The organism is Stenotrophomonas sp. YJH_SMC_16 (assembly GCF_059367875.1).
This window is the reverse complement of sequence record NZ_JCAFRH010000005.1, coordinates 223,722-279,718: the sequence shown is the minus strand read 5'-3', so window position 1 is coordinate 279,718 and position 55,997 is coordinate 223,722. Positions and strand designations below refer to the sequence as shown.

At 66.7% G+C, this 55,997-nt stretch carries 52 protein-coding genes (1 of these 52 only partly in view); 25 read left to right on the top strand and 27 right to left on the bottom strand.

Annotated elements, in window-relative coordinates; all coding sequences use genetic code 11:
* Positions 1-1,387, top strand: partial view of a thiol reductant ABC exporter subunit CydC gene (cydC, locus tag AC5P6E_RS13330; RefSeq protein WP_495231048.1) — the 3' portion only. The gene continues 287 nt to the left of window position 1, outside the view; 1,387 of the gene's 1,674 nt are visible here — the last part of the coding sequence; its start codon lies beyond the left edge, outside the window; the stop codon is at positions 1,385-1,387.
* Between the two features lie 100 nt (positions 1,388-1,487).
* Here cydC and AC5P6E_RS13325 read toward each other — a convergent pair whose 3' ends face one another.
* From AC5P6E_RS13325 to ccmA, 11 genes are all read right to left on the bottom strand, one after another.
* Positions 1,488-1,832, bottom strand: coding sequence for a DUF1294 domain-containing protein (locus AC5P6E_RS13325; RefSeq protein WP_019336390.1), 345 nt, complete (start codon positions 1,830-1,832; stop codon positions 1,488-1,490).
* A complete protein-coding gene (gene metX / locus AC5P6E_RS13320) occupies positions 1,833-2,945 on the bottom strand; it encodes a homoserine O-acetyltransferase MetX (RefSeq protein WP_019336391.1) in 1,113 nt (370 codons plus the stop codon).
* 180 nt (positions 2,946-3,125) lie between these two features.
* Positions 3,126-4,115, bottom strand: coding sequence for a c-type cytochrome biogenesis protein CcmI/CycH (locus AC5P6E_RS13315; RefSeq protein ID WP_019336392.1), 990 nt, complete (start codon positions 4,113-4,115; stop codon positions 3,126-3,128).
* Complete coding sequence (locus tag AC5P6E_RS13310; protein ID WP_019336393.1) at positions 4,109-4,558, bottom strand: cytochrome c-type biogenesis protein; 450 nt, start codon at positions 4,556-4,558, stop codon at positions 4,109-4,111. Before AC5P6E_RS13310 ends, AC5P6E_RS13315 begins: the two co-directional genes overlap by 7 nt.
* A 4-nt stretch (positions 4,559-4,562) precedes the next feature.
* Entirely contained in the window at positions 4,563-5,180 is a 618-nt protein-coding gene (locus AC5P6E_RS13305) for a DsbE family thiol:disulfide interchange protein (RefSeq protein WP_005410345.1), read from the bottom strand.
* A gap of 8 nt (positions 5,181-5,188) precedes the next feature.
* Positions 5,189-7,108 (bottom strand): heme lyase CcmF/NrfE family subunit, encoded by a 1,920-nt coding sequence (locus AC5P6E_RS13300; RefSeq protein ID WP_019336395.1) that lies wholly within the window; start codon positions 7,106-7,108, stop codon positions 5,189-5,191.
* On the bottom strand, positions 7,109-7,570 hold the full coding sequence (gene ccmE / locus AC5P6E_RS13295) for a cytochrome c maturation protein CcmE (RefSeq protein WP_019336396.1): 462 nt from the start codon (positions 7,568-7,570) through the stop codon (positions 7,109-7,111).
* On the bottom strand, positions 7,567-7,755 hold the full coding sequence (locus AC5P6E_RS13290) for a heme exporter protein CcmD (RefSeq protein WP_019336397.1): 189 nt from the start codon (positions 7,753-7,755) through the stop codon (positions 7,567-7,569). Before AC5P6E_RS13290 ends, ccmE begins: the two co-directional genes overlap by 4 nt.
* The gene (gene ccmC, locus AC5P6E_RS13285; protein WP_010486688.1) at positions 7,752-8,522 is read right to left on the bottom strand and encodes a heme ABC transporter permease CcmC; all 771 of its coding nucleotides are present in this window, start codon (positions 8,520-8,522) and stop codon (positions 7,752-7,754) included. Before ccmC ends, AC5P6E_RS13290 begins: the two co-directional genes overlap by 4 nt.
* Before the next feature lie 43 nt (positions 8,523-8,565).
* The gene (gene ccmB / locus AC5P6E_RS13280) at positions 8,566-9,261 is read right to left on the bottom strand and encodes a heme exporter protein CcmB (RefSeq protein WP_006456616.1); all 696 of its coding nucleotides are present in this window, start codon (positions 9,259-9,261) and stop codon (positions 8,566-8,568) included.
* Positions 9,258-9,887: a heme ABC exporter ATP-binding protein CcmA gene (ccmA, locus tag AC5P6E_RS13275; RefSeq protein ID WP_019336398.1), complete on the bottom strand. Its 630-nt coding sequence runs from the start codon at positions 9,885-9,887 to the stop codon at positions 9,258-9,260. Before ccmA ends, ccmB begins: the two co-directional genes overlap by 4 nt.
* A gap of 196 nt (positions 9,888-10,083) precedes the next feature.
* Here ccmA and AC5P6E_RS13270 point away from each other — a divergent pair, with 196 nt between their 5' ends.
* The 3 genes from AC5P6E_RS13270 (at position 10,084) to AC5P6E_RS13260 (ending at position 12,591) form a co-directional block, all read left to right on the top strand.
* A complete protein-coding gene (locus AC5P6E_RS13270; RefSeq protein ID WP_495231047.1) occupies positions 10,084-11,232 on the top strand; it encodes a pyridoxal phosphate-dependent aminotransferase in 1,149 nt (382 codons plus the stop codon).
* Positions 11,233-11,246: 14 nt separating this feature from the next.
* A complete protein-coding gene (locus tag AC5P6E_RS13265; protein WP_010486696.1) occupies positions 11,247-12,053 on the top strand; it encodes an amidohydrolase in 807 nt (268 codons plus the stop codon).
* Positions 12,054-12,156: 103 nt separating this feature from the next.
* On the top strand, positions 12,157-12,591 hold the full coding sequence (locus AC5P6E_RS13260) for a hypothetical protein (RefSeq protein ID WP_010486698.1): 435 nt from the start codon (positions 12,157-12,159) through the stop codon (positions 12,589-12,591).
* Here the strand turns inward: AC5P6E_RS13260 and AC5P6E_RS13255 are convergent.
* Together AC5P6E_RS13255 and AC5P6E_RS13250 are read right to left on the bottom strand one after the other, a co-directional pair.
* Positions 12,578-12,871, bottom strand: a complete 294-nt coding sequence (locus AC5P6E_RS13255; RefSeq protein WP_043401502.1) for a hypothetical protein — start codon at positions 12,869-12,871, stop codon at positions 12,578-12,580. The two genes, AC5P6E_RS13260 and AC5P6E_RS13255, sit on opposite strands and share 14 nt — an antisense overlap.
* Before the next feature lie 95 nt (positions 12,872-12,966).
* Positions 12,967-14,094: an MFS transporter gene (locus AC5P6E_RS13250; RefSeq protein ID WP_071306024.1), complete on the bottom strand. Its 1,128-nt coding sequence runs from the start codon at positions 14,092-14,094 to the stop codon at positions 12,967-12,969.
* Positions 14,095-14,184: 90 nt separating this feature from the next.
* Here AC5P6E_RS13250 and AC5P6E_RS13245 point away from each other — a divergent pair, with 90 nt between their 5' ends.
* On the top strand, positions 14,185-14,973 hold the full coding sequence (locus AC5P6E_RS13245) for an AraC family transcriptional regulator (protein ID WP_032129778.1): 789 nt from the start codon (positions 14,185-14,187) through the stop codon (positions 14,971-14,973).
* A 116-nt stretch (positions 14,974-15,089) separates the two neighbouring features.
* On the opposite strand, the gene AC5P6E_RS13240 is transcribed toward AC5P6E_RS13245, so the two are convergent.
* From AC5P6E_RS13240 to AC5P6E_RS13230, 3 genes are read right to left on the bottom strand one after another with little or no spacing between them, the layout of a single operon-like run.
* Complete coding sequence (locus tag AC5P6E_RS13240) at positions 15,090-16,724, bottom strand: pseudouridine synthase (RefSeq protein WP_049408982.1); 1,635 nt, start codon at positions 16,722-16,724, stop codon at positions 15,090-15,092.
* Positions 16,717-17,592, bottom strand: a complete 876-nt coding sequence (gene scpB / locus AC5P6E_RS13235) for an SMC-Scp complex subunit ScpB (RefSeq protein ID WP_019336635.1) — start codon at positions 17,590-17,592, stop codon at positions 16,717-16,719. Before scpB ends, AC5P6E_RS13240 begins: the two co-directional genes overlap by 8 nt.
* A 13-nt stretch (positions 17,593-17,605) precedes the next feature.
* Positions 17,606-18,511 carry a segregation and condensation protein A gene (locus AC5P6E_RS13230; protein ID WP_010486714.1) on the bottom strand — a complete coding sequence of 302 codons (906 nt, stop codon included), beginning with the start codon at positions 18,509-18,511 and terminating at the stop codon, positions 17,606-17,608.
* A gap of 375 nt (positions 18,512-18,886) precedes the next feature.
* Here AC5P6E_RS13230 and AC5P6E_RS13225 point away from each other — a divergent pair, with 375 nt between their 5' ends.
* The 10 genes from AC5P6E_RS13225 to AC5P6E_RS13180 all read left to right on the top strand — a co-directional run bounded on the left by AC5P6E_RS13225 (position 18,887) and on the right by AC5P6E_RS13180 (position 32,741).
* Positions 18,887-19,186 (top strand): YciI family protein, encoded by a 300-nt coding sequence (locus AC5P6E_RS13225; protein ID WP_029550673.1) that lies wholly within the window; start codon positions 18,887-18,889, stop codon positions 19,184-19,186.
* On the top strand, positions 19,183-19,458 hold the full coding sequence (locus AC5P6E_RS13220) for a BolA family protein (protein ID WP_019336633.1): 276 nt from the start codon (positions 19,183-19,185) through the stop codon (positions 19,456-19,458). Before AC5P6E_RS13225 ends, AC5P6E_RS13220 begins: the two co-directional genes overlap by 4 nt.
* A 149-nt stretch (positions 19,459-19,607) precedes the next feature.
* Positions 19,608-20,645 carry a LacI family DNA-binding transcriptional regulator gene (locus AC5P6E_RS13215; protein WP_019336632.1) on the top strand — a complete coding sequence of 346 codons (1,038 nt, stop codon included), beginning with the start codon at positions 19,608-19,610 and terminating at the stop codon, positions 20,643-20,645.
* Positions 20,646-20,721: 76 nt separating this feature from the next.
* A complete protein-coding gene (locus tag AC5P6E_RS13210; protein ID WP_049408975.1) occupies positions 20,722-23,778 on the top strand; it encodes a TonB-dependent receptor in 3,057 nt (1,018 codons plus the stop codon).
* A gap of 248 nt (positions 23,779-24,026) precedes the next feature.
* Positions 24,027-25,631: a glucoamylase family protein gene (locus AC5P6E_RS13205; protein ID WP_010486724.1), complete on the top strand. Its 1,605-nt coding sequence runs from the start codon at positions 24,027-24,029 to the stop codon at positions 25,629-25,631.
* A 4-nt stretch (positions 25,632-25,635) separates the two neighbouring features.
* Positions 25,636-26,976, top strand: coding sequence for a sugar ABC transporter substrate-binding protein (locus AC5P6E_RS13200; protein ID WP_010486726.1), 1,341 nt, complete (start codon positions 25,636-25,638; stop codon positions 26,974-26,976).
* Positions 26,973-27,854, top strand: a complete 882-nt coding sequence (locus AC5P6E_RS13195) for a carbohydrate ABC transporter permease (protein ID WP_006378065.1) — start codon at positions 26,973-26,975, stop codon at positions 27,852-27,854. The genes AC5P6E_RS13200 and AC5P6E_RS13195 overlap by 4 nt, the downstream gene beginning before the upstream one ends.
* Positions 27,851-28,687, top strand: a complete 837-nt coding sequence (locus AC5P6E_RS13190) for a carbohydrate ABC transporter permease (RefSeq protein WP_006378064.1) — start codon at positions 27,851-27,853, stop codon at positions 28,685-28,687. Before AC5P6E_RS13195 ends, AC5P6E_RS13190 begins: the two co-directional genes overlap by 4 nt.
* Positions 28,684-31,851 (top strand): discoidin domain-containing protein, encoded by a 3,168-nt coding sequence (locus AC5P6E_RS13185; RefSeq protein ID WP_495231046.1) that lies wholly within the window; start codon positions 28,684-28,686, stop codon positions 31,849-31,851. The genes AC5P6E_RS13190 and AC5P6E_RS13185 overlap by 4 nt, the downstream gene beginning before the upstream one ends.
* Positions 31,852-31,853: 2 nt before the next feature.
* Entirely contained in the window at positions 31,854-32,741 is an 888-nt protein-coding gene (locus AC5P6E_RS13180; protein WP_019336628.1) for an endonuclease/exonuclease/phosphatase family protein, read from the top strand.
* A 177-nt stretch (positions 32,742-32,918) separates the two neighbouring features.
* On the opposite strand, the gene rne is transcribed toward AC5P6E_RS13180, so the two are convergent.
* On the bottom strand, positions 32,919-36,179 hold the full coding sequence (rne, locus tag AC5P6E_RS13175; RefSeq protein ID WP_495231045.1) for a ribonuclease E: 3,261 nt from the start codon (positions 36,177-36,179) through the stop codon (positions 32,919-32,921).
* A gap of 407 nt (positions 36,180-36,586) precedes the next feature.
* Here rne and AC5P6E_RS13170 point away from each other — a divergent pair, with 407 nt between their 5' ends.
* A complete protein-coding gene (locus AC5P6E_RS13170) occupies positions 36,587-37,561 on the top strand; it encodes an RluA family pseudouridine synthase (RefSeq protein ID WP_029550681.1) in 975 nt (324 codons plus the stop codon).
* 560 nt (positions 37,562-38,121) lie between these two features.
* Here the strand turns inward: AC5P6E_RS13170 and zupT are convergent.
* The 3 genes from zupT to AC5P6E_RS13155 all read right to left on the bottom strand — a co-directional run bounded on the left by zupT (position 38,122) and on the right by AC5P6E_RS13155 (position 39,793).
* Positions 38,122-38,931: a zinc transporter ZupT gene (gene zupT, locus AC5P6E_RS13165; protein ID WP_010486740.1), complete on the bottom strand. Its 810-nt coding sequence runs from the start codon at positions 38,929-38,931 to the stop codon at positions 38,122-38,124.
* 98 nt (positions 38,932-39,029) lie between these two features.
* Entirely contained in the window at positions 39,030-39,446 is a 417-nt protein-coding gene (locus tag AC5P6E_RS13160) for an energy transducer TonB (protein ID WP_010486743.1), read from the bottom strand.
* Positions 39,443-39,793: a 4a-hydroxytetrahydrobiopterin dehydratase gene (locus tag AC5P6E_RS13155; protein WP_005417612.1), complete on the bottom strand. Its 351-nt coding sequence runs from the start codon at positions 39,791-39,793 to the stop codon at positions 39,443-39,445. The genes AC5P6E_RS13160 and AC5P6E_RS13155 overlap by 4 nt, the downstream gene beginning before the upstream one ends.
* Before the next feature lie 90 nt (positions 39,794-39,883).
* On the opposite strand from AC5P6E_RS13155, the gene AC5P6E_RS13150 reads away from it, so the two are divergent.
* Together AC5P6E_RS13150 and AC5P6E_RS13145 are read left to right on the top strand one after the other, a co-directional pair.
* Positions 39,884-40,483: an NfuA family Fe-S biogenesis protein gene (locus AC5P6E_RS13150; protein ID WP_010486746.1), complete on the top strand. Its 600-nt coding sequence runs from the start codon at positions 39,884-39,886 to the stop codon at positions 40,481-40,483.
* Between the two features lie 10 nt (positions 40,484-40,493).
* Entirely contained in the window at positions 40,494-42,260 is a 1,767-nt protein-coding gene (locus AC5P6E_RS13145) for a hypothetical protein (protein WP_125438337.1), read from the top strand.
* A 142-nt stretch (positions 42,261-42,402) separates the two neighbouring features.
* On the opposite strand, the gene AC5P6E_RS13140 is transcribed toward AC5P6E_RS13145, so the two are convergent.
* Entirely contained in the window at positions 42,403-42,816 is a 414-nt protein-coding gene (locus tag AC5P6E_RS13140) for a barstar family protein (protein WP_010486750.1), read from the bottom strand.
* Positions 42,816-43,268: a guanyl-specific ribonuclease gene (locus AC5P6E_RS13135; RefSeq protein WP_029380094.1), complete on the bottom strand. Its 453-nt coding sequence runs from the start codon at positions 43,266-43,268 to the stop codon at positions 42,816-42,818. The genes AC5P6E_RS13140 and AC5P6E_RS13135 overlap by 1 nt, the downstream gene beginning before the upstream one ends.
* 220 nt (positions 43,269-43,488) lie before the next feature.
* Here AC5P6E_RS13135 and AC5P6E_RS13130 point away from each other — a divergent pair, with 220 nt between their 5' ends.
* The gene (locus tag AC5P6E_RS13130) at positions 43,489-44,100 is read left to right on the top strand and encodes a superoxide dismutase (protein ID WP_005410310.1); all 612 of its coding nucleotides are present in this window, start codon (positions 43,489-43,491) and stop codon (positions 44,098-44,100) included.
* Between the two features lie 60 nt (positions 44,101-44,160).
* On the opposite strand, the gene AC5P6E_RS13125 is transcribed toward AC5P6E_RS13130, so the two are convergent.
* A complete protein-coding gene (locus AC5P6E_RS13125; RefSeq protein ID WP_197577313.1) occupies positions 44,161-45,009 on the bottom strand; it encodes an endonuclease/exonuclease/phosphatase family protein in 849 nt (282 codons plus the stop codon).
* A 163-nt stretch (positions 45,010-45,172) separates the two neighbouring features.
* Here AC5P6E_RS13125 and AC5P6E_RS13120 point away from each other — a divergent pair, with 163 nt between their 5' ends.
* Together AC5P6E_RS13120 and AC5P6E_RS13115 are read left to right on the top strand one after the other, a co-directional pair.
* A complete protein-coding gene (locus AC5P6E_RS13120; RefSeq protein WP_049409328.1) occupies positions 45,173-46,738 on the top strand; it encodes a POT-type proton-dependent oligopeptide transporter in 1,566 nt (521 codons plus the stop codon).
* Between the two features lie 7 nt (positions 46,739-46,745).
* Positions 46,746-47,372 (top strand): rhomboid family intramembrane serine protease, encoded by a 627-nt coding sequence (locus tag AC5P6E_RS13115; RefSeq protein ID WP_010486760.1) that lies wholly within the window; start codon positions 46,746-46,748, stop codon positions 47,370-47,372.
* A gap of 43 nt (positions 47,373-47,415) precedes the next feature.
* Here the strand turns inward: AC5P6E_RS13115 and AC5P6E_RS13110 are convergent, their stop codons facing one another.
* Positions 47,416-47,601, bottom strand: coding sequence for a hypothetical protein (locus AC5P6E_RS13110; protein WP_032952776.1), 186 nt, complete (start codon positions 47,599-47,601; stop codon positions 47,416-47,418).
* 185 nt (positions 47,602-47,786) lie between these two features.
* On the opposite strand from AC5P6E_RS13110, the gene AC5P6E_RS13105 reads away from it, so the two are divergent.
* From AC5P6E_RS13105 to cfa, 3 genes are read left to right on the top strand one after another with little or no spacing between them, the layout of a single operon-like run.
* Positions 47,787-48,089 (top strand): GNAT family N-acetyltransferase, encoded by a 303-nt coding sequence (locus AC5P6E_RS13105; protein WP_006455911.1) that lies wholly within the window; start codon positions 47,787-47,789, stop codon positions 48,087-48,089.
* Between the two features lie 37 nt (positions 48,090-48,126).
* Entirely contained in the window at positions 48,127-49,008 is an 882-nt protein-coding gene (locus AC5P6E_RS13100) for a DUF3298 and DUF4163 domain-containing protein (protein ID WP_049482644.1), read from the top strand.
* Positions 49,009-49,027: 19 nt separating this feature from the next.
* On the top strand, positions 49,028-50,143 hold the full coding sequence (cfa, locus tag AC5P6E_RS13095; RefSeq protein WP_495231044.1) for a cyclopropane fatty acyl phospholipid synthase: 1,116 nt from the start codon (positions 49,028-49,030) through the stop codon (positions 50,141-50,143).
* A gap of 92 nt (positions 50,144-50,235) precedes the next feature.
* Here cfa and AC5P6E_RS13090 read toward each other — a convergent pair whose 3' ends face one another.
* Positions 50,236-52,404 (bottom strand): M3 family metallopeptidase, encoded by a 2,169-nt coding sequence (locus tag AC5P6E_RS13090; RefSeq protein WP_049409324.1) that lies wholly within the window; start codon positions 52,402-52,404, stop codon positions 50,236-50,238.
* 130 nt (positions 52,405-52,534) lie between these two features.
* Here AC5P6E_RS13090 and AC5P6E_RS13085 point away from each other — a divergent pair, with 130 nt between their 5' ends.
* Entirely contained in the window at positions 52,535-53,014 is a 480-nt protein-coding gene (locus AC5P6E_RS13085) for a glutathione peroxidase (RefSeq protein WP_049409322.1), read from the top strand.
* Positions 53,015-53,108: 94 nt separating this feature from the next.
* Here AC5P6E_RS13085 and AC5P6E_RS13080 read toward each other — a convergent pair whose 3' ends face one another.
* On the bottom strand, positions 53,109-53,888 hold the full coding sequence (locus AC5P6E_RS13080) for a ferredoxin--NADP reductase (protein WP_010486777.1): 780 nt from the start codon (positions 53,886-53,888) through the stop codon (positions 53,109-53,111).
* Positions 53,889-53,968: 80 nt separating this feature from the next.
* On the bottom strand, positions 53,969-55,840 hold the full coding sequence (locus AC5P6E_RS13075; protein WP_049409319.1) for an ABC transporter ATP-binding protein: 1,872 nt from the start codon (positions 55,838-55,840) through the stop codon (positions 53,969-53,971).
* Between the last annotated feature and the right edge of the window lie 157 nt (positions 55,841-55,997).

Below are 55,997 nucleotides of genomic sequence, written 5' to 3'. Positions count from 1 at the left end.
CTTGCGCGTGTGGTTCTTCCGCCGCGCGCTGCCGCTGGCACCGGCACGGCTGGGGGCGACGCGCACCGGCGATCTGCTGGCGCGCCTGCTCGGTGACATCGGTGAAGTGGACGGCCTGCTGGTGCGTGCGATCGGGCCGCTGGTGGCGCTGGGTGCGCTGACGCTGGTGGCGGTGGCCTCGGCGGCGCTGATCCTGCCGTCGGCAGCAGTGTTGCTGGCAGTGCTGGCGCTGCTGATCGCTTTCGGCGTGCCGTGGCTGGGTGTGCGCGGTCGTGACGATGAAGAGGCGGACCGTGCCGCGCATCGCGCCGCACTGCGCACCGCCGCCTTTGAAGGGTTGGAGGGCGCGGGCGATCTGGCCGCGCTGCATGCTGATGCGGCGTGGCAGCTGAAGGTGCGCGTGGCCGCCAAGCAGCTGGCTTCGCGGGATCGTCGGCGCCGCTGGCGCCTGATCGCGGCCTCGACCCTGCATGGCCTGGTCGCAGGGCTGGGGCTGGTGGCGATGCTGGCACTGGCGCTCCACGCGGCCGAACAGCAGCGTATCGCGCCGGAAATGGCCGCGGGCCTGGTGTTCCTCACCGTCGCGCTGATCGAACTGTGGGCGGGGATGGGGGTGGCGTGGCAGTCACTGCAGTCCGGGCGGATCGCCGCTGATCGGTTGCAGGCCATCGTCGAGCAGGCGACGACGGTGGAGGATCCGGCAGCGCCACAGCCGGTACCGCAGGCCGCGCGCGTGCACTGGGATGACGTGCATTTCCAGTGGCCAGGCGCGGTGCGACCGGTGCTGTCCGGCCTGCGGCTGACGTTGGCGCCTGGGGAACGCATCGCCATCCGTGGCGACAGCGGCAGTGGCAAGACCACGCTGTCCAGCCTGCTGCTGCGGCTGTGGGATCCGCAGCAGGGGCGAATCACCTATGGTGGCATCGACCTGCGTGATTTCAGCCAGGCCGACTGGCATCGGCAGCTGGCCTGGTTGCCGCAGAACGCGCCGGTGTTCGCCGGCACCGTGGACGAGAACCTGCGCTTGGGTGATCCCGATGCCAGCGACGCCGCCTTGTGGGCAGTGCTGCGCCGCGTGCGCCTGGGCGAATGGGCCGAGCGCAATGGTGGCCTGCAGGCCTGGGTGGGGGAGAACGGCGCGACGATGTCGGCCGGCCAGGCGCGGCGGCTGGCGCTGGCCCGTGCACTGCTGCGCAATGCACCGATCCTGTTGCTGGACGAACCGACCGAAGGCCTCGACGTGGATACCGCACGTGCGCTGCTGCAGGACCTTTCCGGGTTGCTGGACGGGCGCAGCCTGCTGATGATCACCCACGACGACCTGCCTGAAGGCGTGGTCGATGCGCAGTACCGGTTGCGCGATGGGGCGCTGGTCCGCGAACTTTGACCGATGCACATCCGCGCGTGGCGTGGATCTACTGTAGAGCCGAGCCCATGCTCGGCTGCCTCGGTACGGAGCCGAGCATGGGCTCGGCTCTACAGGTTGGCTATCGCGAAAACTCGCGCAGCATCACCGCGATCGAGGCCACGTTGGCCAGCACGCACAGCCAGAACACCCACTGGAACGAGGCTTTGCGGTGCTTGTGGCGGAACATCGCCTGGCCCAGCAGCGCGCCGGGCCAACCGCCGGCAAAGGCCAGCAGCTGTAATGTGCGCTCCGGAATACGCCACTGCTTTCTCTGCGCCGCGCGCTTGTCGTGGCCGTACAGGCCGAACGACACCGCGCTGGCGAGCAGGCACCACCCACCCAGCCACAGCGGCAGCACGCCGCTGACCGTCAGCGCGATCAACGCGCCGAACGCGGCCAGCGCGAGATTACGCCGCCATGCCACCTACAGCGCGTCGAGAAAGCCGCGCACGGCCGGGCCGAAACGCTCGAAATCGACGAGGAAGGCGTCATGGCCCTGTGGCGATTCCAGGCCGATGAAGTGCGCATCGGCACCGCCGGCGCGCAGGCCATCGGCAACCTGTTGCTGCTGCTGCACGGGGAACAGGATATCGGTGTTGGCGCCGATCGCCAGCGCCTTCTCCACGCGGATCTTCGCGAGCCCGGTCAGCACGTCGCCGTCGGCATACTCGGCCAGGTCGAACCAGTCCATCGAGCGGCTCAGGTACAGGTAGCAGTTGGGATCGAAAAAGCGCACGAAGCGCCGTGCGTGGCCTTCCAGATAGCTTTCCACCTGGAATTCCAGGCCGAACGGATCGTCGTCGGTCTGGTCCGAATCCAGCCGCACGCGGCCGAAGCGGCCATCCCACTCCAGCGCGGAGCGGTAGGTGATCACGCCCAGTTTGCGCGCCATGCGCATGCCGGACTCGGGGTACTCGGCATCGTCGTAGTGGCCGCCATTCCAGCGCGGGTCAAGGCGGATTGCCTCGCGCTGCAGCGAGCGGATCGCGATCGAGAACGGCAACGCCTGCGCGCTGCCGGAAATGTTGACGTGGCTGCGCGCGATGCCCGGATGCAGCATCAGGATGGCAAGGGCCGTCATGCCGCCCATCGAGTTGCCGACCACGCAGGCCAGCCGCTCGATACCTAGTGCACGCACGACGTCGACGGCGGCGCGGGCACCGTCTTCGATCGACAGCTCGGGGAAGTCCAGGCGGTAGGGCTGACCGTTGGCCGGGTTGAGCGAAGCGGGGCCGGTCGAGCCCTTGCAGCTGCCCAGCGAATTCACGCACACCACGAACCAGCGGTTGGTATCGATGGGTTTGTCGGGGCCAACCATCGCTTCCCACCAGCCCGGTGCCGGGTTGGCCTCGTTGGCCGCTGCATGCGCGTCTGGGGACAGGCCGGTCACGATCAGGATCGCATTGCTGGCATCGGCCGCCAGCGTTCCCCAGGTCTCGTAGGCCACGCGCGCGCCGTGCAGGGCGCCACCGCGCTTGAACAGGAACGGCGAGGGCAGGGCGTGGAAGCGGGTGCCGGGCGGTATGAATTCGGTCATGCACGCATTCTAGCGGGGCGGCATGTGGAGCTGGCGACACGCTGGATTCCAGCAGCGGGTGGACGCGGACCGGACCGCCGTATCCACGCATGGCGTGGATCTGCTGTAGAGCCGAGCCGATGCTCGGCTGGCGGGCGCCGGCAACCCAATCGCAGCCGAGCGTGGGCTCGGCTCTACAAGTCAGGGAAACCGCAGCTCAACCACGCCGTCATGCGGCAGCGTCACCCGCACCACGTCGCTTTGCAGGTCGCCCTCGCTGCGATTGGCGCTACCAGTACGCGAGATGCGTGCCAGCACTTCCACGTCGCGATGTGCCGACAGCGGCGCGGTCGGCATCGGGCTGTCAGCGTCGCCCAGCCCGACCGTGGCCGGGAAACCGGCCAGCGGCAGCTTGCGTGCGGCCACCGGCATCGGCGGTCCACCCACGGCGCGGGCCAGCACGAATACCCGGGTGCTGGCCGGCCACTCGGCATTCTCCAGCGCAGGCAGCTGCACGCGTACCTGCAGCAGCGCCGCTGGTGCTGCAGGGGCGGTATCGGGTGCCAGGCCTGCGGCTTCGCGGGCGATGGCGATCTGCGCCTGCAGCGCCTGCGCGGCGCCGGGCTCAAGCCGTGGCAGCAGGCCGCTCCACACATCCGCGGCCTCGGCATTCTTTCCGCGCTGGCGCAGGGCGATGCCCAGCAGCCAGCTGGCGCGCTCGGCATCGGGTGCCTGTGCACGCGCCTGTTGCAACCAGGCCATCGCGGTGTCATCGAACTGCTTGCCGGCATCGGCCTGCGCACGTGCCTGCGCCGCTTCCACCAGCACGCCGGGGTCTTCCGGGGCGAGAGCGGCGGCACGTGCGAAGGCGTCCGCCGCGGCTGCGGCGTTGCCCAGTTCGGCCTGCGACCGGCCCAGCAGCGCCCAGCCATCGGCCCGCTGTGGGTCACGCTCCAGTGCATCCTGCAGGGCCTGCACGCCATCGCGCAGGGTGGCTACCGACGGCGTCGGTTGGACCTGTGCTGCACGCGGATCACCGACCAGCAGATACAGGCAGGCACCGGCCACGCCCAGTGCGAACACGCCGACCACGAAACCGCGACGACCGTGGTGGCGCAGCGGCCACAGCACCAGCGCTGCCATCAGCGCAGCAACCAGACCGGCCAGCACCGGCAGCCAATGGCTCACCATCCGTCTCCTTCATCGGCCTTTCCGGCCGGTGCTGCGCCGACCGTACGGCCACGACGGCGGACAATGCCCAGCACCACCAGTGCGCCGGCGCCGAGCATCAGCAGGGGACCGCCCCACAGCAGCCAGGTGCCCGGCTGCAACGGTGGTTGATAGAGCACGAACTCGCCGTAGCGGGCGACCAGGAACTGCTTGATCTGTGCATCGTCGTGGCCCTGCTGCATCAGCTGCAGCACCTCGCGGCGCAGATCCTGCGCGATCTGCGCGTTGGAATCGGCCAGCGACTGGTTCTGGCACTGCACGCAGCGCAGCTGCGCGGCCAGGTCATGGAAGCGGCGTTCTTCGGCGCCATCGCGGAACTGCAGTGGCTGCGGATCGTGCAGCGGCTGCTGCGCCACTGCGGCCAGCGGCAGCATCAGAAGCAGCAACGCCAGCAGCCAGCGCATGGGCTCAGGGCGCCGTGTGCAGCGTGCTGCCGGCATTGCCTTGGGCCTTCTCGATCTTTTCCAGCGCCGGGATCAGCTTCTCGTCGACTACGCGCTGGGTCATCGCACCGCTGTACTTCCAGCGCACGATGCCGCTGCCGTCGACAAGGAAGGTCTCCGGTGCAGCGGTCACGCCCCAGTCGATGGCGGTGCGGCCTTCAACATCACTGAGCACGACCATGAACGGGTTGCCCAGCTGCTCCAGCCAGTGCAGGGCATCGGTCGGCTCGTCCTTCCAGTTGTAGCCGATCACGCGCACGCGCTTGCTCTCGGCGAAACGGGTCAGCACCGGGTGCTCCTCGCGGCAGGCCGCGCACCAGCTGCCCCATACGTTCAACAGGTAAGGCGCGCCGCGCAGTTCGTCGCTGTGCACGATCATCTCCGGGTCGTGCAGCACCGGCAGGGCGAACGCCGGCGCCGGCTTGTCGATCAGCGCCGAGGGCAGCACGTCGCGCTGCGGATCACCCGATTTCATCACCCCGTAGATCATCAGCCCGAGCAGGCCGAAGAAGAACAGCACGCCGATCACGATGGCTACCGGCGGCAGCGGGCGGGAGGGGCGCGGGGCGGGGGACTCGGACATGGAAACTCCTACGGACGACGGAAACGGCGGTCGGCGGCGGTGATGAATCCGCCCAGGGCCATCAACAGCGCGCCCAGCCAGATCCAGCGCACGAACGGCTTGATGTGGACCCGGACCGCCCATGCATTGTTGCCCAGCGGCTCGCCCAATGCCACGTAGACGTCGCCGTCGAAGCGTGCATCGATGCCGGCCTCGGTCATCACCTGACCACCACTGGCGTACTGGCGCTTCTCCGGATGCAGCAGGGCCAGTTCGCGGCCGTTGCGGAACACCCGCAGGTGACCGCGGTCGGCGATGAAATTGGGACCTTCGCGATGGTCCACGCCCTCGAAGCGCACTTCGTAGCGGCCGACCACCAGTTGCTGGCCAGGTGCCAGCGCCACTTCGCGCTGCACGTTCAGGGCTTCCACCAGCAACGCACCGGCCAGGAACACGGCGATGCCGGCGTGGGCGACGATCATGCCGAGCATTTCGGCGGTGAAGCGGCCGTTGCCGCGCAGTCGCTGCCAGACGAAGCGTGCGGTACCGAATCCGACCCAGGCCGCGGCGGCGACACCGAGACCGGCCTTCCAGCCGTTCTGCGGCGCCTGCCACCAGGCCAGCGCGCCCAGCAGCACCGCCAGCCCCAGCCAGGGCGCCAGCAGGGCGAATGCACGCGAAGGTTGGTCGCGCTGCCACTTCACCAGCGGGCCGAACGGCAGCAGCAGGATCATCGGCGCCATCAGCAGCAGGAACAGGCTGCCGAAGTAGGGCGGGCCGACCGAGATCTTGCCCAGCGACAGTGCATCTGCCAGCAGCGGATACAGCGTGCCGAGCAGGACCATCGCGCAGGCGGTGGCCAGCAGCAGGTTGTTGGCCAGCAGCAGGGTCTCGCGCGAGGTGGCGGTGAAGCCACGGCGCGGGTCGTCGGCGTCTACGCTGAGCTGGCTGGCGCGCAGCGCGTACAGCAGCAGGCTGCCGCCGATCAGCACCGACAGGAATACCAGGATGAACAGGCCGCGCGACGGATCGGCGGCAAACGAATGCACGCTGGTCAGCACGCCGGAGCGCACCAGGAACGTGCCCAGCAGCGACAGCGCAAAGGCGGCGATCGCCAGCAGCAGGGTCCAGCTGCCGAACGTGCCGCGCTTTTCAGTGACGGCCTGCGAATGGATCAATGCCGCACCGACCAGCCAGGGCATGAAGCTGGCATTCTCCACCGGGTCCCAGAACCACCAGCCGCCCCAGCCCAGCTCGTAGTAGGCCCACCAGCTGCCCAGTGCGATGCCCAGGGTCAGGAAGCCCCAGGCGACGTTGGTCCACGGCCGCGTCCAGCGCAGCCAGCGCGCATCGATGCGCCCCTCCAGCAGGGCCGCCACCGCGAATGCGAACGGAACGGCAAAGCCCACGTATCCGATGTACAGCATCGGCGGATGGATGATCAGCCCCGGGTCCTGCAGCAGCGGGTTGAGGTCGCGGCCTTCCAGCGGCGCCGGGTTCAGGCGCAGGAACGGATTGGAGGTGAAGATCAGGAAGGCGAGGAAGCCGACGCTGACCACGCCCATCACCGCCAGCACGCGCGCCTGTACCGGTGCAGGCAGGTGCCGCGAGAACAGCGCCACCGCGCCGGTCCACAGTGCCAGCACCAGCGCCCACATCAGCAGCGAGCCCTCGTGCGCACCCCAGACCGCGGAGTAGCGGTAGATCATCGGCAGCAACGAATTGGAGTTCTCGGCCACGTAGCGCACCGAGAAGTCCTGCTGCACGAACGCGGCGGTGAGCACCGCGAAGGCGCCGGCGAGCAGCAGCAGCTGTGCGAAGGCGGCCGGCCGTGCCACCGCCATCCATGCCGTGTTGCTGCGATGCGCGCCGACCAGCGGCAGGCCGGCCTGCAGCAGCGAGGCCAGCAACGCGCACAACAACAGGATCTGACCCAGTTCGGGCAGCACTCAGCGCACCTCGGGTGCCGTCACCGGCACGTCGTGCTTGCGATGGGCGTCGCCCATCTTGTCGGCCACTTCCTTCGGCACGTACTTCTCATCGTGCTTGGCCAGCACTTCGTCGGCGACGAAGACACCCTCCTGCAGGCGGCCACTGGCGACCACTGCGGTGCCTTCGGCGAACATGTCCGGCAGGATCCGCGACGTGGTCACCGCCAGCTGGGCATCGCCGTCGGTCACTTCGAAACGCGCTTCCAGCGAACCGACCGGGCGGTTGAAGGAGCCCTTCACCACCATGCCGCCCAGGCGGAACCGCGACTGTGCGTCGACATCCCCGCGCAGCACTTCCGAGGGCGTGTAGAGGTAGGCGATGTTGCGTTCCAGCGCCATCGCCACCAGTGCGGTGGCCAGCCCGGAGGCGAGCAGGGCCAGCAGTACCCAGGCCAGGCGGCGGCGTTGTACTGGCGTCATCGTTCCAGCTCCGTCGACAGCGGCGCCGCAGCATCCTGTTTGACGGCACGGGTCTGCTGCCGCTGCTGGCGTGCCAGCGCCAACCGGCGTGCCATGCGCAGGCGCAGCCACGAACCGATGGCATCGGCGCCGAGCACCAGCACGAACACGGCGTAGGCGCCGATCACATAGGGCAGGTGGGTCATGGCTGGGCCTCCCCGGCCGCGCGTGCGGCATCGACCCGGCCACCGACCCAGGCCTTGCCGGCCTCGCGGTCGAGGTTGTCGGCGCGGGCCTTGGCCAGCACCGAACCGGCGAACCAGAACTTGGTGCCGATGACCATCCACCACAGTGGCGCGATCATCGCGCTGCTGATTGCCGATTCACCGAACACGTTGATCGACTGGCGCTGATGCAGGCCGCCCCACCAGTCCACCGAATAGCGGATCACCGGCAGCAGGCTGACACCGACGATGGCCAGCAGGCCGGCCGCGCGCGCGGCGCTGCGGCGGTCCTCGATGGCGTGGTACAGGCCGATCACGCCCAGGTACAGGAACAGCAGCACCAGTTCACTGGTCATGCGCGGGTCCCAGTCCCACCAGGTACCCCAGGTACCCTTGCCCCAGATGCTGCCGGTCAGCAGGGTGATCAGGGTGAAGCCGGCGCCCATCGGCGCACAGGCCATGGCCAGGATCTCGCAGACCTTGATCCGCCAAATCAGGGCGATGGCGGCATACAGCGCCATCAGCGCGAACACGAACAGGCTCATCCAGGCACTGGGCACGTGGATGTAGAGGATGCGGAAGCTGTCCAGCTGCTTGGCTTCCGGCGGCACCACCAGCAGCGCCTGCCACATGCCGACCAGCAGCACCGGCACCGCCGCGAGGTAGAACACCCGCGACCAGCGGGCAGCGAATCGGTCGAACGTGGGGGGCGAACCGAGTTGGTGGAACCAGCGGACAATCGGATTCATGCGTGGCGGCTATCCAGCAGGGGTGGATTGGCTCTCAGCTCGGTCAACTCAGAGAAATACGTATTGCAGCGGCGGTGGCCAACGGCGCCAGCACCAGCGCGACCAGCAGGCCGGCGCCCAGCATCAGCAGCGCACCGACCGGATCCTGTCCGCGTCCGGCTGCCGCCAGACTGCCTGCGCCGAACACCAGCACCGGCACGTACAGCGGCAGCGACAGCAACGCCACGAGAATACCAGAGCGTCGGATGCCTACGGTCAGCGCGGCGACCACGCCACCAATCAGGCTCAGCAACGGCGTTCCCAGCAGCAACGATGCCAGCAACATCGGCAGCTGGTCATGCGGCAGATGCAGCATTTCGGCCAGCAGCGGACTGACCACGATCAACGGCAGGGCGGTGGTGGCCCAGTGCAGCAGCACGCGCACCAGCACCAGCCAGGCCAGCGGCACCGGCGCCAGCAGCCATTGTTCCAGCGAGCCGTCTTCGGCATCGGAGCGGAACAGTGAATCCAGCGACAGCTGCCCGGCCAGCAGCACCGCAAGCCACAGCACTGCGCCTGCGGTGGCGGCCAGCAGTTGCGGCTCGCGACCCTGCGCCAGCGCGAACAGCACCACCACCAGCACCGCGAACAGCAGCGGCTGCAGCGCATCGCCGCGGCGGCGCCAGAGCAGGCGCAGGTCGCGCTTGAGCAGTGCGCCCGCGGTCTGCCACAGGCCCGGTTCGGTGCCTGGCGCGATCATGCGGCACCGCCGAGGTCGAGCTGGCGGGTACGCACCGGCGGTGCGGCATAGGCGCCATGGGTGGTGACCAGTGCCGCGCCACCGGCGCGCAGGTGTGCGGAAATCATCCGGTTGACCAGGGTGATGCCCTCCAGGTCGAGGTTGGCATAGGGTTCGTCGAGCAGCCACAGCGGCGCCGGTGACAGCCAGATGCGTGCCAGTGCCAGCCGCCGCTTCTGCCCGGCGGACAGATGCCGAACAAGGGTGTCCTCATAACCGGCCAGGCCGACGATGGCCAGCGCGTTGCCGGGCATCTGCCGCGCACGGCGGCCGTGCAGGCCACACAGGAAGTGCAGGTTCTCCAGCGTGTCCAGATCGGGCTTCAATGCGGGCAGGTGGCTGAGGTAGGCGACATAGCGCGCGCGCTCGGCATTGCCGGCCGGTCGGCCATCGATCTGCACCTGCCCGGCACCGGGCCGGGCCAGGCCGGCCAGCACGCGCAACAGGGTGGTCTTGCCGGCGCCGTTGCCGCCCTGCACCAGCAGGGCTTCGCCGGCGTCCACATGGAAGTCCAGCGGGCCGAACACCGGCTCGTCATTGCGGGAGAAGCTCAGGCCGCTGGCGGCCAGCAATGCAGGGGTGTTCAAGGGGCAGGGGTCTTCATGCCGGAGTGCGGCGGCAATTGTAGCGGTGAATGCTGTCCCGGTAGCGCCGGGCGATGCCCGGCGGCCGCAAGGCATATGCAAAGAGCCGCCGGGCATGGCCCGGCGCTACCGGCTGAACCCACAGTCGCAGCGTGGATTTCGTACACTTCTGGGCCTCGTTCCCCCAGATTCCAGGCCGATGCAACCCAACACCAAGCTGCCCAAGGTCGGTACCACGATCTTCACCGTGATGTCCCAGCTCGCCGCCGAACACGGCGCGGTCAACCTGGGCCAGGGTTTCCCGGACTTTTCCGCGCCGCAGCGCCTGATCGATGAGACGGCCAAGGCGATGGCCGCCGGGCTGAACCAGTACCCGCCGATGACCGGCGTGGCGCCGCTGCGCCAGGCCATCGCACAGAAGGCGCTGGACTGCTACGGCGCACAGGTCGATGCGGACAGCGAGATCACCGTCACCAGTGGCGGTACCGAGGCCATCTTCAACGCCATCCACGCCGTGGTGCGTGCCGGCGAAGAAGTGATCGTGCTCGACCCGGCCTATGACTGCTATGAACCGGCGATCGATCTGGCCGGTGCCAAGGCCGTGCATGTGTCGCTGGATCCGCAGACCTTCGCCGTCGACTGGGACCGCGTGCGTGCGGCGATCACCCCGCGCACACGCATGCTGATCGTCAACACCCCGCACAACCCGTCCGGCGCGATGCTGTCGGCGCAGGACATGCAGGCGCTGGCCGAGCTGCTGCGCGGCACGCAGATCTACCTGATCTCCGATGAGGTGTATGAGCACATCATCTATGACGGCCGCCGCCATGAATCGGCGCTGCGCTACCCGGAACTGCGCGAGCGCGCGTTCGTCATCTCCAGTTTCGGCAAGACCTACCACTGCACCGGCTGGAAGATCGGCTATGCGATCGCCCCGCCGGCGCTGACCGCCGAGTTCCGCAAGGTGCACCAGTACAACACCTTCACCAGCTTCGGTCCGGCGCAGTATGGCTTCGCCGCGATGATCCGCGATGAGCCCGAACACCACCTCGAGCTGGGCGCGTTCTACCAGGCCAAGCGCGACCGTTTCCGCGAGCAGCTGTCCAGCACCCGCCTGAAGGCGCTGCCGGTCCCGGGCGGCTACTTCCAGCTGGTCGATTACTCGGCCGTCAGCGACCTGCCGGACCACGAGTTCGTGAAGTGGCTGACCATCGAGAAGGGCGTGACCGCCATCCCGCTGTCGCCGTTCTACGAGAATCCGCCGGCCGGTCAGCGCCTGGTGCGCCTGTGCTTCGCCAAGAATGAAGCGACCATGGACGCGGCGATCGAACGCCTGCGCCTTCTTTGAGCGGAGCAGTGACCATGCAGGACCTGCGCATTTCCCTCGTCCAGGGCGACACCCGCTGGCATGATCCGGCGGGCAACCGTGAGTACTACGGCGCACTGCTGGCACCGCTGGCCGGCACCACCGACTTGGTGATCCTGCCGGAGACCTTCACCAGTGGCTTCTCCAACGACGCCATCGCCCAGGCCGAAGGCATGGACGGCCCGACCGTGGCCTGGGTGCGCGAGCAGGCCAGGGCCTTGAACGCGGCGGTGATCGGCAGCGTGCAGTTGCGTGATGGCGAAGGCGTCTACAACCGCCTGCTGTTCGCCACGCCCGATGGCAACCTGGAGTACTACGACAAGCGCCACCTGTTCCGTTACGGCGGCGAGCACGAGCGCTATGCTGCCGGTCGCGACCGCCTGAGCGTGGAATGGAAGGGCTGGCGGATCAATCCGCAGGTCTGCTACGACCTGCGTTTCCCGGTGTTCTGCCGCAACCGCTACAACGTGGAGCGTCCGCAGCAGCTGGATTTCGACCTGCAGATCTTCGTTGCCAACTGGCCGTCGGCACGCGCCTATGCGTGGAAGACACTGCTGCGTGCACGTGCGATCGAGAACCTGTGCTTCGTGGCGGCAGTGAATCGCGTGGGCGTCGATGGCAACCAGCTGCATTACGCCGGCGACAGCGCGGTGCTGGATTTCCTCGGTCAGCCGCAGGTGGAGATTCGCGAACGCGAACAGGTGGTCACCACCACCGTCTCGGCCGAGGCGCTGGCAGCACACCGCGCGCGCTTCCCGGCCATGCTTGATGCCGATGCCTTCCATCTGGACGAGCAGGCCTGAGCGACGGCCTGAACGCCGCCGCACCAGCGCGCGCGCCTGCATTCAACGTGCACGCGCGCGCTGTTAGATTCGCCGCCAGTCCGACCGAACTGGAAGTCCCGCCATGAACAAGCCCTTCGCCCTGCTACTGGCGCTGTCCGCCGCAGCGTTGGCCCCCGCCGCGCACGCTGCCGGCAACCTCGATTGCGAGCTGCGCTACAACCTGTCCGGCTGGTCGTTGATCTACAAGACCGCATCCGGTAATGGCACGGTCACCTGCAGCAACGGCGCCAGCCTGCCGGTGCGCATCCAGATGAAGGGGGGCGGCCTGACCGTCGGCAAGTCGAAGATCACCAACGGGCGTGGCAGCTTCACCGGCGCGGTCAGCGTCAACGAGCTGCTGGGCACTTACGCCTCGGTCGGCGCGCATGCCGGTGCGGTGAAGTCCAGCAACGCGCAGGTGATGACCAAGGGCGACATCTCGCTGGCCCTGTCCGGTACCGGCAAGGGCTGGGACCTGGGCGTGGACGGCACCGCGTTCACCCTCAGCCGGCGCTGAGGCGCGACGGCGCGGCAGTTCCCCAGTTGATGCGGATGTAGTGCTGTTCGGAATCGCTCAACAACCGTTCAACACCGAAACCATTCTTCAGCAACTGTGCGACCACGTCTTCGACGAGCTGCTCGCTGGCCATCACCTGGCTGAAGCCGAATACGACGTAGCGGCGGCCATTTTCCGAGCCGATCTGGATGGCGTTGTCGAGATCGCGGTAGAACAGTTCGATCGGGCGCTTGGCGGCATCGACGTTGGCGCGGGCCTGTTCGGCGGTGATGGTGATCATGGGCATCTGCCTTGTGTGGGAGAGCGCGCACGATAGCCAGGGAATCAAAGCCGTTCCCGGAAGGCGCGCACAGTGCGCTGCTTTTGCAGCAATTCCTAGGCTGCAGCGGGACGCTGCCGCTGCAGCCACAAGGCCAGCAGGCCGCACACGATGAGGGTCGGTGCCAGCAGCTGCACTGCACCGACCAGCGCCATTGCCGCACCGATCAGCAGGTAGTAGAGCAGGCCGAACAGCGCGCCTGCGCTGCCGAGACAGTGTGGATAGCCGCGCAAGGCCTGGCCGAGCACATTGGGAATGGCAAGGCCGAAGCCCGTCACCACCGGCACCATCGCCGCGACCAGGGCAGGGTGATCATGCAGCAGCGCGGCCAGCAGGCCTCCCGTCAGAACCAGTCCTGCGGCGATGCGGATGCGCGTGGTTGTGGCAACGCCTGCACGCAGCAGGCGGCCATTGCCCCACGCGCCCAGTGCCGAGCCCAGTGCCAGCACCGCGCCGCTGGCGCCGAACCAGGTGGCTGGCCAGTGCAGGCGCGCAAACACGAAGGGGCCGAGCACATACCAGCTGTACATCGCCACGTTGAAGGCCATCACCAGCAACGCGTGTGACCAGATCCAGCGATCGCGCAGCAGTTCCCGCAGCAGCGGCAGCATGGGCGTGTGCGAGATCTGTGCAGGGCGGCTTTCGCGCAGGCCTGCCAGGCATGCCACCGCCAGCAGGGCAGCGATCAGCAGCAGGCCGGACTGTACGCCGGCATAGCCATGGGCGGCGACCAGCAGCGTGCCCAGTGCAAGACCGATGGCCGGGCTCAGGGCCAGGGCCATGCCGATCCAGGAGAATGCCTGCGCCAACGCTGGCCCCTGCAGATGGTCGCGCAGCACGGTCTGGGTCACCACCGAAGCGGCGGCGGCGCCGACTGCGGCCAACGCCTGGGCCAGCAGCACCTGGCCGAAGCTGCCAGCCATCAGCCCGCCCAGTGCAGCCACTGCGAAGACGCCGAGGCCACAGAGAAGGGCGGGGCGACGACCGATACGATCGGCCAGGCGCCCCCACAGCAGCACGCCTGCAGCGAAGCCGAACAGGTACAGGCTCATGGCCTGGCTGGCGGCACTCGGCGGCAGGGCGAAGCGTTCGGCCAGATCGGCCAGGGCCGGGCTGTACAGGGTCTGTGCCAACTGCGGAAACATCAGCAGTGCAATGGTGAGCAACAACAGGCGGCGCGACATGCGGGCGCTCCAGGAACAGGGCCGCGCATTGTGGTCGCGCCCACAATGGCGCACTCTGTCTATCCTGTCATCAGATATATGAAATCAGACATGGCCTGGTTGCAGCCGGATGCGCACTTCGACGCCGATGCCTGGGGCGCTCCGGTGTTGGGGATCGCGGCCTCACTGGCGGATCACGACTCGGGTTGGCACCAACATGCACGCGCGCAGCTGCTGTACACCCGGCAGGGCTGTACGCGCCTGACCTACGGTGACCGCGTCAGCCTGCTGCCGCCCGCGCGCGCGGCGTGGATTCCGGGTGGCCTGCGCCATCGTGCGCAGATGCGCCAGGCAGTCGACTACCGTTCGTTGTACTTCGACGCCACCCTGTCGGCCCAGCTGCCCCGGCAGCCGGCGATCATCGGCGTCGGTCCGCTGCTGCAGGCCTTGCTGGAGCCGATCGCGCAGGCGCCGTTCGACCATGACTGGCAGTCGCCGCGCGCGCACCATCAACTGGCGTTGTGCGTGCTGGAAATCGCCGCTGCACCGGTGGCGCCGATGGACCTGCCTTTACCGCGTGATCCGCGGATCGCACGTTGCCTGCCGCTGGCCGAACAGCTGCCGCCCGAACTGGGGGAGCTGGCCGCGCGCACGGGCCTGAGCGCGCGTACCGTCGGCCGGTTGATGCAGCGTGATACCGGCATGAGCTATCAGGCCTGGCGCCAGCAATGGCGCCTGATGCGGGCCATGGAGTTGCTGCTGCTGGGTCATCGCGTCGCGCATGTGGCGCAGGACACCGGCTTCTCCGCCGAGAGCCCGTTCATCGCCTTCTTCCGCAGCATGACCGGCACCACTCCCGCCGCTTTCCAGCGCCACGCAAAAGGGGACGGAGGGGATTAAGTCGCTTTTGCCCCTTCGACACACACCGTGGCAAAAACGACTTAATCCCCTCCGTCCCCTTTTCAACGAAAAACCCCGGCCTGCGCCGGGGGTTTTCATTTCAGGCGTGCCGGTGATCAGCCGCCGCGCGGGCCGCTGCGGCGCGGGCCGCCCGGACCGCGGTTGCCGCCGGGGCCACCCGGGCCACGGTTGCCACCCGGACCGCCGGGGCCGCGATTACCGCCCGGACCGCGGTTGCCGCCGCCCGGACCGCGACCGCCCGGACGGGCGCCCTGTGCCGGCTTCGGGCTGCCATACGGGTTGAAGCCCGGCGTGGCGTGGTCGGACGGGAAGCTCGGGGCATTGCCCGGATGGCCGTACGGGTGCTTATTGCCCTGGCCCTGCGAGCGGTTGCCCGCACCGGCCGGACGACCCTGGCCGCCTGCGCCGCCACGGCCTTCACCGCCGAAACCGCCACGGCCCTGGCCGCCACCGGCGCCTGCGCCCGGACCCTTCGGCTTGCCATACGGACGGCCCTGGCCGCCTGCACCCGGACCACGGGCACCGGGGCCACGCGCGCCCGGGCCGGCATTGCGATGGCCGCTCGGGCCGGTGCTCACGCCATCCGGCACGTACCAGGTGCGGAACGCGGCCGGGTTGCCTTCCGGCAGCGAACGGTCGTTCTTCTGGGCGCGCTGCTTGAACGGCTTCTGCGACTGCTTGGCTGCCGCTTCACCGCTGACCGTCAGGCCACCCTTGAAGCCGCCGCCCTTGCCGCCGCGACCACGGCCGCGGTCTTCGCGGACGTTATCGAAACGACGCAGCTCGCGGCCCTCGTCGGCGGTGTTGTGGCCGTTGACGTAGGCGTTGCCGCGGCCACCTTCGCGCACGCGCACGGTGGTCTTGGCGGCGCGGCGCTGGCCGATCACCGGCTGCAGCGTCAGTGCCGACGGCGCGCCTTCTTCCAGCTTCAGCTGCGCGCGCAGGGCTTCAACCTGCGTGGTGCCCAGTTCCACCGAATGGCCGCGGGCCAGTTCGCGCGGCAGGCTCACCTTGCCGTAGCGGGTGCGCTTCAGGCGGCTGACCTGGCAGCCCTGCGATTCCCACAGGCGGCGCACTTCGCGGTTGCGGCCTTCCTTCACCACGACGCGGAACCAGTCGTGCGAGTCGGTGCCGCCGATGCGTTCGATCTCGTCGAACTTGGCCGGGCCGTCTTCCAGTGCCACGCCACGGGTGAGGCGGTCGACGATGGCGTCGGAGACCTTTTCCTCGCCTTCCGGCGCACGCACGCGGACCACGTATTCGCGCTCGACCTCGAACGACGGGTGCATCATGGCGTTGGCCAGTTCACCGTCGGTGGTGGCCAGCAGCAGGCCGGTGGTGTTGATGTCCAGGCGGCCGATCGCGATCCAGCGCGCGCCCTTCAGCGGTGGCAGCGATTCGAATACGGTGGGGCGGCCTTCCGGATCATCGCGGGTGGTCACTTCGCCTTCCGGCTTGTTGTAGACCAGCACGCGCGACGGCTCGGCCAGGGCGGTGGCGACGAAGCCACGGCCATCCAGCTCGATCTTGTCGCCACTCTTGACCGACATGCCGGTCTGCGCGACTTCACCGTTGACCTTGACCAGGCCTTCGGCGATGCGCTGTTCCAGCGCGCGGCGCGAGCCGAGGCCGGCCTGGGCCAGCACCTTGTGCAGGCGCTCTTCCAGCTTGAACTGTTCGGAGGTGGCTTCGCGCTTCAGCGAGAGCTTGTTACGGGGGGTGTCACTCATCAGTTTTGCTCCGGCCGACGGTTTCGAGGTCGGCCTCTGGTTCGGAATCGGCTTGGTCAACAGCCACGGTCGTCATCGCGACGGCGTTGTCTTCGCGTTCGTTCACTGGCACCGCGCGCTCGCCCGGCGCGGAATCGGGGTGCCCATCATCGAGGGGCGAAGGTGCTTGCTCATCGATAGCCGCCGCAGGAGCTGCGTCGGCGGAATCGGGGGTGTCACTGCCGGCCAGGCCGGCATCATCGTTCGCGGCAGCGCCTTCGTCGCCGGCCGAGATGTCAGGACCGTCGGCGCTTGCTGCTGCTGGCGCATCGCGGTCCAGGGACAGCTGGGGTTCCAGCTCGCCCAGGTCCTTCAGTTCCGACAGAGGCGGCAGCTCATCCAATCGCTTCAGGCCGAAATAATCCAGAAAGCCCTTGGTGGTGCCGAACAGCGCAGGCTTGCCGGGCACATCGCGGTGGCCGACCACGCGGATCCACTCGCGTTCTTCCAGCGCCTGGATGATGTTGCTGCTGACCGCCACGCCGCGTACCTGCTCGATCTCGCCGCGGGTGATCGGTTGCCGGTAGGCGATCAGCGCCAGGGTTTCCAGGGTGGCGCGGGTGTAACGGGTCTTGCGTTCGGTCCACAGCCGGCTGATCCAGCCATGCACTTCGCCGGTCACCTGGTAGCGGAAGCCGGAGGCGACCTCGACCAGTTCCACGCCGCGGCCTTCGCAGGCTTCGCGCAGGCGTTCCAGCGCGCGTTCGATGCTGCCCGGCGGTGCCGGTTCCTCTTCCGGGAACAGGTCCTTCAGCTGGGCCAGGGTGAGCGGCTGACTGGAGGCCAGCAAGGCACCCTCGACAATGCGGTTGATCAGCAGTTGATCCATCGGCAGTCAGCGCTCACTCGTCTGCATTGGCGGCGTCGTTGTCGTCGAACTCGCTGCTGAACTGCAGCGGGGCATTGGTGTTGCCGGCGGCCAGCGATTTCACGTAGATCGGCGCCAGTGGTTCTTCCTGGACGATGTCCAGCAGCTGTTCCTTGGCCAGTTCCAGCACCGCCAGGAACGTGACCAGCACGCCCAGCTTGCCTTCTTCGGCCGTGAACAGCCCTTCAAAACGATAGAACTTGCCATCTTCCAGGCGTCCCAGCACTTCGCCCATGCGTTGCCGCACGCTCAGTGCCTCACGCTTGATGGCGTGACCGCTGAACAGCTCGGCGCGCTTGAGCACGTCGTGCAGGGCCAGCAGCATCTCCTTCAGGTCCACCGGCGGCGGCAGCTTCACCGTGGCGCGTTCGGGCATGAAGGCGTGCGCCACCGTAGTGTCGCGGTCCTGGCGGGGCAGGGCATCGATGTCCTCGGCGGCCTGCTTGAAACGTTCGTACTCCTGCAGCCGGCGCACCAGTTCGGCGCGCGGGTCGGCTTCATCGCCTTCCTCGCTGACCGGGCGCGGCAGCAGCATGCGCGACTTCACCTCGGCCAGGATCGCTGCCATCACCAGGTACTCGGCGGCCAGCTCGAAGCGCAGCTCGCGCATCACGGTGATGTATTCCACGTACTGCCGGGTGATCTCGGCTACCGGAATGTCCAGGACATCCAGGTTCTGGCGGCGGATCAGGTACAGCAGCAGGTCCAGCGGGCCTTCGAAGGCATCCAGGATGACTTCCAGCGCGTCCGGCGGAATGTACAGGTCCTGCGGAATCTGCAGGACCGGTTGCCCATGCACCACGGCCAGCGGCATTTCCTGCTGCTGTGGGGCGGGCGGCCGGGTTGGCGGGTTCGCGTCGAGCGCGAGTTCGGAAGTCATCTAATGGACATCAGGATTGCAACGGACCAGTCGCGGCACCGGGTTCGCCGGGCCAACGCCACGGAGCCCCAGGGCACCAGACACGCCGGGATCGGCGCGATTCCACACATATCAAACAGCAGGACGCGCCGCACGAAACGGCGGCGACGGAACTACGGGGAGGTCGTCTACGTGGCCCGGCCAGGTGGACCGGTTTGAAGCAGCGGGACGGTCGTCGGGGGCTGCGTTGGCCGCAAAAACCGACGGGCTGCTGCATCCAGCCACGTGCAATGGAGTCTAGGGTAAGCCTTTGTTGCGCCAGTGTCCAGCCGGGCCGGGGCAGGGGTCGCATTGGCTAGAATCTGCGGACCCGACAACGCAAGCGAGGAAATGCCGGTGTGGTATGTGATCGAAGGGTATGACGGCCAGGATGTGCTGGCGCAGCGGCTGCAGGCGCGGCCGGAACACCTGGCGCGGTTGCACGCGCTGCGCGACGAGGGACGCCTGCTGCTGGCCGGCCCGTGCCCGGCGGTGGACAGTGAAGACCCGGGCCCGGCCGGTTACAGCGGCTCGGTGGTGATCGCGCAGTTCGAGTCGCTGCTGCAGGCCCAGGCCTGGGCCGACGCCGACCCGTACGTGGCCGCCGGCGTCTACACCCGCGTGCAGGTGCGACCGTTTCGCAAGGTGTTGCCGTGAGCGCGGAACGGATCTCGCGAATGCGTGATGCGCTGCAGCATGCCCTGGCGCCGAGCGTGCTCGAGATCGAAGACGACAGCCATCGCCACGCAGGCCATGCCGGTGCGCGCGATGGCCGCGGCCATTTCAACGTGCATGTGGTGAGTGAACGCTTTGCCGGACTGGGCCCGCTGGCCCGGCATCGCGCGGTGTACGCCGCGCTGGGGGCGATGATGGAGACCGACATCCACGCGTTGTCCATCCGCGCGCAGACCCCGTCAGAACAGGGCTGAGCCTTTGTCCCACGCTGTCCTGGCGGGTCCCCGCGGGGGCTCGCTGCAGACAGATTTCCATGTCCATTTCGGGACATTCGCCTAACGGACTGTTTACAAGCCCAGATGGAAACGCTTACATTCCGCGCCAATGCTGGTAGGTCCAAGCCGTGGAGGGCGGCTTCGTGAACAAGGCAGCTATCACAATCAAAGACGTCGCACGCGAAGCCCGGGTCTCCGTGGCCACGGTTTCCCGCGCGCTCAACGGGCATGAAAATGTCGCCGAACCGGTCCGCCAGCTTGTGCTGGAGGTCGCCGCACGGCTGCGTTACACCCCGCACGCCGCCGCCCGCAGCCTGAGCAGCCGCCGCACCAATACGGTGGGCGTGGTGTTGCCGGACCTGTACGGCGAATTCTTCTCCGAGCTGATGCGTGGCATCGACAATGTCGCCCGTAGCCGCCGCCAGCACCTGCTGGTGTCCAGCTACCACGGTGACCAGGAGCAGCAGGGTGCGGCCCTGCGCGCCATGCGCGGCCGCGTCGACGGCCTGCTGGTGCTCTCGCCCTATGCCGAGAGCCCGGGCTTCCTGACCGACAACCTGCCGCAGTCGTTGCCGACGGTGTTGATCAACACCTATCTTCCCGGGCAGGACCACCCGGTGCTGAGCATCGACGACCACGCCGGTGCGATGGCGATGACCCGTCATCTGCTTGACGCTGGCCACCGTCGCATCGCTTTCATTTCTGGCCCGGATCTCAACTTCGACGCGCGCGAGCGCCTGCGCGGCTTCCGTGACGCGCTGGCGGCTTTTGGCGGTGGCGCCGAAGGCATCGAGCTGCCCGGTGATTTCGACGAAGCTTCCGGCCATCGCGCCGGTCAGGAGTTGCTGGCAGCCGGAGCGCTGCCTGATGCCGTGTTCGCCGCCAACGACATGATGGCGCTGGGCTGCCTGTATGCGTTCACGCAGGCAGGGGTCCGTGTCCCGGCCGATGTGGCCCTGGCGGGTTTCGATGATATTCCACTGGCGCGTTTCGTCCACCCGTCGCTGACCACCATGCAGGTCAGCATCGCCGAGCTCGGCGACCGGGCCATGACGCGCCTGCTGCAGTTGATGGACGGCACCTCCACGGACGGGACAGGGGACAAGCAGACCCTGGTTCCCCGCTTGATAGTTCGCGATTCCACCACTCCGCCATCGGGCCGTTGAAGCCAGAGGCGTTCCTTCTTTTTTGATTGATCGCAGGGACCGCGCGAGCGGTTACCGCCACCCGGAGATTGAGTTGATGATGCACACCACCTTCCGCACGCCGGCACGCCGGCTGCTGAGCACCGCACTGGTCAGCTGCCTGATGCTGGCCGCCGCTCCGAACGTCATGGCGCAGTCGGCCAATGCCAGCCTGCGCGGCCAGGTATCCGGCGCCCAGGCCGGCGCCGAAGTGACCGCCACCAACGTCGCCACCGGCACCGTCCGTCGCGGCACCGTCCGCGCCGACGGCAGCTACTCGCTGATGGGCCTGGACCCAGGCACCTACGACGTGGTCGCCAACGGCCAGTCGCAGAAGGTCACCGTCACCGTGGCCTCGACCGCGACGCTGAACTTTGCCGGCGCTGCCAGCAGCACCCCGGGTTCGACCGCGGCCACCAACCTGGACACCGTCAACGTCGTCGCGCCGACCCTGCTGCAGGAAGTGCGCACGTCCGAAGTCGGCAAGACCGTCAGCCTGCAGCAGATCCAGACCACCCCGCAGGTCTCGCGCAACTTCCTGGAGTTCGCCGACGCGGTGCCGGGCATGATCTTCACCCGCGATGCCAAGGGCAATACTTCGCTGCGTGGCGGCGCGACCAACTCCGACGGCACCAACGTCTACATCGACGGCGTGGGCCAGAAGAGCTACGTCAAGGGCGGCGGCGTGGCCGGTCAGTCCGGCAGTGCCGGTAACCCGTTCCCGCAGCTGGCCATCGGCGAGTACAAGGTCATCACCGGCAACTACAAGGCCGAGTACGGCCAGGTGTCCAGTGCAGCGGTCACGGCCGCGACCAAGTCGGGTACCAACGAGTTCAAGGGTGAAACCTTCTACCGTTATACCAACGACAGCATGCGCGCGATGACCCCGGCCGAGCGTCAGCCGGGCAAGGGCAAGGAGGATTCGGCCGAGAAGGAATACGGCTTCGCCCTGGGCGGCCCGATCGTCAAGGACAAGGCCCACTTCTTCGTGACCTATGAAGCCAAGCGCTTCGATCTGCCGGTGACCATCGCACCGCATGGTGCGGTGACCAACAAGGCCAACCGCGTCCCGGCTGATGCCCAGGCCGGCCTGGGCCCGGCCAGCCAGCCGTTCCAGCAGGACCTGATCTTCGCCAAGGTCGACTTCGAGCCGACCGACAACGATCGCCTGGAACTGACCTTCCAGGACCGTGATGAAACCCAGCAGCAGTTCTCGGACCAGACCGCGCCGATGCACGGCAAGGAAACCAAGAACACTGACCGTCGTTACGCGCTGCGCTGGAACCACAGCGGTGAGCGTTACTACAACGAGCTGATGGTTACCCACGAGGACTCGTTCAACAATCCCAAGCCGCTGAGCATGGGCAACGGTTTCAACTACACCGCGCCGGACGGCAAGAGCGAGGAGCGCGCCATCGTCTCGATCGGTGGTTCCTCGGCAATGTCGTCGCAGGTGAAGGGCCAGAAGGGCTGGTCGATCGAAGACAACCTGACCCTGGATGGCATCGAGTGGGCGGGCGACCACACCATCAAGATGGGTGCCAAGTACAAGCAGATCGACCTGTACGCCTCCGATGCGGCGCAGATCAATCCGCAGTTCTACTACACCATCGACAACCCGACCTTCCCGGACAGCATCCCGTACAAGGCACAGTTCGTGAAGCCGGTCACCGGCGTGTCCGGCGTGTCTGGCGAAGTGCGCTCGAAGGTGAAGCAGATCGGTCTGTTCATCCAGGATGACTGGCAGGTCAACGACCATCTGCAGCTGAACCTCGGCCTGCGCTGGGACTACGAGAAGAACCCGTCCTATCTGGACTTCGTGACCCCGCCGGAAGTGGTCAATGCGCTGTTCGCGCAGGATCCGCGTGCCGCCGCTGGCCAGAGCTACGCCGACACGCTGGCGCTGAGCGGCCTGAACATCAACGATTACATCAGCAACGGCCACAACCGCAAGGCATTCAAGAATGCCTGGCAGCCGCGTCTGGGTTTCTCGTATGACATCAATGCCGACGAGCAGCACGTGATCCACGGCGGTGCCGGTCGTTCCTACGACCGCGACCTGTTCGACTACCTGCAGCTGGAAACCACCAAGCTGGCCCTGCCGCAGCCGACGATCTACTTCCGCAATCCGGCAACCGGTCAGTGCTTCCAGGGCAACGCCGCGTGCTATGACTGGAACCCGAATCTGCTCAACGGTATCGGCAACCTCCAGAGCCTGGTCGGTTCGACCAGCAATGCCGGCCTGGAAGTCGACCTGCTGAACAACAATCTGAAGGTCCCCTACGCTGACCAGTTCAGCCTGGGCATGAGCAATCAGATCGGCGACTGGCTGACCGACGCCACCATCTCGCGCACGCTCACCTATGACGGCTTCGCCTTCACCCTGGGTAATCGCTACCCGACCGGCAACTTCTTCGACGATCCGCGTCTGTGCGGTGGCACCGAAGCCGGTCTGGGCCAGGCGTGGAGCTGCAACGTGCCGGGCTTCGGCAGCCTGATCATCGGCCAGCAGGGCATCAAGACCCGTGCTACCCAGATCCTGTTGTCGGCGCAGAAGCCGTTCACCCAAGAAAGCGGCTGGGGCACCTCCATCGCCTATACCTGGACCACCGCCCGCCACAACCGTGACATCAACGAGCACTACGCGTTCGACCGTGGCGTGATCGGTGATTATCCGACCATCCGCTCCAACGGCGCGCCGCGTCACCGCCTGGTGGTGACCGGTTCGTATGCGGGCTTCTGGGGCATCACCTTCGGTGGCAAGATTACCCTGGCCACCCCGACCGCGATCAACGACTGGTACGGCGTGCCGCAGGCCAATGGCTTCGACCTGCCGACCCCGATGGCGGCGGTTCCGGGTGGCAACGGCAAGTTCCTGCTGGGTGGCAAGATCTTCGGTTATCGCTCGGTCGACCTGCAGGCGACGAAGACGTTCAAGATGCCGGGCGATACCGAGCTGTATGCGCGTATCGACATCATCAACGTGTTCAACTTCGACAATTTCTCGAACTACAACTACTACAAGAATGGCAAGTTGACCGCGAGCTACAACGAGACCGGCGACATCGTCGGTACGCCGCGCCAGATCAAGGCCGAAGTGGGCTTCCGCTTCTAAGCCCGGATGTAGATGCACGACCCGATGCCGCCGTTCCGCCGGCGGCATCGGCTGCTTGAAAACGGCAATGGCCGGCCCCGCGCCGGTCCATTGCCCATGCCGCTGTCGGCCAGGGGGCAGCGGCATGGGCAATGATCGCGGTGTCAAACCACGTTTTTCGTGGTTTTTTCAGAACGCATCTTGTAAACGATTTCAGATCATTGGACGGTATGCTTTCCCATCGATCAGACCACCGGAGAAATCGCGCCATGCAGGCACGCCATCTGTTGTCCGCCGCAGCGTTGAGCCTGGCCGTGGCCGCCTGCCAGCCGGCCCAGCAGGAACCTGCCAAGCCGCGGCCGCCGGTGATCCTGATCGAGGCCGACGCACCGCCGCGGCCGATGAAGCCGGTGCTGCCGCCGTTGTTCGATGACATCGAGCGTCGTACCTTCCAGTTCTTCTGGGATACCACCAACGAGATCAATGGCCTGACCCCGGACCGCTATCCGTCGCGGCCGTTCGCCAGCATCGCCTCGGTCGGCTTCGCACTGACCGCGTACCCGATCGGCATCGAGAACGGCTGGGTCAGCCGCAACCAGGCGATCGACCGCACCCTGACCACGCTGAAGTTCTTCCGCGACGTGCCGATGGGCCCGCAGCGCACCGGCAAGGCCGGCTACAAGGGCTTCTACTACCACTTCCTGGACATGCAGGAAGGGCGTCGCTACGACAGCTGGGTTGAGCTGTCCTCGGTGGATACCGCGCTGCTGATGATGGGCGTGCTGTTCGCGCAGTCGTACTACGACGGCGACGATCCGCGTGAGAAGGAGATCCGCCAGATCGCCGACACGTTGTACAAGAAGGTCGACTGGCCGTGGCTGCAGCAGCGTGCACCGCTGATCTCGATGGGCTGGTTCCCCGAGAGCGGCTTCATCGACCACGACTGGATGGGCTACAACGAGGCGATGATGGTCTACATCCTTGCCCTGGGCTCGCCGACGCACCCGGTCAGCCCGGATGCGTGGACGGTGTGGACGCGTACCTATGACAACGACTGGGGCGTCTACCAGGGCCAGGAATACCTGTCCTTCGGCCCGCTGTTCGGCCACCAGTACAGCCACGTCTGGATCGACTTCCGCGATATCCAGGATGCGTACATGCGCGAGCGCGGCAGCACCTACTTCCTCAACAGCCGCTCGGCCGCACTGGCCCAGCGCGAGTACGCCATCGCCAACCCGATGCAGTGGAAGGAGTATGGCGAGAATGTGTGGGGCCTGACCGCCAGTGATGGACCACAGAACACCACCCAGGACTATCGCGGCGAGCAGCGCCAGTTCCGCCATTACTCCTCGCGCGGCGCCGGCCTGCGCGAGAACTTCGATGACGGCACCATCGCTCCCACCGCTGCGATCGCGTCGGTGGTGTTCGCGCCGGAGCAGGTGATTCCGGCCACGCTGGAGATGCACAAGCGCTTTGGCGATTACATCTACTCCAGCTACGGCTTCCTGGATTCATTCAACCCCAGCTTCAACTACGACATCCCGATCAAGACCGGCCGCCTGGTGCCGGATCGCGGCTGGGTCGCCAGCGATTACATCGCCATCGATCAGGGCCCGATCCTGACCATGATCGCCAACTACCGCGATGACTTCGTCTGGGAAGTCATGAAGAAGAACCCGTACATCCGCAAGGGCCTGGAACGGGCCGGGTTCAGTGGTGGCTGGCTGGCACCGGAAGGTTCGTTCCAGCCGCTGGAACTGCAGAAAGACGAAAAGGCCGCGGCGGCACGCGCGGTGGGTATCGCCGAATCACGCGCGGCTGCCGCGCAGGAACAGAAGAACAATGCCAACCGCACCACAGGCCAGGGCAAGTAACCCGATGCCGAACTGGATCGACCGCCTGCGCCGCTGGGCGCTGCCTGCCCTGGCCGCATTGGCCGTGGCCGGCTGCGCCCGTACCGATCCGGGCACCACCACCGTACGTTTCTGGGCGATGGGCCGCGAGGCGGAGGTGGTCAGCGAGCTGATCCATGAGTTCGAGGCCGAGAATCCGGGCATCAAGGTGGATGTGCAGAACATCCCGTGGACGGCCGCGCACGAGAAGCTGCTGACCGCGTTCGCCGCCGACGGCCTGCCGGACGTGTGCCAGCTGGGCAACACCTGGGTGCCGGAGTTCGCCGAGCTGGATGCGCTGACCCCGCTGCAGCCGTTCGTGCAGCGCTCGGCTGTGGTCGACCCGAAGGACTACTTCCAAGGCATCTGGGATACCAATGTGATCCACGGCGAGCTGGTGGGCGTGCCGTGGTATGTCGATACGCGCCTGATCTTCTACCGCAAGGATCTGCTGGCCAAGGCCGGTTACGACCACCCGCCGCGCACGTGGCAGGAGTGGGACGAACAGATGGCGGCGATCAAGCGCATGCAGGGCCCGAACCGCTATGCGGTGCTGATGCCGATCAACGAGTTCGAGCAGCAGCTGTCGCTGGCGCTGCAGCAGCCCGATCCGCTGCTGCGCGACGATGACACCCGCGGCAATTTCGCCAGCCCGGGGTTCCGCCGCACGCTGGCCTTCTACGCCAACATGTTTGAGCAGGGCTGGGCGCCGAAGATGTCCGAGACGCAGATCTCCAACGTCTGGGACGAGTTTTTCCGTGGCTTCAATGTGTTCTACATCTCCGGCCCCTGGAACATCCGCGAGTTCAAGAAGCTGCAGCCCAAGGAGCTGGAAGGGCAGTGGGGCACGGCCGCGTTGCCGGGTCCGGACGGTCCGGGCGCCGGTATTGCCGGTGGCACCAGCCTGGTGATCTTCCGCAAGTCGCAGCAGAAGGAAGCCTCCTGGAGGCTGATCGAGTTCCTGTCGCGCCCGGAAATCCAGGCCCGCTTCCATTCCATCATCGGCGACCTGCCGCCGCGTCGCAGTACCTGGAACGCACCGTCGCTGGCCAATGATCCTCTGGCCGCTGCGTTCCGTGACCAGCTGGAGCGGGTCAAGCCGACGCCGAAGGTGCTTGAGTGGGAGCGCATCGTGCAGGAAATGCGCATCGTCACCGAGAAGGTGGTGCGTGGTGGCCTGGCGCAGGACAAGGCCGTGGAAGAGCTGGACCAGCGCGTGGACAAGGTGCTGGCCAAGCGCCGCTGGATGCATGAACAACAACGCCTGCAGCAGCGCGTGCCGTCGCCGCAATCGAGCAGTGCCGTGGCCGCCGGGAGCGCGCAATGAAACGTACTTCGCTTGCCGGCTGGATTTTCGCCGGTCCCTCGCTGATCGTGCTGGGCATGTTCTTCGGCCTGCCGGTCGCCTCGGCGCTGGCGCTGAGCGTGACCGACTTCGACCTCTATGCACTGGCTGACAGCAGCAACCTGCGGTTCGTCGGCCTCGGCAATTACATCGATCTGCTGCAGACGCCGATGTTCTGGAAGTCGCTGTGGAACACCACCTACTTCGTGTTGATCGGCGTGCCGTTGTCGATTGGCGTGTCGCTGGGTGCGGCGATGCTGCTGAATGCACCGGCCGCACGCTTCAAGGCGCTGTTCCGCACCGCCCTGTTCGCGCCGGTGGTGACCACGCTGGTGGCGGTGGCGGTGATCTGGCGCTACCTGTTCCATACCAGCTACGGCCTGGTGAACTACGGCCTGGGCCATCTGGGCATCAGTCCGATCGACTGGCTGGGCGATCCCAACTGGGCGATGCCGACCATCATGCTGTTCGCGGTGTGGAAGAACTTCGGCTACAACATGGTGATCTTCCTGGCCGGCCTGCAGGCCATCCCGCATGATCTGTACGAGGCGGCCCGTATCGACGGTGCTTCGCGCTGGAAGCAGTTCCTGCACATCACCCTGCCGATGCTCGGCCCGGTGCTGCTGGTGGTCGGCGTGATCACCGTGTCGGGCTACTTCCAGCTGTTCGCCGAACCGTACGTGATGACCCGCGGCGACCCACTGCAGAGCACCGTCAGCGTGCTGTATTTCATGTTCGAGGAAGGCTTCAAGTGGTGGAACCTGGGGCGCGCCTCCGCAGTGGCGTTCCTGCTGTTCCTGATCATCCTGGCGGTGACCACCGTGATGCTGCGTTTCGGCCGCAAGAGGCAGTTGGTATGAGTCGTGAAATCGGCCAGTCGCGCTGGTACCCGTGGTTGATCAATGGTGCGTTGCTGGTGCTGGCCCTGGTCAGCCTGGCGCCGCTGCTGTGGATGCTCTCGGTCTCGTTCATGCCGCAGGGCGAGGCGACCCACTTCCCGCCGCCGCTGCTGCCATCGAGCATCACCACGCGCAACTACCATGAGTTGTTCGCGCGCACCGGCATGGGCGGCAACTTCGCCAACAGCCTGCTGGTGTCGGTCGGTATCACGCTGGGTTCGCTGCTGCTCAACACGATGGCCGGCTATGCCTTCGCCAAGCTGAACTTCGTCGGCCGCGAGCGCCTGTTCCAGGTGCTGATGGCGGCGCTGGTGATTCCGGCGCAGGTGGCGATGCTGCCGCTGTTCCTGCTGATGAAGCAGCTGGGCCTGGTCAACAGCTTCGGCGGCGTGATCGTGCCGGCGCTGGCCAGCGTGTTCGGCATCTTCCTGGTGCGGCAGTACGCGCGTTCGATTCCGGACGAGCTGCTGGAAGCGGCCCGCATCGACGGGGCAGGGGAGCTGCGCATCTTCTTCCAGATCGTGCTGCCGATGCTCAAGCCCGTGCTGGTGACCCTGGCGATCTTCACCTTCATGGGGGCATGGAACGATTTCATGTGGCCGTTGATCGTGTTGACCGATCAGGAGCACTACACTTTGCCGGTGGCGCTGGCCACCCTCTCGCGCGAGCACATCATGGACGTGGAAATGATGATGGCCGGCGCGGTGGTCACCGTGGTCCCGGTGCTGGCGCTGTTCCTGGTGCTGCAGCGGTACTACATCCAAGGTCTGTTGCTGGGGAGCGTCAAGGGATGAAGCGAGCGATCGCTGTTGGACTGGGCCTGTTGTGGACCTCCCTGGCGATCGCCGCACCCCCGGCGCTGCCGGCACCGAAGGTGCTGGACGACTTCGACGACATCGCGGCCTGGAAGCTGGTGCTGTCCGACCAGGTCAGCGGTTCGCTACGGCCGGTCAGCGGCGCCGGTGGTGGCCGCGCGCTGTGCCTGGACTATGACTTCCACGATGTCTCCGGCTACGTCGGCATCCGTCGCGCGCTGAACATCGAATACCCGGTCAATTACCGCTTCGGTTTCCAGCTGCGCGGTGATTCGCCGGGCAACGACCTGCAGTTCAAGCTGATCGATACCAGTGGCGACAACGTCTGGTGGGTCAACCGGCCCGGCTACAGCTTCCCCAGGGCGTGGACGCCGGTCGAGTACCGCCGCCGCCAGATCGACAAGGCGTGGGGTCCCTCGCCCGAGAAGGAGATGGCACGCAGTGCTGCGGTCGAGTTCACGATCTACAGCAAGGTCGGCGGCCGCGGCACGGTGTGCTTCGACAAGCTGACCCTGCAGGGCCTGCCAGCTCAGGATGATTCGGCGCTGGTGCCATCGGTGATTGCCGATACCGCCACCGCGCTGCAGGACCGCATGATCGACGGCAAGAGCGATACGTTCTGGATCAGTGGTGGCGTCAAGCAGCAGACCATCAGCCTGGACCTGCACAAGAGCCGCGAGATCGGCGGTGCGGTGATCGACTGGCTGCCGAATCTGGAAGCCCGCCGCTATACCGTGCGCACTTCCGAGGATGGCCGTGACTGGCGTACCGTGCGTGAAGTGACCAGTGGTGCCGGTGGCCGCGACTGGCTGGCGCTGCCGGACACCGATGCGCGCTACGTGCGCTTCGATCTGCGGGACGGGCCGAACTGGCGCTATGGCATCCGTGACATCACGCTCAAGCCGCTGGCCTTTGCCGCCACCCCGAACGCTTTTCTCTCCTCGGTCGCCGCCGACCTGCCACGCGGCTCGCTGCCACGTGCTTATGTGGGTGAGCAGCCGTACTGGACCCTGCTCGGCCTCGATGGCGGCCAGGAACAGGCGCTGATCAGCGAGGACGGCGCACTGGAGCCGGCCAAGGGCAGCTTCAGCATCGAACCGTTCATCCGCCTCGATGGCAAGCTGCTGGACTGGTCGAAGGTGGCGATCACCCAGTCGCTGCAGGATCATTACCTGCCGATCGCCAACGTCGATTGGGTGCATGAAAAGGTTGGCCTGGCGGTGACCGGCTTCGTGCAGGGCACGCCGGAGCGCGCGCAGCTGATCGGCCGCTACCGGCTGAGCAATCCGGACAAGGTCGCACACGAATACACCTTGGCACTGGCGATCCGTCCGTGGCAGGTCAATCCGCCCACGCAGTTCCTCAACACCGTCGGTGGCTTCAGCCGCATCGATGCACTGGATGTCGGCGAGCAGCTGGTGCGGGTCAACGGCGAGCCGCGCCTCTATCCGCTGCAGGTGCCGGACGCGCGCTTTGCCAGTACGTTCGATGGCAAGCTCGATGCGATGCACCTGGCGGACGGCAAGTACCCGGCTGAGACCGCGGTGAAGGACAGCACCGGCATGGCGTCGGGCGCGTTGATCTATACGATCAAGCTCGAGCCTGGCCAGAGCCGCGAGGTGGCGGTGGTGCTGCCACAGACCGGTGGCTGGGCGCCGCAGGCGCTGGACGTGGCCAAGGCGCAGGCGCAGGTGGCCGAACAATGGCGCAAGAAGCTGGGCGTGGTCTCGCTGCAGGTGCCCGCTGCAGGCCAACCGCTGGTCGACACCCTGCGCACGGCGGTCGCGCACATGCTGATCTCGCGGGTCGGGCCGCGGCTGCAGCCGGGCACGCGTTCGTATGCGCGCAGCTGGATCCGAGATGGCGCGATGATTTCCGAGGGCCTGCTGCGCATGGGCCGCAGCGATGCGGTGCGTGACTACATCAACTGGTATGCGCCGTACCAGTTCGAGAACGGCAAGGTGCCGTGCTGCGTCGATGCGCGCGGCAGTGATCCGGTGCCGGAGAACGACAGCCATGGCGAGCTGATCTACAGCATCGCCGAGTACGGGCGTTACACCGGCGACAGCACCTTCACCGAGCTGATGTGGCCGCACGTGCAGGGCGCTTACAGCTACATGGAGCAGCTGCGCGCCAGCGAGCGCACCGAAGAGAACCGCGCGCGCAACCCGGCGTTCTACGGGATGATGCCGGCCTCGATCAGCCACGAAGGCTATTCGGCCAAGCCGATGCACTCGTACTGGGACAACTTCTGGGCGTTGCGCGGCTACAAGGACGCGGCGCTGCTGGCGACCCAGCTGGGTAAGGTCGAGGCGATGCAGATTGCCGAATCGCGCGATCAGTTCAGGGATGACCTGCAGGCCTCGCTGTTGTCGGCGATGCAGCAGCACAGCATCGACTACCTGCCGGGCTCGGCCGAGCTGGGTGACTTCGACGCGACGTCGACCACCATCGCACTGGCCCCGGGCGGCGAGCAGGGCAGGCTGCCGCAGCAGGCGCTGGAGGCGACCTTCGAACGCTACTGGAACGAGTTCGTCGCGCGGCGCGATGGCAAGCGCGAGTGGAAGGACTACACCCCGTACGAATGGCGCAACGTGGCCGCGTTCGTGCGCCTGGGCTGGCGCGACCGCGCCTGGCAGGCCACCGAGTTCTTCTTCAAGGACCGCGCACCGCAGGCCTGGAACCAGTGGGCCGAAGTGGTCTCGCGCACGCCGCGCAAGCCGTTCTTCGTCGGTGACCTGCCGCATGCCTGGGTGGCCTCGGACTTCGTGCGCTCGGCCTTGGACATGTTCGCCTACAACCGTGACATGGACGATGCGCTGGTGCTGGCCGCCGGCGTACCGAGCGCGTGGCTGCAGGGTGAGGGTGTCGCGGTGCAGGGCCTGCGTACGCCACAGGGCCAGCTCAATTACCGCCTGCAGCGCAGCGACAAGCAGCTGGTGCTGGAGGTGCAGCCGGGCCTGGTGCCGCCGGTGGGGGGCGTGGTGCTGCCATGGCCGTACGCGGGTGATCCGGGCGAGGTGACGGTCAACGGCGAAGCCGCCGAGTGGATCAACAAGGAACTGCACGTGCACCAGCTGCCGGCGCGGATCGAGATCGAAGTGCCGAGCGCGGTGCGCCGCGCCGAGCGCAAGGGACAGTAACGATGAAGCAGCAGGGGGCGAGGGTGCGCACATCGGTGCGTGCCCTGGGGCTGGCCATTGCATTGACATTGCCGGGCGTGTTGATGGCGGCCGAACCGGCTGCCACGACCGCGGCGCCCGACGTTGCCAGCGCGCCGGGCATGAGCATGGTCACCTTCAACCTGCATCATGACCGCGAAGACTGGCCGAGCCGGCGCCGCACCATTCTGGCCGAACTCAAGCGCCTGCAGCCGGATGCGGTTGCCCTGCAGGAGGTGATCCAGCGCCGCAACGTGCGCAACCAGGCGCAATGGCTGGCCAGCCAACTCGGCTACAGGTACGTGTTCGTGTCCACCGATCCGGTTGGGGCGCCCAAGCGCTACGGCAATGCGCTGCTGACGCGGCGGCCGATTCTCGCCCAGGGGGATCATCTGCTGCAGCCGTTGGACGACTACCGCACGGTTGCTCACCTGCGCATCGACGTCGATGGCACGCCGGTGAACGTCTATGCCACGCACCTCAACGAGCGCAGTGACGAGAGCGGGCAGCGCATCCGCCGCAGCCAGGTCGAGGACCTGCTGCGCTTCATCACTGCAACGTCGGCCGGTGCTCCGGTGGTGATCGCCGGCGACTTCAATGCGCTGGTGGATGCTGGTGACCTGAGCGAGCTGCGCAGCCACTACGGCGACAGCTACGGCAGCGTGCACGTCAACACTGACCTGGCCGGGGTCAGTACATTGAACCGGCACTACTACCAGGCACCCTCGCGGATCGACCACATCTTCTTCCAGCAGGACGAGATGGTCGCGCGTGAGGCCAAGCTGCTGTTCGACCAGCCCGATGACAGCGGTCGCTGGGCCTCGGACCACTACGGCGTGTGGACCCGTCTGCAGTTCGCGCCGAAACCCTGACGGAGCACGCTTCGGTAGGTGCCAACCTTGGTTGGCACGGACGTGTCCGCGTCCGCTCCAACAACGGCGCCGACCAAGGTCGGCCTCTTCCAGAGCGCTGCACGCACCCGATGCACAAACAAAAACGGCGGGGATCATTGATCCCCGCCGTTTCGTTTTCATGCGATCAAAGAGCGATCAGTTCGCCGGCGGCGTGCGCTTGGCGGCCTCTTCGTCTTCTTCATCGGCCTTGGCTTCTGCAGCCTGGGCTGCAGCGTCGGCATGGCCATCGGCGACCGGGTCGATCGACGGCGTCACCACCGCTTCGGCGACTGGGGCAGCGGCTTCGATCGGCGCGGCTTCCACCGCCACCGGAACGACCGGCTGTTCGGCGGCCACGACGGGCTCAACGACCGGCTTGGCTTCAACCACCGGCGCAGCCTCAACGGCCTCCGGATTGGCTTCAACCACCGGAGTGGCTTCGACGATCTCCGGCTTGGCTTCAACCACCGGCGCAGCTTCGACCGCCGCCGGCTTCGCTTCGATCACCGGAGCGGCTTCAGCCACCGGGGCTGCTTCAACCGCGACCGGCTGTGCTTCGGTCACCGGCGCAATGACTTCGATCACCGGCGCGGCAGCGGCTACCGGCTGGGCCGGGGTCGCGGCGTCGATGGCATCGAGCATGCTGGTCTGCACCGGCGAGGACACCGCTTCGGTCTTCGCAGCAGCTTCGGCCGGGGCCTGCACTTCAGCCACGACCGGGGCGGCGGCTTCGACCACGGCGCTGCTCACCACGGCAACCGGTGCGGCGGCAACGGCGGCGGCAGCACGGACCGGCTTCGAGGCGTCGGCAACGACCGGCTCGACTTCGTCATCGAAGTCGAACTCCGGCTGCGAACGGGCCGGCTGCGCAACAGCGACCGGCGCAGTGCCGGCAGTACTGTCGACGTTCGGCTCGGCGCCGTCGGCGTCATCACTGTCATCACCCTCGTCCTGGTCATCACCCAGAGCGTCGCTGCCGGCGGCGTTCTCGGCGCCACCGCGACGACGACGACGGCCACCACGACGGCCACGGCGACGGCGGGTCGCGCCTTCGCCTGCCTGCTCGCCATTGGCGTCGGTTGCGGCCTCTTCACCGGCAACCGCAACCACCTCGGCCTCGTTGGCACCGGTCTCGACCGCTACTGCGGCGTCCACCGGAGCGGCGGCCACCGGGGCGACCGGTGCAGTGGCTTCCTGTGCGGTCACCCCATTGGCGGCGGCGGCCGTGGCGGCCACTGCTGCTGCCGCGGTCACGGCGTCGACCGGTGCATCGGCGGCACCGCGCTGCGGCTTCTCGGCCGGCTTGTCGCCGTCCTGCTGCTGCGGACGCGGCTGCTTGGGCTGCTTCAGCTTCGGCTGCTGCTGGTTCTGGTTCTGGCCCTGCTGCTCGTTGCGCGGCTTGTTCTGCTGCTGCGGCTGCTGCTGGCCATCCTTCTGCTGCGGCTCCTTCTGCTTGCCCTGCTGCGGCTGCGGCTGCGGCTGGGCATTGCCGTTGTTGCCGTTGCGGCCATCCTTGCGCTGCTCACCGCGGTCCTTGCGGTTGCCGCCGTCCTTCTGCTGCAGCGCGTTGCCGTTGCCACGATTGTCGTCGCGACGGTCCTTGCGGTCCTTGTTGCGATCCTTGTTGCGGTCCTTGCGGCCACCGTCCTGCGACTGACGCGCCGCCGGAGCGGCCGGCGCCGGCGCCGGGGCCGGCTCGCCACCGAACACGCGCTTGAGCCAGCCGATCACGCCGCCGCTGGGGGCCGGGGCCGTCGGTGCGACCGCGACCGGGGCCGGGGCTGCCTTGGCCGGCTCTACTTCTTCGCGCACCGGGGCGGGGGAGGTGTGCTTGACCTGGGTCACCGCCGGCGGCGGGATGTTCAGCTGGCCCTTGGTCAGCGCGTGCACCGGCAACTTGCGCGGGGTGCCGCGCTGGTAGCTGGGCTTGTTGCTCTCTTCACCCAGCTCGTTCTCGCGCAGGCGGGTGACGGTGTAGTGCGGGGTGTGCAGTTGCTCGTCGGCGACGATCACGATCGGCGCCTCGTGGCGCTGCTCGATCTCGCGCAGGGCGCTGCGCTTTTCGTTCAACAGGTAGTTCGCGATCTCCACCGGGGCCTGGACCAGCACCTGCCCGGTGTTTTCCTTCATCGCATGTTCTTCGGCGACGCGGATGATCGACAGCGACAGCGACTCGACGCTGCGCATGCGGCCGTGGCCGTCGCAACGCGGGCAGACGATCTGGCTCGACTCGCCCAGGCTCGGGCGCAGGCGCTGGCGGCTCATTTCCAGCAGGCCGAAGCGCGAGATGCGGCCGACCTGAACGCGCGCGCGGTCGTACTTCAGCGCGTTGGCGAGGCGGTTCTCGACTTCGCGCTGGTGCTTGTTGGAGGCCATGTCGATGAAGTCGATCACCACCAGGCCGCCCAGGTCACGCAGGCGCAGCTGGCGGGCCACTTCTTCGGCCGCTTCCAGGTTGGTCTGGAACGCGGTGTCCTCGATGTCGCTGCCCTTGGTGGCGCGCGAGGAGTTCACGTCGACGGCGGTCAACGCTTCGGTCTGGTCGACCACGATCGAGCCGCCCGACGGCAGGCGCACGTTGCGCTCGTAGGCGCCTTCGATCTGCGATTCGATCTGGAAGCGGTTGAACAGCGGGATGTCGTCCTTGTAATGCTTGAGCTTGCGCAGGGTCTGCGGCATCACCTGCTGCATGAACTCGCGGGCGTGCTCGTACATCTCCTCGGTGTCCACCAGGATCTCGCCGATGTCGGCGCGCAGGTAGTCACGCAGGGCGCGCACGATCAGGCGCGATTCCTGGTAGATCAGGAACGGGGCCGGCTTGCTCAGCGCGGCTTCGGCGATGGCACGCCAGACGTTGAGCAGGTAGTCCAGATCCCACTGCAGCTCTTCCGCATCGCGGCCGACGCCGGCGGTACGGATGATCACGCCCATGTCGTCGGGGATGTTCAGCTTGTCCAGGGCGTCCTTCAGGGCGGCACGGTCTTCGCCTTCGATGCGACGGGACACGCCGCCGGCGCTGGGCGAGTTCGGCATCAGCACCATGTAGCGGCCGGCCAGCGAGATGAACGTGGTCAGGGCAGCGCCCTTGTTGCCACGCTCTTCCTTGTCGACCTGGACGACGATCTCCTGGCCTTCCTTCAGCAGTTCGCGGATGCCGGCCTTGTTGTGGTCGACACCGGCCTGGAAGTAGTCGCGGGAGATTTCCTTCAGCGGCAGGAAGCCATGGCGGCCACCACCGTACTCGACGAAGGCCGCTTCCAGCGAGGGCTCGATGCGGAAGATCCGGCCCTTGTAGATGTTGGACTTCTTCTGTTCCTTCGACGGCTGTTCGATGTCGATGTCATACAACGACTGGCCATCCACGATGGCAACACGCAGCTCTTCAGCCTGCGTGGCGTTGATCAGCATTCGCTTCATTGTTGCGTTCCTCGCAAGCGGCTACCGCGCGGAACGCCATGGGGTTTCGCCTCTGGACACGGTTCGCCGCCCATTCGCGCAAGCGCGGGGAGGGCGGCTTGGGTTTCCAGCGCTACGACACCACGGCAGGCCGCGGGAGCGCTTCACTCTTATGGGTTTTGGGGTGTTACAGGCCGCAGGCAGCTGTCAGCCAGGCTGGAGCGCCACGCGGGACATGTTCAGCACGGTTGCGTGTCAGGCATCCGGCGATGGCCGGGAAGGCCGGTGAGCCGCTAACATGGCCGCCCCGCGGGCGGTGGTCGCGCACTGTGCCGGATTCGTCGGAAGCTGGGCTTCTGGCCCTGAGTAACTTCCAACGAAATCAATCCCTTATCTCGCCCCCCGAGTGTAACAGAATAAACAGCCTGATGACCGCCCAAGACCCGACCAAACCCGCTGGCGACAAGCCTTCCGTGCGCATGATCACCGTTCCCGCCGACCGCGCCGGCCAGCGCCTGGACAACTTCCTGCTTGGCCAGCTGAAGGGTGCCCCGCGCAGCCTGGTCTACAAGCTGGTGCGCAGCGGCCAGGTACGGGTGAATGGCGGCCGTGCCAAGGCCGAACGCAAGCTGGAGGCGGGTGACGAGGTGCGTGTGCCGCCGGTCCGTCTCAGTGAGGAGGGAGACAAGGCCGGCCCGCCGGAGGCGTTCATGCGCCGCCTGGAGCAGGCCATTGTCTTCGAGGACGCCCGCCTGCTGGCCCTGAACAAGCCCACCGGCGTGGCCAGCCACGGTGGCAGCGGCATCAGCTTCGGCGCCATCGAGACCCTGCGCGCGCTGCGCCCGGGGCAGACCCTGGAGCTGGTCCACCGGCTGGATCGCGACACCTCGGGCCTGTTGATCGTGGCCAAGAAGCGGTCGGCGCTGAGCGAACTGCAGGCGCTGCTGCGTGAAGACCACGGTGCCGGCATCCGCAAGCGCTACCTGACGCTGTTGGCCGGACGCATGCCCGACGGCGTGATGACGGTTGACGCGCCGTTGCACGTGGGCCTGCGCCAGGGCGGCGAGCGCCATGTGCAGGTCAATGCGATCGGCAAGGAATCGATCAGCCACTTCCGGGTACTGGAACGTCGTGGCGGCCATTCATACTGCGAGGTGCGTATCGAGACCGGCCGCACCCACCAGATCCGCGTGCATGCCCAGCATCTGGGGCATCCAGTGGCCGGTGACGACAAATACGGCGATCCGGCGGTCAACAAGCGGCTTCGTGAGCAGATCGGCCTGAAACGCCTGTTCCTGCACGCGGCTTCGCTGGAGTTCGCGCTGGATGACGGCAAGAGCCCATACGTGCTGAACGCGCCGCTGGCGGATGAGCTGGTTGAGGCGCTGGACCGGCTGAAGTAGCCTCTGCGAGGGGCTGACCGGCCAACGGGCGGAGCCCCCTCGCGGCTGGCCTCCAAAGCGGGATTCCGGTTTTGGTCGGTCCGGATGGGTTGGCGGGGGACGCCGTGAACCCATCCTTGGGGGCTTGGCCGCGGCATCCATGCCGCACCCACCCCGCCAACTCATCCGGGCCGCCCTTCGACAGATCGCGTGTGCGTCAGCAACGGAACATCAAAAGAAGAGCAGACCCGGGCCGCGTGGCGGCCCGGGTAGAGTCGAGCCACGCTCGACTCGCGCGCGCAGCGCGGGCTTCGCTTTCTTATTCTTTCATCGCGCGGCTGGCACGCACGGAAAAATGACGGGGCACGGGAGGGGTCGGCTTACAGGGGTGTCCGCCGCATGGGCCCGAGGCATGCCTCGGGCGGGTTGGGCAGGACGCCCAACCCCGGTCTTGCCGTGTGCGCAGGACAGCTCACACGAGCAAGCGGCGGACCCCCCTGCAAGCCGACCCCTCCCGTGACCTCTCGATACTGCAGGACGTACCAGCCGCGAGGGGGCTCAGCCCGTTGGCTGCAAACCCCTCACCACTTGAACAACACCAGGCTGATCGCCAGGGTGCCCATGCCGGCCACCAGGCCATACACGGTTTCGTGGCCCTTGGCATAACGCTTGGCTGCCGGCAGCAACTCATCCAGCGCAAGGAACACCATCACGCCGGCGATCAGTCCGAACACCCAGCCAAACGTGGCGTGCGACAGCGATCCTGACAACAACCAGTAGCCCAGCGCCGCGCCCACCGGTTCGGCCAGGCCGGACAGCAGGCTGGCACTGAACGCATAGAACTTGTTCTGGGTGGCGAAGTACACCGGCACCGCGATCGCGATGCCCTCGGGAATGTTGTGGATGGCGATGGCGAAGGCCAGTGGCATGCCCACCGATGGGCTTTCCAGCGTGGCAAAGAAGGTTGCCAGCCCTTCCGGGAAATTGTGCGCGGTGATCGCGACCGAGGTCAGCAGCGCGACCCGTTTCAGGTATTCGCGGCTGTTCTCTCGGAACGCGGGGTCCTGCTTGTCCAGGCTGTCGTGCGGGTTGGGAATGAAGTGGTCGATCAGCACGATCACGATCACGCCCAGCAGGAAGGCCAGGGTGCCGTAGGTGAAACCGGTACGCTCGCCATAGGCCAGCGCGAACGAAGCAATGGACTTGTTGAGGATCTCCGACAGCGACACATAGACCATCGCGCCGCCGGCGAAGGCCAGGCCGAATGCCAGCAGGCGCGGGTTGGGGCGCCGTGAGAACAGCACCAGCAGGCTGCCGATGGCGGTGGCGAGGCCGGCCGCAAGAGTGACCGCCAGTGCGATCCAGATGTTTTCGGGAGGAATCTGCAGCATGTACCGACGCGGTCCTGGTCAATAGACAACCGCCCCGGGCAAGGCCGGGGCGGCGAGGGCGAGGCGGGCGTCGGCTGGCCTCGTCGGGGCGCGGGCGATCAGCCGCCGCGGCGCAGGCGTTCTTCGATGGCGAAGCACTGGTCCGGCTTCGGCTGCGGCGGGTTGAAGCTGACCGGTACCTGGATGGTGGCCGGCACTGCAGCACCGTTGCGGGTGGCGGCCTTGAACTGCCAGCCCTGCACGGCGGTCCTGGCCAGTTCGTCCAGTTGCGGGTTGCCGGCCCCGGTCAACAGCGCGACCTCGCTCGGCTTGCCGTCGGCGCCGATGGTCACCTTGAAGGTGCTGGTGCCGCCCACGCCCATGCAGGCCAGCTCAAGCGGGTACTGCGGCGGCGGCGTCTTCACCGCGGCCACTTCGGTCGGCGGCGGCGGTGGTGGTGCCGGTGGTTCGGACGGGCCACAGCCGGCCAGGCCGGTCGCAGCGATCAGGGACAGGCTCAGCAAACGTACGTTCATGGCAGTTGCTCCGTCAGGGCCGAAGTCTTTGCCGCGCAGATGAAGTCGTTCTCGCTCAGGCCGCCCACATCGTGGGTGGAGAAGCGCACGACCGCGCGGTCGTAGTGCACGCCCAGGTCCGGATGGTGGTCCTCGTGATGGGCGATCCAGGCCAGCGCGTTCACGAAGGCCATGGTGGCGTAGTAATCCTTGAAGCGGAAGGTGCGCGTCAGGGCCTGCCCGCCCTCGCTCAGCTCCCAGCCGGGAACCTGCGGCAGCAGTTCGGCCAGGCGGGCCTCGCCAAGCTTGTGGTCGCTGCCTTTGCGCGGCACGCAACGGGCCTGGGCCAGTGGAATCAGGTCGGCCATGGGAATCTCCACCTCGTGTTGACTGAACAATGCGCCGGACGGTGTATAAACCGAATGAGCGGCTGACGCTTACTTGGCTAGAATAGCCTGATGATCCAGATCTCCGACACTGCCCAGACCCATTTCCGCAAGCTGATCGAACGCGAGGGCGTGCCCGGCATGGGCGTGCGCCTGAGCGCGGTCGACCCCGGTACCCCGCGCGCCGATGCCCGGCTGGAATTCGCCGAACCGACCGACCTGCTCGGTGACGAGTGGGCGGTGGACTGCGATGGCTTCACCCTCTACGTCGATGCGAGCAGCGTCGGCTGGCTCGACGGCGCCGAGATCGACATCGTCGCCGGCACCGCCGGTACCCAGCAGCTGACCATCAAGGCACCGCGCATCAAGGGCGAGGCCCCCGGCGATGCCGCGTCGCTGGTCGAGCGCGTGCACTGGGTGGTGGAGAACGAAGTCAATCCGCAGCTGGCCTCGCACGGCGGCAAGGTGGCCGTGCAGGAAGTTTCGGCCGACGGCGTGGTGCTGCTGCGCTTCGGTGGTGGCTGCCAGGGCTGTGGCATGGCCGACGTGACGCTCAAGCAGGGTATCGAGAAGACTCTGATGGGCCGCGTGCCGGGCGTGACCGCCGTGCGCGACGCGACCGACCACGACAGCGGCCACGCGCCGTACATCCCGCGCGGCAACGTCGCCTGACCGCTGACGCGTGCCTCTGACCCGGGCCGAGCAACTCATCGAACTGCTGCTGGCCCGCCAGCAGCCACGCGCCGTCCTCGAGAAGTCTACGCGCCTGCCCTATGGCTGGGCGCTGTGGCTGCGCTCGCTGGGCCCGCTGCCGCGGCCGTTCCACGCCCGCGAAGTGATTGCGGTATTGCTGCCGCGCCCGCTGCCTGGGCCGCCGGGTCAATCGCCCCGGCTGTCACCGTGGCAGTCGCTGCGACGGCTGTTCTGGCAGGACTGGGACGCTGCGCCGCGCGATCAGCGCTGGATGCGCTGGACCTCGGCGTTTGCCAGCGCGCTGCTGCACCTGCTGTTTTTCATGCTGCTGCTGTGGGTTGCGGTGATCCGCACCACGGCACCGGAAGCAGAGGGCGCCGAAGGCGAGCGTGTGCAGGTGGAATTCGTCGGTCGCGCCAGCCAGGAAGGTGGTGGCGATCAGCCGGGTGCCGAAGCGGCTGCGGCTGCACCGGTGGGTCAGGTTGCCGCCGGCCAGGAGGCAGGGGCAGCGGCGGCACCTGATCCACGTCCTGCGGCCGCGTCGGCGCCTGCACCCGCGCCGGCTCCAGCACCGACAGCCAGCGTGCCGTCGCCGCCGGCCGAAGCCGAGCCGGCCCCGCTTGCGGCCCCGCCACCCTCGCCGGTGCAGGCCACCGAAGTAGCGCAGGCCAGTACGGATTTCGTGGTGCCACCGGTGAGCGTGCCGCGCACCGAGGTCAGCATCGTGCCGCGTGACACCACGCCCGCAGTGCGCGAGCGCAGCGTGCAGCCGGTGCAGGCGCCGCCAACCCCAACCGCACTGCGTACGCCGGAGATCGCGGTGCGGACGCCGCAGCTGCGTGACATCCAGGTGCAGGAGCGCGAAGTCAGTACGGTCGATGCACCGGCGGTGTCGCAGCCGCTGCGCACGGCCGATGTGCAGGTGCGCGTGCCGCAGCGCGACGTGCAGGTGCGCGAGCGTGAAGTGCAGGCGGTGGTCGATCCGCAGGTGCGGATGGCAACCGTTGCCGGTCGTGATCCGGCGGTGCGTGCGCCGGCGGGTCGTGACGTACAGGTGCGCGAGCGCGAAGTAGCCTCGGCACCGGCCGCAGCCCCTTCGTCTTCCAGTGGGAATGCACCCGCGGCAACACCCGCGCCGGCAGCCAACGGCAGCGCGACGCAGGCGAGCAGCAGCACTGCGCGGCCTGCTGCATCCAGCACGACCCCGGCTCAGGCAGGAGCGCGCCCGGCCCCCAATCCGGGCAACTGGGCCACGCCCGCCAAGGGTGATGACTGGGGTGCATCGAGCCGCAACCATGACGGCGCCGACAAGGGTGCCCGCCAGGCCAGCACCACCGGCAAGGGCAGTGGCCTGTTCAATGCCGATGGCAGCGTGCGTGTGCCGGGCCAGGAAGGCGAGGGTCGTGCCGAGCGCGGTGCGCCCGGGGGTGCCAACGATGGCTGGAGCAAGGAACGCATCGCGCAATCGGGCACCTGGTTGAAGCGACCGCCTTACGACTACACGCCCACTTCGTTCGACAAGTACTGGGTCCCGCAGGAATCGCTGCTGGCCGAGTGGGTGCGCAAGGGAGTCAAGGCAATGGAGATTCCATTGCCGGGTACCAGTACGAGGATCTCCTGCGTGATCTCGATCCTGCAGGCCGGTGGTGGCTGCGGCCTGACCAATCCGAACATGCAGGACCAGCCGGCCGTGGCGCGACCGCCGCCGGACATCCCGTTCAAGAAGGAACTGCAGGAAGACAACGGGAGCCGCTAGGCAAGGCGGGGCGCCACACAGTGGCCGGCTCGCGCTTGGGTAGGTGCCAACCTTGGTTGGCACAGAAGCGCCGACCAAGGTCGGCCTCTACCGAGGCATCAGCGCATGCCGACCAAGGTCGGCATCCACCAGGGCAGTGACCTCACGCGCTCTGCGAGAGGAACACCCAGAACGGCACGTCGCGGCCGACCCAGTCGCGGCTGGCTTCGTCCATCACGTCCAGCAGGGTGTCAAAGTCCTTCTGCGTGGAGGCGCGCAACGTGTCCACGTCGGCCAGGAACAGCGCGTAACCGTTGGCCGGCAGCCACTGCAGGTCGCGCAGGTTGTCCGACAGCGCATCCCAGTTGCCGCCGAAGCCGGTCGGGAAATCCAGTTGCGCGGCCAGCCGGGCGAGCAGGGTGCGCTTGTCGCCCACGCCTTCCAGATCGATGCGGATCACCTTCAGCCCGGCATCGCGCATCGCTGCGGCCAGTGCGCCGATGTCGTCGCTGTCGATGGCGTAGACGCCAGCATTGTTGATGTCATGCAGGCCGAGGCCGAAATCATCGTGGCTCATCACTGCGCTCCCTGGGCCGGTACGGTGAAGCTGCGGAACGATTCGTAGTGGTCGTCGGTGTAGTACCACGCCTCCGGCGGATCGCCGCCGGTGACGATGCGGCGCGTGCCACGGGTGCGGGCGCCGGGGGTATCGACGGTGTATTCGCGGTAGTAGCCGCGCGGGCGCTGCGGCAGCTGCTGCTCGCGGTTGCCGAACGTGCTGCCGTCCTGGCGGTGCGGGAACGGGCCGCCACGCTGGATCAGGGCGATGGTCTGCCGGGCTTCAGCGGGCAGGAACGCGGGAAGTCCGCTGTTCTTGCCGGGCGAGGCGGTGGCCGGCGCGCGCGCGGCAGGCGCACCCTGCAGGTCCGGCGCGAACTGCGGCGCCGGCGGGCGCTGCATGAAATGGTTGACGACCAGGCCGAGCAGCAGCAGGGCGATGGCGGTGATCAGCAGCCGGGGGTTGCGCATGGGCAAGGAGCGGGCGAGGGCGGTGCAGGCACTGTAGCGCCTGTGCGCTGCACGGTGCATGAGGATGGCATCGCGTCACTGCTGCGTAACAATTGCCGTCGTGCTCACTGGCAGGACGCAATTTCCTTTACATCCCCCTTGGTAATCTGGCGGTCTGTCCCCATCATTCACCGCGCAACGCCCGACACCGTCGGGTGCCCTCGCAATCAGGAGATGCATCATGGCCTATACCCTGCCCAAGCTGTCCTACGCCTACGACGCGCTGGAACCGCACATCGATGCGGCGACGATGGAAATCCATCACACCAAGCATCACCAGACCTACATCAACAACGTCAACGCGGCGCTGGAAGGCACCGAGTACGCTGACCTGCCGGTCGAAGAACTGGTGAAGAAGCTCAAGTCGCTGCCGGAGAACCTGCAGGGTCCGGTGCGCAACAACGGTGGCGGCCATGCCAACCACTCGCTGTTCTGGACCGTGATGGCTCCGAATGCTGGCGGCAACCCGGTGGGCGACGTGGCCAAGGCCATCGACAAGGACCTGGGCGGCTTCGACAAGTTCAAGGACGCCTTCACCAAGGCTGCGCTGACCCGTTTCGGCAGCGGTTGGGCCTGGCTGAGCGTGACCCCGGACAAGAAGGTCGTGGTCGAGAGCACCGGTAACCAGGACAGCCCGCTGATGGAGGGCAACACCCCCATCCTCGGCCTGGACGTGTGGGAACACGCGTACTACCTGAAGTACCAGAACCGCCGTCCGGAATATATCGGCGCGTTCTTCAACGTCATCGACTGGAACGAGGTCGAGCGCCGTTACCAGGAAGCGATCGCCTGATCGCGGTGATGGGATGAACGGAGAAGGCCGGGGAAAACCCGGCCTTTTCTGTTGCAGGAGTCATTCGGTAGCGGCGGTATCACCCTGCAGGCGCAGGGTGGCCATCACGCCCAGGCGCAGGCCGGGCAGGTCGCCGTCGGCCGGCAGCAGGATCGGCTGCTGGCGGATGCCGCCGAAGTGCTTGACCTGGAACAGCACATCCAGGCCATGACCGCTGCTGCCGCCGCCACTGGCCGCAGGCGCCTCGACGCGACCGCCGGGATTGCGCCGGGCGGGCTGGAACCCCGGGGTGCTGCGCACGAGCTCGACGGTGGTTGCCGAGAAATCGCCGGCGATCAGGCTGGGCATGCCCTCGGCGGTGGCGCCGATCCAGGTCATCAGGTCGCTGGTCTGATGCTGGCGGGCGGTGGCCTCGTCCGGGTCCGGGCGCAGCCGTGCCACATAGATGTTGACCAGTGCCTCGCCCAGCTTCAGCCGCATCATGCCGGCGGCGCTGAAGGTGCCGGGTGGGTGCAGCAGGGTCACGCCATCCTCGCTGACCGGCAGCCGGGTCAGCATCGCGTTGCCATGCCGCAACGGCTGGCTGGGCGGATCGGCGGTAACGAAGTCGCAGCTGTAGCGCAGCCGGGTGGCGAGCCAGCAGGCCGGGTTGCGGCCCTGCTGCTGCAGCACCTGCTGCACCGAGATCACGTCCGGTTGCAGGTCGGTCAGCAACTGTGCGACCTGTTCGCGGCGCAACTTCCATTGCGCATCATCGCGGCTGGGCAGCTCCAGCGCGGCCACGGTCAGTTGGCGGGGCTCGCTTTCGCTGGCCGTTGTGGCCGGTGCCTGCGGCCGCGCCTGCACCTGCAACGCCATCAGCAGCACCAGGCAACTGAGCAGGAGACGGGCGGGGGCGAGGGGGCGCATAACGATAAGTTTACGCTTTTGTCGTGCAGGTGCCGTGACTTCCGGCACGGAGCGCGGTTGCCTGCCATGGATGGGCACCGTTGTCATGCAGCCCTGCAGCGTGCTTCGCAAGCCCTGCTTCCGGTAATCTTGCGCCTTTCGCTTTGCAGGATTGCCTTACAGGATGAGCCACGACGCAGTTGCCCCCATCGCCGGCCAGGGAAAGATGCCGCGCCAGATCCCGTACATCATCGGCAATGAGGCCTGCGAGCGGTTCAGTTTCTACGGGATGCGCAACATCCTGGTGCAGTTCCTGATCACCTCGCTGCTGCTGCAGGAAATCACTGCGGAAGGCCGTGCCGGTGAAGCCAAGGACATCATGCACAGCTTCATGATCGGCGTGTATTTCTTCCCGCTGCTCGGAGGCTGGCTGGCCGACAGGTTCTTCGGCAAGTACCACACCATTCTCTGGTTCAGCCTGGTCTACTGCGCCGGCCACTTGTGCCTGGCGTTGTTCGAGAACAGCCGCGAGGGCTTCTTCCTCGGCCTGGGCCTGATCGCGCTCGGTGCCGGCGGCATCAAGCCACTGGTGGCCTCGTTCATGGGTGATCAGTTCGACCAGAGCAACAAGCACCTGGCCAAGATCGTCTTCGACGCCTTCTACTGGATCATCAACTTCGGCTCGCTGTTCGCCTCGCTGCTGATCCCGCTGGTGCTGAAGAACTGGGGCCCGCAGTGGGCGTTCGGTATCCCGGGCATCCTGATGTTCATCGCCACCTTCGTGTTCTGGCTGGGCCGCAAGCGCTACGTGCTGGTGCCGCTGCCGCCGAAGGATCCGCATTCGTTCGCCAACGTGGTGCGTACCGCACTGACCACGCGCGTGACCGGCCAGGGCCGTCCGGGCCTGGTGATCGCCGTGCTCGGCCTGGTGCTGGCAGCAGCCTCGTTCAGCCTGGTCGGCTCGCTGGGCATCGTCATCTGCCTGTGCCTGGCGCTGGTGTCGATCCTGGCGGGCATCGGCGGCGGCACCTGGCTGCAGCTGGAGCGTGCCCGTGGCCAGCATCCGGCCGAAGCCGTGGAAGGCGTGCGCTCGGTGCTGCGCGTGCTGGTGATCTTCGCGCTGACCACGCCGTTCTTCTCGCTGTTCGACCAGAAGGCCTCGACCTGGGTCCTGCAGGGCCAGCAGATGCAGATGCCGAGCTGGTTCACCGCCTCGCAGATGCAGGCGCTGAACCCGCTGCTGGTGATGATCCTGATCCCGTTCAACAATCTGGTGCTGTACCCGGCCCTGCGCCGCTTCGGCTTCGAGCCGACCGCGCTGCGCCGCATGACCGCCGGTATCGCCTTCAGCGGCCTGGCCTGGATCGTGGTCGGCGGCATCCAGGTGGTGATGGACGGGGGCAACGCCATGTCGATCTTCTGGCAGATGCTGCCGTACGCGCTGCTGACCTTCGGTGAGGTGCTGGTCTCGGCCACCGGCCTGGAGTTCGCCTACAGCCAGGCGCCGCAGGCCATGAAGGGTGTGGTCATGAGCTTCTGGAACCTGACCACCACCATCGGCAACCTGTGGGTGCTGCTGTCCAATGCAGCCGTGCGCAATGACGTGGTGACCCACAAGATCGCCAGTACCGGCCTGAGCGAGGCGGCATTCCTGATGTTCTTCTTCGCCGGTTTCGCCTTCGTCGCGGCGTTGGCCTTCGGTTGGTACGCAAAACGCTATCGTATGGTCGACAACTACCGTAGCGCCTGAGCCTGACATGACCCCCGTCAATCTGCTGTTGATCGCCATCACCGCCATCCTGTCGTGGATGGCGTTCAACAACCGCAAGCTGGCCGACCGCCTGATCCTGTGGCCGCCGGCCATCGACCGTCACCGCCAGTACGACCGGCTGGTGACCTATGGCTTCATCCATGCCGACTGGTCGCACCTGATCTTCAACATGATCACCCTGTTCTTCTTCGGGGGATTCATCGAGAGCGTGATGGTGCAGCTGACCGGCAGCTACCTGACCTACCCGGCGTTCTACATCGGTGCGCTGCTGGTCTCGATCCTGCCCAGCTACCTGAAGAACCAGAAGAACCCGAACTATCTCAGCCTGGGTGCGTCCGGGGCGGTGTCGGCGGTGCTGTTCGCCTTCATCCTGATCAAGCCGTGGTCGATCATCCTGGTGTTCTTCATCCCGGCGCCGGCCATTGTCTACGCCGCGTTCTACGTCGGCTACAGCATCTGGATGGACAAGCGCGGCGGTGACCGCATCAACCACAGCGCCCACCTGGCGGGCGCGGCGTTCGGCGTGATCTTCATGCTGGCTATGCAGCCGAGCATCTTCACCCACTTCCTGCGCGAGCTTTCCAACCCGACCTTCCGCCTCGGCGGCGGTTGATGGCGGGAGCGGGGCGGATCGGCAGCGATCCGCCCCGGCAGGTTCAGACTGCGGTCTGCTGGCCGTAGGTGTCCAGCAGGCGGGCGAATACTTCCTCGCCGATGCGCTGGAAATCCTGGTCTTCGGTCTGCCCTTCCACCGCCAGTTGCAGCAGGCCCTCCAGCAGGGCGCGGTCGGTATCGGAATGGGGATCGCTGGGGTGCATCGGTGCCTCCGCGGTGGTGCGCATGATCAACGGTCGCAAGGGCCGTGCCAGCCTGGCCGTACCCCTCCACAGGCGATAGCGGCCGCCGGCCCTCCAGCTTGAGGGTCGAAAACTGACGTGAACGGACTGGACTTGCCCCTGTTCAGGCTTCACGCGATCATGGCGCCCGGCTGCGCACCATCCACGCAGTCGCCGCAGGAGACAGTTCCATGGCTTCGGTCACGCCCCCCGGTCTGGCCTACGAGGTCGAACACGACCTGGCCAACCATCGCTTCACCGCCCGTGTGCGCGGACAGCTGGCGGTGCTGGATTACCAGATCAAACGCAGGCGCATGGTCATCACGCATACCGAGGTGCCCGAGCCGATCGCCGGCCGGGGCATTGCCGGTGAGCTGACCCGTGTGGCGCTGCGTTTTGCCCGTGAGCAGAAGTACAAGGTGGTGCCGGCGTGTTCCTACGCCGAGGCCTTCCTGCAGCGGCATGAGGAGTACCACGACCTGCTCGTTGGCTGAATGCCAGCGGGCCACGCTTCAGCCATGGCAGGCGATGATGTACAAACATGAACAGGGGATCCCGATGAAGATTGGAAACAACCGGCCATTGCACGGCAGCGTGCTGGCCGGCGTGGTAGGCGTGCTGTTGCTGGCCGGTTGCCAGCGTGAGAGCGAACCGGCACCGGTGGCCGACGGGGCACCTGCCGCCGAGACCACCGCCGCAGGCGAAACGCCGGCCACGGAAGCGCCGCTGGACCTGCGCGACGTGATCGAGAACAACGAACGCGAAGTGGTGGGCATCAGCTACCCGGCCGGCATCGACCGCTACCCGGGCCTGGCACGCGCGCTGCAGGACTATGCCACCAGCGCTCGCAGCGACCTGCAGCAGGCACTGGACGGGCTGGGCAATGACAAGCCGACCATGCCCTACGAGCTGTCGCTGAGCTTCGAGAAGCTGCTGGAAACGCCACAGCTGGTGGTGGTCAGTGCCGATGGCAGCCGCTATACCGGTGGCGCCCACGGCGAGCCGCTGGTGGCGCGTTTCGTGTGGCTGCCGGCGCAGCAGCAGATGCTCAGCGCCGACAAGCTGGTGGCCGATGCCAAGGGCTGGAAGGCGATCAGTGATTTCGTTGCCGACCAGCTGCGCGAACGCGTGGCCACGCGGCTCAGCGGCGAGGACATGGACCCGGCCCAGCTGCAGGAATCGCTGCGCAATGCATCGCGCATGATCGCCGACGGTACCGGCCCGCAGGCCGACAATTTCAGCCAGTTCCAGCCGCTGACCGACGACAAGGGGCAGATCACGGCACTGCGCTTTGTTTTCCCGCCCTACCAGGTGGGTCCATACTCGGACGGCACCCAGACCGCCGATGTTCCGGCGGCGGTGCTGTTGCCGCACGTGGCCAAGGACTACGTGGAGCTGTTCGCACGCGGTTGACCGCAGTCGAGGAGGTGGCGTGGATACAAGGTTGCAGGAGCGGGTCGCCGGCCTGCTGCAGGAAGCCGGGGTCCGCATCGGCGGTACCCAGCCACAGGATATCCAGGTGCATGACCCGCGCTTCTTCGCGCGGGTCATGGGCCAAGGCTCGCTCGGCCTCGGCGAGAGCTACATGGAGGGTTGGTGGGATGCCAACGTCCTGGATGAATTCCTCGTCCACCTGATGCAGGCGCACTTGGACGAACGGGTGCACGGTTGGCGCGAAGTGGCCGATGCGCTGAAGGCGCGCCTGTTCAACCTGCAGGTGGGGCAGGGCAGCTACGAAGTCGGCCGCCGCCACTACGACCTCGGCAACGATCTCTACCAGGCCATGCTCGGCCAGCGCCTGGTCTACAGCTGTGGCTACTGGCGCAATGCCGACGATCTCGACACCGCGCAGGAAGCCAAGCTCGACCTGGTGTGCCGCAAGCTGGGGCTGCGCCCGGGTCAGCGTGTGCTGGACATCGGCTGTGGCTGGGGCGAAGCCCTGAAGTTCGCTGCCGAGCGCTACGGCGTCAGCGGCGTCGGCGTGACCATTTCGCAGGAACAGGCCGAGTTTGCCCGCGAGCTGTGCGCGGGGTTGCCGATTGAAATCCGCCTGCAGGACTACCGGGAACTGGACGAACCGTTCGATGCGATTTTCTCGATCGGCATGTTCGAGCACGTCGGCGACAAGAACTACGCCAGCTTCTTCGAAGTGGCCAAACGCTGCCTGTCGCCGCGTGGCCTGCTGCTGCTGCATACCATCGGCACCAACATCTCGCGGCATCGCACCGATCCGTGGATCGCGCGCTACATCTTCCCCAACTCGATGCTGCCGTCGGCAGTGCAGATCACCCGGGCGTTCGAAGGCCGTTTCGTGCTGGAGGACTGGCACAACTTCGGCACCGATTACGACCTGACCCTGCAAGCCTGGCGGCGCAACGTGGAAGCGGCATGGCCACGGCTGGATGCGCGTTATGACGAGCATTTCCGCCGCATGTGGCGGTTCTACCTGGCCGGATCGATGGCCACCTTCCGCTGCCGGCATGCGCAGTTGTGGCAGCTGGTGCTGTCGCCGGAAGGCGTGCCGGGCGGGTACGTGGCGCCACGCTGATCTGCAAGAGCATCCACGCCATGCGTGGATGACCCAACAAAAAACCGCCCGGTTTCCCGGGCGGTTTTCGTTTCAGGCTGCCGCAGCGGCGATCAGTTGCCGGCGCCGGTCAGGCCACGCTTTTCCAGCAGCGGTTCGATCTGCGGCTCGTGGCCGGCGAAATCGCGGAACAGCTGCATGGCATCCACGCTGCCACCCTTGGACAGCAGCGTGGCGCGGAAGTGGTCGCCGTTCTTGCGGCTCAGGCCGCCGTTGTCCTTGAACCACTTCTGGGTGTTGGCGTCGAGCACTTCCGACCAGATGTAGGCGTAGTAGCCGGCCGAGTAGCCACCCATGATGTGGCTGAAGTACGGGGTCTTGTAGCGCGGCGGAACCGGCGCGTAGTAGATGCCGTCCTTCTCCAGCGCGGCGCGCTCGAAGGCCATCACGTCCTTGGCGGCCGGCACCTGGTCGGCGCCGATCTGGTGCCAGCGCTGATCAAGCATGGCTGCACCCAGGTACTCGGTGGTGGCGAAGCCCTGGTTGAACTTGGCCGCCGCCAGCACCTTGTCCAGCAGCGCCTGCGGCATCGCCGAACCGTTCTGGTAGTGCTTGGCGTAGTTCTTCAGGATGACCGGGTTGTCGGCCCACATCTCGTTGACCTGCGAGGGGAACTCGACGAAGTCACGCGGCACCGAGGTGCCCGAGAAGTACGGGTACTTCACGTTGGAGAACATGCCGTGCAGGGCATGGCCGAACTCGTGGAAGGTGGTGTTCACCTCATCCCAGGTCAGCAGGGTCGGCTGGCCGGCCGGCGGCTTCGGGATGTTCAGGTGGTTGGCGACCACCGGCTTGAAGCCGGTCAGCTTGGACTGCGAAACGTAGGAATTCATCCACGCACCACCGCGCTTGGAGGCGCGTGCATACGGGTCGAAGATGAAGATCGCCAGCTGGCTGCCGTCGGCGTCGAACACGTCGTAGACGGTGACGTCATCGTGGTAGACCGGCAGGTCGGTGCGCTGCTTGAAGGTCAGGCCGAATTCCAGGTTGGCGGCATGGAACACGCCGTTCTCCAGCACGTTCTTCATTTCGAAGTACGGCTTCAGCTGCGACTCGTCGAAGTTGTACTTGGCCTGGCGCACCTTCTCGCTGTAGAAGGCCCAGTCCCACGGTTCCAGCTGGAAGGTCGGCTTGCGCGCGGCCTTCTGTTCCTTGTCGATCATCGCCTGCAGGTCGGCGGCTTCGCGCTTGGCGTTGGCCACGGCGGCCGGGGCCAGCTTGCCCAGCATCGCATTGACCGCTTCCGGGGTCTTGGCGGTCTGGTTGGTCAGGTTGTAGGCGGCGAAGTTCGGGAAGCCCATCAGCTTGGCCTTGTCGGCACGCAGCTGCATGATGCGCGAGACCAGCGCGGTGTTGTCGAACTCACCGCCACGGCTGCCACGGCTGACCGACGCTTCGTAGATCTTCTGGCGCAGGGCGCGGTTGGCCAGGTTGGTCAGCGGCGGCTGGCCGGTGGTGTTGAGCAGGGTGATCACGTACTTGCCGTCCTGGCCGCGGGCCTTGGCGGCTTCGGCAGCGGCGGCGATCTGCTCCTTGGACAGGCCGTCCAGCTCCTTGACGTCGTCGACGGTGATTGCCGAAGCGTTCACTTCCGACTGCACGTTCTGGCTGAACTTGGTGCCCAGGTTGGCCAGCTCGGCGTTCATTTCCTTCAGCTTGGCCTTGTCGGCGTCGGACAGCTTGGCGCCGGCGCGCACGTAGTTGTCGTAGTACTTCTCGACCAGGCGCACGCCTTCGGCGTCCAGGCCCAGCTGGCTGCGGGTGTCGTACAGTGCCTGGATGCGCGCGAACAGCTTGCCGTTCAGCGCGATCGCATCGCTGTGCGCGGCGAACTTCGCCGAGTAGTCGGCCTGCAGCTTCTTGCGGGTGTCGTTGGTATCGGCGCCCACCAGGCTGAAGAACACGGTGGTCGCGCGGTCGAGGATGTCACCGCTCTTTTCCAGCGCGATGATGGTGTTGTCGAAGGTCGGCTTGGCCTTGTTGTTGGCGATGGCCTCCACTTCCTTCAGCTGCTGCGCCATGCCGGCGTCGAAGGCCGGGGCGAAGTCGCTGTCCTTGATCTTGTCGAACTGCGGGAAGTGCAGCGGCAGCGGGCTTTCGGCGAAGAACGGATTGGCCTGCTGGGCATGGGGGCTGGCAGCCGGGGTGGCGGCGCCGGCGGAGAAGGCGGGCAGGGCAAGGCCGAGGGACATGGCCACGGCAAGGGCAAGGCGAGTGGTCAAGGCAGGAACTCCGGTAAGGCAGACAAGGGCCCGAGGTTAACCCGGCCGGCCGCGCCCGCACTTGTGTCAAAAGGCATGCTGGTGGGGCCGGGCGGAGGTACCATGCATTCACCGCCCACGGCCCGCCATCATGACCAGCGCCTACGATTTCAGCTTCCGTGACCTCGACGGCCAGCCGCAGGCGCTGGATCAGTACCGGGGCCGTCCCTTGTTGCTGGTGAACGTGGCCAGCCGCTGTGGTTTCACCCCGCAGTACACCGGGCTGGAGCAGCTGTGGCAGGACTACCGCGAGCGCGGCCTGGTGGTGATCGGCTTCCCATGCAACCAGTTCGGCGCGCAGGAGCCCGGCGACGCCGCGCAGATCCGCCAGTTCTGTTCGCTGGATTATCCGGTCAGCTTCCCGCTGTCGGAGAAGATCGAGGTCAACGGCGAGGGGGCTGATCCGTTGTGGGCCTGGCTGTCACGCGAGAAGCGCGGCCTGCTTGGCAGTGCCCGTATCAAGTGGAATTTCAGCAAGTTCCTGGTCGATCGCCAGGGGCGGGTAGTGTCGCGGCATGCGCCCACCACCAGGCCGGAGCAGCTGCGCGACGAGATCGAAGCGGTGTTGTAGAGCCGAGCCCACGCTCGGCTGCTTGTCCGGCCGACATTGAGGGCGCGCGGTGCGCGCGAGCCGAGCGTGGGCTCGGCTCTACAGCTGCAACGGTTTACTTCTCGACGAACGCGCGCTCGAAGACATAGTGGCCCGGCTGGCCGATGCGCGGCGAGACCTGGAAGCCGCGGGCATCGAGCACAGTTCGCAGATCAGCCAGCATCTGCGGGCTGCCGCAGATCATCGCGCGGTCGTTTTCCGGGCTCAGTTCCGGCAGGCCGAGGGTGCGCTGCATCTCGCCGCTTTCCATCAGCTGGGTCAGGCGCCCCTGGTTGGCGAACGGTTCACGGGTGACGGCCGGGTAGTACAGCAGCTTGTCGCCGATCATCTCGCCCAGGAACTCATGCTCACGCAGTTCCTTCTCGAAGTAATCGCGGTAGGCCAGGTCCTTTTCGTAGCGCACGCCGTGGCACAGGATCACCTTCTCGAAGCGCTCGTAGGTTTCCGGGTCCTTGATGACCGACAGCCACGGTGCCATGCCGGTGCCGGTGCCCAGCAGATACAGGTTCTTGCCCGGGTGCAGGTCGCTGATCAGCAGGGTGCCGGTGGGTTTCTTGCCAACCAGCACCTTGTCGCCCGGCTTGATGTGCTGCAGGCGCGAGGTCAGCGGTCCGTCCTGCACCTTGATGCTGAAGAACTCCAGATGCTCTTCCCAGTTGGCGCTGGCGATGGAATAGGCGCGCAGCAACGGCCGCGCCTCGGTTTCCAGGCCGATCATCACAAACTGGCCGTTCTCGAAGCGGAAGCCGCTGTCGCGGGTGGTGGTGAAGCTGAAGTAGGCGTCGGTCCAGTGACGGACCTCAAGCACCGTTTCGGCGCCGAAAGCGGAGGACATGGGCGTATCTATCGAAAGTCGTCGGGGGTGATTCTATCTCAAATGAGACAGGTTCTCATTAGGCGGAACGAGAGGCGTTCTCAGCGGTAACCCGCTGCCTGCAGCTCGAATAGCTCGGCGTACCGTCCTCCCTGGGCCATCAGCTGCTCATGGGTGCCGCTGGCCTCGATGTGGCCATCGGCCAGCACCAGGATGCGATCGGCCATGCGTACCGAGGAAAAACGGTGGGAAATCAATACTGCGGTGCGATTATCCGCCAGTTCCCTGAACCGCTGGAACACTTCAAACTCACTTCGGGCATCCAGCGCTGCGGTTGGCTCATCCAGGATCATCACCTGCGCATTGCGCATCCACGCGCGGGCAATGGCGATCTTCTGCCATTGGCCGCCGGACAGGTCCACGCCCTGCTTGAAGCGGCGGCCGATCAGCTGGTCGTAACCGCCGGGCAGGTCGTCGATCACGTCCTCGGCCATGCCGCGCCGCGCGGCGTCGGCGATGCGTGCCTGGTCGTCCATCGCCTCGACCTGGCCGACGCCGATATTCTCGCCGGCGCTGAGGTTGTAGCGCACGAAGTCCTGGAAGATCACCCCGAGGTTGGCGCGCAGGTCGTCCAGGTCGTAGTCGCGCAGGTCACGGCCATCGAGCAGGATGCGGCCCTCGTCCGGTTCGTACAGCCGCGCCAGCAGCTTCACCAGCGTGGTCTTGCCCGCTCCGTTCTCGCCGACCAGGGCCAGCACTTCGCCGGCGTGCAGCTGGAAATCCAGATGGCGCACCGCCCACTGTTCGGCATCGGGATAGCGGAAGCCGACGTTCTCGAACACGAAGCCCTGGCGGATCGGCTGCGGCACGCGCACGGCGCCTTCCCGCGAGTGGATTTCCGGCTCGATCTGGAAGAACGAGAACAGGTCATCCAGGTACAGCGCCTGGCTGGCCACCTGCGAAAAGCCGATCAGCAGGCCTTCCAGCAGCTGGCGCAGGCGCAGGAAGCTGCCGGCAAGGAAGGTCAGGTCGCCGATCGAGAAGTCGCCGCGCACCGTGCGCCAGGCGATGTAGGCATAGGCGGTGTAGTAGCCCAGCGTGCCCAGCGCGGCCAGCAGCGTGCCCCAGAACGCACGCCGCCGGGCCAGCGCCCGGTTGGCCTGGAACAGCGCCACTGACAGCCGCCGGTAACGCTCTACCAGGAAGCGGTGCAGGTTGTAGATCTTCACTTCCTTGGCCGTTTCCACGCTGGCGCCGAGCTGGCGCAGGTAGTCGAGCTGGCGGCGCTCGGGCGTCCACTGGAAATTGAGGCTGTAGCCGGCCGCGTTGAAGTGCGATTCGCCGATGAAGGCCGGCACCAGCGCCAGCGCCAGCAGCAGGATCAGCCACGGCGCGTACACCAGCAGGCCGACGGCGAGGCTGGCCACGGTGATCGCGTCCTGCACCTGGCCGAACAGTTGGCTCATCAGGTTCATCCGGCCCATGGTCTGGCGCCGCGCGCGGTCCAGCTTGTCCTGCAGGTCCGGATCCTCGAAGTCCTCCAGATCCAGCGTTGCCGCGTGTTCCATCAGCCGGATGCTGGTGACGTTGGCGAACAGTTCGGAAAGCAGGGCGTCGGCATAGCTGACCAACCGGCCGAGCAGGTCCGAGGCGATGGCCAGTCCGAATTCCAGCGCCAGCAGGCCCAGCAGTGGGTTGAGCAGACCACTGGACAGCGCTTCGCCCAGCGGCGGGAAGCCGGCGTCGTGCTGGCTCAGGTGCAGGGCGCTGTCGATGATCAGCTTGCCGACGTAGAGCATCGCCACCGGCAGCAGTGCACGGATCAGGCGCAGCCCGAGGCTGGCCAGGGTGAGCGCAGGGCTGGTCTGCCAGACCATGCGCAGGAAAGGCGGCAGGTTGCGCATCGCCCTGAAGCGCTGGCGCAGGCTGGGTTTCTTCGCGGCGGCAGCGCCAGCGGTGGGGGTAGCAGGCATGCGCGTATTGTGCGCGTCGGACGCGTGCAGATGGGGTCAGTGCAGCCGTGTGGCCGGCACCGGGATCAGATCCCTTTGCAAAGCGAAGGGATCCAGCCCCCCGTATCCACGCATGGCGTGGATCTACCGTGTCGACCAAGGTCGACACCTGCCAACA

What these genes read in the sequence shown, in the direction of transcription:
- metX (WP_019336391.1), bottom strand. Translation starts at nt 2,945, where the DNA reads ATGACCGAATTCATACCGCCCGGCACCCGCTTCCACGCCCTGCCCTCG.
- AC5P6E_RS13315 (WP_019336392.1), bottom strand. Translation starts at nt 4,115, where the DNA reads ATGGTGAGCCATTGGCTGCCGGTGCTGGCCGGTCTGGTTGCTGCGCTG.
- AC5P6E_RS13310 (WP_019336393.1), bottom strand. Translation starts at nt 4,558, where the DNA reads ATGCGCTGGCTGCTGGCGTTGCTGCTTCTGATGCTGCCGCTGGCCGCA.
- AC5P6E_RS13305 (WP_005410345.1), bottom strand. Translation starts at nt 5,180, where the DNA reads ATGTCCGAGTCCCCCGCCCCGCGCCCCTCCCGCCCGCTGCCGCCGGTA.
- ccmE (WP_019336396.1), bottom strand. Translation starts at nt 7,570, where the DNA reads ATGACGCCAGTACAACGCCGCCGCCTGGCCTGGGTACTGCTGGCCCTG.
- AC5P6E_RS13290 (WP_019336397.1), bottom strand. Translation starts at nt 7,755, where the DNA reads ATGACCCACCTGCCCTATGTGATCGGCGCCTACGCCGTGTTCGTGCTG.
- ccmC (WP_010486688.1), bottom strand. Translation starts at nt 8,522, where the DNA reads ATGAATCCGATTGTCCGCTGGTTCCACCAACTCGGTTCGCCCCCCACG.
- ccmB (WP_006456616.1), bottom strand. Translation starts at nt 9,261, where the DNA reads ATGATCGCGCCAGGCACCGAACCGGGCCTGTGGCAGACCGCGGGCGCA.
- AC5P6E_RS13270 (WP_495231047.1), top strand. Translation starts at nt 10,084, where the DNA reads ATGCAACCCAACACCAAGCTGCCCAAGGTCGGTACCACGATCTTCACC.
- AC5P6E_RS13265 (WP_010486696.1), top strand. Translation starts at nt 11,247, where the DNA reads ATGCAGGACCTGCGCATTTCCCTCGTCCAGGGCGACACCCGCTGGCAT.
- AC5P6E_RS13260 (WP_010486698.1), top strand. Translation starts at nt 12,157, where the DNA reads ATGAACAAGCCCTTCGCCCTGCTACTGGCGCTGTCCGCCGCAGCGTTG.
- AC5P6E_RS13255 (WP_043401502.1), bottom strand. Translation starts at nt 12,871, where the DNA reads ATGATCACCATCACCGCCGAACAGGCCCGCGCCAACGTCGATGCCGCC.
- AC5P6E_RS13250 (WP_071306024.1), bottom strand. Translation starts at nt 14,094, where the DNA reads ATGTCGCGCCGCCTGTTGTTGCTCACCATTGCACTGCTGATGTTTCCG.
- AC5P6E_RS13245 (WP_032129778.1), top strand. Translation starts at nt 14,185, where the DNA reads ATGGCCTGGTTGCAGCCGGATGCGCACTTCGACGCCGATGCCTGGGGC.
- AC5P6E_RS13240 (WP_049408982.1), bottom strand. Translation starts at nt 16,724, where the DNA reads ATGAGTGACACCCCCCGTAACAAGCTCTCGCTGAAGCGCGAAGCCACC.
- scpB (WP_019336635.1), bottom strand. Translation starts at nt 17,592, where the DNA reads ATGGATCAACTGCTGATCAACCGCATTGTCGAGGGTGCCTTGCTGGCC.
- AC5P6E_RS13230 (WP_010486714.1), bottom strand. Translation starts at nt 18,511, where the DNA reads ATGACTTCCGAACTCGCGCTCGACGCGAACCCGCCAACCCGGCCGCCC.
- AC5P6E_RS13210 (WP_049408975.1), top strand. Translation starts at nt 20,722, where the DNA reads ATGATGCACACCACCTTCCGCACGCCGGCACGCCGGCTGCTGAGCACC.
- AC5P6E_RS13205 (WP_010486724.1), top strand. Translation starts at nt 24,027, where the DNA reads ATGCAGGCACGCCATCTGTTGTCCGCCGCAGCGTTGAGCCTGGCCGTG.
- AC5P6E_RS13200 (WP_010486726.1), top strand. Translation starts at nt 25,636, where the DNA reads ATGCCGAACTGGATCGACCGCCTGCGCCGCTGGGCGCTGCCTGCCCTG.
- AC5P6E_RS13195 (WP_006378065.1), top strand. Translation starts at nt 26,973, where the DNA reads ATGAAACGTACTTCGCTTGCCGGCTGGATTTTCGCCGGTCCCTCGCTG.
- AC5P6E_RS13190 (WP_006378064.1), top strand. Translation starts at nt 27,851, where the DNA reads ATGAGTCGTGAAATCGGCCAGTCGCGCTGGTACCCGTGGTTGATCAAT.
- AC5P6E_RS13185 (WP_495231046.1), top strand. Translation starts at nt 28,684, where the DNA reads ATGAAGCGAGCGATCGCTGTTGGACTGGGCCTGTTGTGGACCTCCCTG.
- AC5P6E_RS13180 (WP_019336628.1), top strand. Translation starts at nt 31,854, where the DNA reads ATGAAGCAGCAGGGGGCGAGGGTGCGCACATCGGTGCGTGCCCTGGGG.
- rne (WP_495231045.1), bottom strand. Translation starts at nt 36,179, where the DNA reads ATGAAGCGAATGCTGATCAACGCCACGCAGGCTGAAGAGCTGCGTGTT.
- AC5P6E_RS13170 (WP_029550681.1), top strand. Translation starts at nt 36,587, where the DNA reads ATGACCGCCCAAGACCCGACCAAACCCGCTGGCGACAAGCCTTCCGTG.
- zupT (WP_010486740.1), bottom strand. Translation starts at nt 38,931, where the DNA reads ATGCTGCAGATTCCTCCCGAAAACATCTGGATCGCACTGGCGGTCACT.
- AC5P6E_RS13160 (WP_010486743.1), bottom strand. Translation starts at nt 39,446, where the DNA reads ATGAACGTACGTTTGCTGAGCCTGTCCCTGATCGCTGCGACCGGCCTG.
- AC5P6E_RS13155 (WP_005417612.1), bottom strand. Translation starts at nt 39,793, where the DNA reads ATGGCCGACCTGATTCCACTGGCCCAGGCCCGTTGCGTGCCGCGCAAA.
- AC5P6E_RS13150 (WP_010486746.1), top strand. Translation starts at nt 39,884, where the DNA reads ATGATCCAGATCTCCGACACTGCCCAGACCCATTTCCGCAAGCTGATC.
- AC5P6E_RS13140 (WP_010486750.1), bottom strand. Translation starts at nt 42,816, where the DNA reads ATGAGCCACGATGATTTCGGCCTCGGCCTGCATGACATCAACAATGCT.
- AC5P6E_RS13135 (WP_029380094.1), bottom strand. Translation starts at nt 43,268, where the DNA reads ATGCGCAACCCCCGGCTGCTGATCACCGCCATCGCCCTGCTGCTGCTC.
- AC5P6E_RS13130 (WP_005410310.1), top strand. Translation starts at nt 43,489, where the DNA reads ATGGCCTATACCCTGCCCAAGCTGTCCTACGCCTACGACGCGCTGGAA.
- AC5P6E_RS13125 (WP_197577313.1), bottom strand. Translation starts at nt 45,009, where the DNA reads ATGCGCCCCCTCGCCCCCGCCCGTCTCCTGCTCAGTTGCCTGGTGCTG.
- AC5P6E_RS13120 (WP_049409328.1), top strand. Translation starts at nt 45,173, where the DNA reads ATGAGCCACGACGCAGTTGCCCCCATCGCCGGCCAGGGAAAGATGCCG.
- AC5P6E_RS13115 (WP_010486760.1), top strand. Translation starts at nt 46,746, where the DNA reads ATGACCCCCGTCAATCTGCTGTTGATCGCCATCACCGCCATCCTGTCG.
- AC5P6E_RS13110 (WP_032952776.1), bottom strand. Translation starts at nt 47,601, where the DNA reads ATGCGCACCACCGCGGAGGCACCGATGCACCCCAGCGATCCCCATTCC.
- AC5P6E_RS13105 (WP_006455911.1), top strand. Translation starts at nt 47,787, where the DNA reads ATGGCTTCGGTCACGCCCCCCGGTCTGGCCTACGAGGTCGAACACGAC.
- AC5P6E_RS13100 (WP_049482644.1), top strand. Translation starts at nt 48,127, where the DNA reads ATGTACAAACATGAACAGGGGATCCCGATGAAGATTGGAAACAACCGG.
- AC5P6E_RS13085 (WP_049409322.1), top strand. Translation starts at nt 52,535, where the DNA reads ATGACCAGCGCCTACGATTTCAGCTTCCGTGACCTCGACGGCCAGCCG.
- AC5P6E_RS13080 (WP_010486777.1), bottom strand. Translation starts at nt 53,888, where the DNA reads ATGTCCTCCGCTTTCGGCGCCGAAACGGTGCTTGAGGTCCGTCACTGG.
- AC5P6E_RS13075 (WP_049409319.1), bottom strand. Translation starts at nt 55,840, where the DNA reads ATGCCTGCTACCCCCACCGCTGGCGCTGCCGCCGCGAAGAAACCCAGC.